Here is a 55860-nt window from a genome sequence, read left to right as displayed (position 1 = left end):
TCAGTCGGAGGTCGGGTCGCTGCTGCTGGTGAGCGTGGCCGGGTTCATCGCGGGGTCGTGGTTCGCCGGGCAGTACGTGTCGGGGCGTCCGCGCCGCCGGGACCGCTACACGTTCGGGTTGTCCTCGATGGTCGTGGTCGTGTGGGCGGTGATGGTCGGCTGGCCGGGTGCGTTGCCGATGCCGGTGCTGGTGGTGGCGTTGCTGGCGGTCGGTGTGGCCGGTGGTGCGGCGATGCTGGCCTTCGACGGGGCGCGGACGGCCAACGCCGAGCACCGCTCCGGCACTGCCACAGGTGTGGTGAACATGGGTGGTTTCAGCGCTGCGGTGCTGATCCAGCTGCTGGTCGGTGGTGTGCTGGAGGTGGTGTCGGGCTGGGATCCGGCGGTGGGTTACCGGTGGGCGTTCGCGCCGGTGCTGGTGTTGCTGGTGATCGGTACCGCCTCGCAGTGGTGGTGGCGGGACCGCGCCCTGCGGTGAGCGCGCGGCGTTAGCCTCGGGGCGTGGTCGGCCAGCGGCGGTCGGCGTGGCTTGGAGGCGTGTGGCGTGAGCGGAGAACTGCACAACCTGGTCGGTGGCGAGTCTGTGGCGGCGCTGGATGGTGCGACGTTGCCGGTGGTGGATCCCAGCACGGGTGAGCAGTACGCGACGGCGCCGTTGACCCGCTGGGCCGATGTCGATGCGGTGATGCCGGTGGCGGCCGCGGCGTTCGAGTCCTGGTCGCAGGTCACGCCGCGGCGTCGGCAGGAGGCGTTGCTGGGCATCGCCGATGCGGTGGCGGCGCGCAGCGAGGAGTTGGTGCTGGCCGAGTGCCGCAACACGGGCAAGTCGTTCGAGGTGGTACGGGCGCAGGAGCTGCCGATGGCGGTGGATCTGCTGCGCTTCTACGCGGGTGCGGCTCGGGTGGAGGGTGCCACCGCGGGTGGTGAGTACCGGGAGGGGCACACGTCGTTCACGCGGCGGGAGCCGATCGGGGTGTGCGCGGCGGTGACGTCGTGGACGCATCCGCTGTTGCAGGCGGCGGCGAAGATCGGTCCGGCGTTGGCGGCGGGCAACGTGGTGGTGCTCAAACCGGCGGAGACCACGCCGGTGAGCACGGTGTTGCTGGGTGATCTGGTGGGTGAGTTCTTGCCGCCGGGTGTGGTCAACGTGGTCTGCGGTGATCGTGACAGCGGTCGGGCGATGGTGGCGCACGAGGTTCCGGGGATGTTCTCGATCACCGGGACGGTGCGGTCGGGGATGGAGGTCGCGGGGTCGGCGGCGGCGGATTTGAAGCGGGCGCATCTGCAACTGGGTGGTAAGGCGCCTGCGGTGGTGTTCGCGGATGCGGATCTGGATCGGGCTGCGGAGGGGATCGCGGCGGCGGCGTTCGGCAACGCGGGGCAGAGCTGCACGGCGGCGAGCCGGGTGTTGGTGGCCGGTGAGGTGCGCGAGGAGCTGGTGGGCCGGTTGGTGGAGTGGGCCGGGCGGTTGCGGCCCGGTCCGCCGCAGGACGCGGATGCGGCGTTCGGTCCGCTCAACAGCGAGGGGCAGCTGGAATTGGTTTTGGGCCGGTTGGAGCGGTTGCCGGGGCACGCCCAGGTCGTGGCGGGTGGTCGGCGGCGTGGTGAGCGGGGTTTCTTCCTGGAGGCCACGGTGGTCGACGGTTGTGAGCAGGACGATGAGCTGGTGCAGCACGAGATGCTGGGGCCGTTGGTGACGGTGCAGTCCTTCGCCGGTGAGCAGGAGGCGGTGGAGTTGGCCAACGGTGTGCGCTACGGGTTGACGGCGAGCGTGTGGACGCGTGATCACGGTCGGGCGATGCGGATGTCGCGGCGGTTGCAGGCGGGCACGGTGTGGATCAACACCCATGACCTGCTGGTGGCCGAGATGCCGCACTCGGGTTTCAAGCATTCGGCGTCGGCGCGGGATTTCAGCCACCACGGTCTGGAGGACTACACGCGCATCAAGCACGTGATGTCGGCGTGGGATCTCGAGGGCTGATGGCTCAGGGTGTGGGTGCGACCGCGAGCCACAGTTCGGCGTGGTGGGGCTGGGCGTGGTCGTCGAGGACGGTGGCGAGCAGTTCGGGGGCGAGCAGTTCGGGGGCGGGCAGCGGTTGGTGGGGGTTGGCGGGGAACCACTCGCCGTAGGCCTGGGCCCACAGCTGCTGGATGTCGGCGGTCTGGGCGGTCTGGGAGCTGAGCACGAGCCAGGTGTGAGCGGGCACGGGCAGGGTCTCGTAGCCGTTGTCGGGTGCTGGTGGCTGGTCGGTGGCGGCGGCGTACCAGAACTCGAAGGTGCTGCCGTCGGCGCGGTCTTCGGCGAAGTCGGTGCTCACGGCGAGCACGCCGGTCGGTGTCCGGGTGGACAGGGCGCTGATGTCGGCGAGCGTGTTGAGGCCGAGTTGTGCGCGGAAGTGCTCCATGTCGGGGTTGGGGCCGTGGTGGACCAGGGGCATGGTGCGCCGTCGGCCCACGAGGGTGAACGGGGCTTGGTCGGTGAGCCGGTATTGCATCGGTGTTGTTCCTTCACCGATAGCGAGAAGCGCAGTGGGGGCTGGGATCGCAGCACCGCGCCGGTGCGTCGGGCTTCGGTGGGTCCGATGCCGTGGACCGCGGTGAAGGCGCGGCTGAAGGCGTCGGCGGAGGTGTAGCCGAAGCGCGTGGCGATGTCCTGCAGCGGTTCGTGCGCGGTGAGCACGGCTGAGGCTGCGACGGTCATGCGTCGGCGCCGGATGTAGTCGGAGACGGGCATGCCCGCCAGGACCGAGAACATCCGTCGGAAGTGGTGTTGCGAGGTGAGGGTGATCCGTGCCAGGGCGGCGACGTCGATGTCGCCGGTGGTGCGGTGGGCCGCTCCGTCGGCGATGGCGCGTTCGATGTGTGCGACGGCCTGGTTCCAGGGGTCCATCGTCGTGCCTTTCCTGCGTTGGTCGATGACGGTGCAACGCTAGGTGGGCCGGGTGCGGGTGTGTCCGACGATGTGTGCCCGTGGTGGTCGGTTGTTCAGGTCTGCTTCGGTGTGGTGGTGCGGGTCCAGGGGCGGGCCTGCTCGTAGGCGTGGGCGGCGCGCAGGATGGTGGCGTCGGCGTGGCGCGGGGCGATGATCTGCAGTCCGATGGGCAGGCCGTCGTCGGTGTGGCCGCAGGGGATGCTGGCGGCGGGTTGCTGGGTCATGTTGAACGGGTAGGTGAACGGGGTCCAGGTGGTCCAGCGGTCGCCGTCGGTGGGGGATTCGCGGCCTGCTTCGAAGGCGGGGATGGGGACGGTGGGGGTCAGCAGCAGGTCGTGGGTCTGGTGGAAGGCGCCCATGCGCTGGCCGAGTTTCATGCGGGTGTTGGTGGCTTCGAGGTAGTCCTGCGCGCTGTAGGTGAGTCCTTGGCGGCAGATGGCGGCGAGGCCGGGGTCGAGGAGTTCGCGTTGGGCGTCGGTGAGGTGTTCGGTGGCTTTGGCGGCGCCGGCGAACCAGAGGACGTGGAAGTCTTCGATGGGGTCGGTGATGTCGGGGTCGGCGTGTTCGACGTGGGCGCCGAGGTCGTGGAAGGTGCGGGCGGCGTCGGTGATGGCGCGGACGATCTGGGGGTCGACGGGGGTGCCGAATCCCAGGTCGGTGCTCACGGCGATGCGCAGGTCCGCGACGCCGCCGCCGAGGTGGTCGAGGAAGGAGTCGGCGGGTGGGGCCAGCACGGACCAGTCGCGGACGTCGGGTTGGGCCAGGACGTCGAGCATGAGTGCGGTGTCGGTGACGGTGGTGGTCATCGGGCCGGCGTGGGAGAGGGTGCCGAAGGGGCTGGCCGGGTAGAGGGGGATGCGGCCGTAGGTGGGTTTGAGGGTGGCCAGGCCGCAGAAGGAGGCGGGGATGCGCACGGATCCGCCGCCGTCGGTGCCCAGCGCGAGGGGGCCCATGCCGGTGGCCACGGCGGCTGCGGCGCCGCCGGAGGAGCCGCCTGCTGTGCGGGAGGTGTCCCAGGGGTTGCGGGTGATGCCGTGGCGGGGGCTGTCGGTGACGCCTTTCCATGCGAGTTCGGGGGTGGTGGTCTTGCCGAGGAAGACGGGGTTCTCGCGGCGCAGCAGGGTGACTGCGGGGGCGTCTTCGGGCCAGGGCTGGTCGGGGTCGATGGTGTTCGAGCCGCGCAGGGTGGGCCAGTCGCGGGTGAGGAAGATGTCTTTGATGGAGGTGGGCACGCCGTCGAGGCGTCCGGCGGGTTGTCCGCGGTGCCAGCGGTTTTCGGATTCGCGGGCGGCGTGCAGGGCGTGTTCGGGGTCGACGAGGCAGTAGGCGTTGACGGCCGGGTCGTGGTCGTTGATGCGTTGCAGGGCGGCTTCGCAGGCTTCGACGGGTGAGAGGGTTCCGGCGGCGTAGGCGGCCAGCAGCTCGGTGGCCGAGAGTTCGGCGGGCTGGGTGTTGGCCATGGCGTCTCCCTGGGTGTGGCGGGCTCCGGTGCTCAGGCGGTGACGTAGCCGCGTTGCTTGTCGACGACGTTGCGCAGGTCGGTGCCGCCGGTGAAGGCGCGCAGGTTGGTCAGGAAGAGGTCGACGAGTTCGTCGGTCCAGCCGAGGGTGTCGCCGGACATGTGGGGGGAGACCAGGACGTGTGGCATCTCCCACAGGGGTGAGTCCTGCGGGAGGGGTTCGGTGTCGAAGACGTCGAGTGCGGCGCCGGCGAGTTGTTGGTGCTGGAGGGCGGTGACGAGGGCGGGTTGGTCGACGAGTTCGCCGCGGCCGACGTTGATGAAGCGGGCGCTGGGGCGCATGGCGGAGAGGACCTCGGCGTTGATGAGCCCGTGGGTCTGGGGTGTCAGGGGTGCGGCGACGACGAGGTAGTCGAAATCGCCTGCGACGCGGGCGAGGTCGTCGGAGGCGTGGATGTTGCCGAAGTCGGGGTCGCCGGTGCGGGTGGTGCGTCCGGCTCCGGCCACGCGCAGTCCTGCGGCGGTGAGTTGGCGGGCGATGGCGCGGCCGATGGGTCCGGTGCCGACGACGAGGGCGGTCTTGCCTTCGATGCGTTCGGTGACGCGGTGCTTCCACTGCTTGGCGTCTTGCAGGCGCAGGGTGGTGTGCATGTCCTTGGCGAAGGTGAGCACGGTGGCCAGCACGTATTCGGCGATAGGCTGGTCGAAGACGCCCCGGGAGTTGGTCAGCTGCACGGGGGAGTCGCGCAGCTGCGGGAACAGCAGGCGGTCGACTCCGGCGCTGGCGGCGTGGATCCAGCGCAGCTTGTCGGCGTGCGGCCAGGCGTCGGCGATGGCTTGGGAGCGGAAGGCCCACACGAACAGGGCGTCGGTGCCGGGCAGGGCGTCGGGGAGTTCGTCTCCGGTGGCGTAGCGCAGTTCGGCGTGTTCGGCGATGCGGGCCATCTCGTCGGGTGCGTCGCCGTCGTGGAGGACGACGACGGTGGGGCGGGTGTTGACCATGGCGATGACCTTAGGGCCGCAGGGGTGTCGGGTGATCGTCTCCCACGCCGATGACGAGCGTGTTTCCCCAGTGCTGGGCGGTGAAAACGAGCGTCGGGGGAGGCATTGACACGCTAGGAACGGTTCGTAGGATTGTCAACAATCCGCTGGCGACGGCAGGTCCGGGTCGGGGAGAGTGCGAGATGGCCACAGCGACTGAATGGATGACGATGCCCAGGTACCTGTCGATCACGCTGGAGAAGCGCGGTGTGTCCTGCGTGGCGGAGCTGCTCGACGCCGATGCTCCCCGAACCTGCGAGGCGGTGTGGAACGCGCTGCCGCAGGTCGGTCCGGTGCACCACGCCAAGTACGCGCGCAACGAGATCTACACGATGGTGCCGCGCTTCGCCGAGGACGAGCCTGGCCAGGAGAACCCCACGGTGACCCCGATCCCCGGCGACGTCGTCTACTTCTCCTTCCCCGGCGGCATGCTGGACCGGGAGTTCAAGCAGGAGAAGGGAATTGAAGACCTGCCCGGTGTGATCGACCTGGCGATCTTCTACGGCCGCAACAACCTGCTGCTCAACGGTGACGTGGGCTGGGTGCCCGGCAACGTCTACGCCACGATCGTGGAGGGGCTGGCGGAGATGGCCGAGGCCTGCAACGACGTGTGGCGTTCGGGCAGCGTCGGCGAAACCCTGCGCTACGAGCGCTTCGAGGGAACGATCGGGGGCCGGCATGCCACCTGATGACTTCCTGGGCGCGGTGTCCGGCCCGGTGCAGCAGCGGGGGATCGGGGTGATCGCCCCGTTCGACCTGGCGCTGGACCGCGAGCTGTGGCGCTGGGCGCCGCAGGAGGTGTCGCTGTACCTCACGCGCACCGCGTTCGTTCCGGTGCCGGTCAGCGTCGAGCAGGCCAGCTTGGTCTCCGATGAGGCCGCGGTGCACGCGGCCACCCGTGACCTGCTGGTGCCCGAGCCGGAGGTGGTGGCCTACGCCTGCACTTCCGGGAGTTTCGTCGATGGTGCCGGGGGGCAGCGGCGGCTGGTGGAGGTGATGCGCGAGGCCGGTGCGCCGGCGGCGGTGACCACCTCCGGTGCGCTGGTGCAGGCTCTGGAGGTGCTGGGCGTGGGCAGCGTGTCGATCGCGACGCCCTACGTGGTCAGCATCACCGACCGGTTGTGCTCGTTCCTGGGTGAGCACGGGGTGGAGGTGGTCTCCAGCGTCGGGCTGGGTTTGGACGGCCAGATCTGGAAGACCGGTTACCACGACGTGGTGGAGATCGTGCGCGCGGCGGATCGCCCGGAGGCCGAGGCGATGTTCATCTCGTGCACGAACCTGCCCACCTACGACCTGATCGGGCCGTTGGAGCAGGAGTTGGGCAAGCCGGTCCTCACGGCCAACCAGGTCACGATCTGGGCGGCGCTGCGCGAGATGGGTCTGTCGGCGGTGGGCGCCGAGCAGCGTTTGATGCAGGCGGTGGACGCTCCGGCCGCATGAGCGGGGCGGTAAAGATGACATTACGAACGTTCCGGCGGCCGCTCACCCTGCGGTAACATTGTCAACAATCGACACCCCGTTCCGGATGGGTCCGGACGGGGAACCCAGGGTTGTTGGCCGTTGGACGTCGAGCACAGGATGGAGCTCCCCGGTGCCGCACACCGCAGGAATTCTGTATCCCGGCTACAGCGCCGAAGACGACTACCCGACCTTGGAGGGCCTGCTCGGAGACGGCGTCCGTCTGCCGCTGGTGCACACGCTGATGCGCGAGGACGCCCACCGGGTCGATGCCCTGCTGGACGTGGGTTCCGAGCAGGTGCTCGCCGACGGCGCGCGTGCGCTGGGCGAGGTGGATTCGGTGATCTGGGCCTGCACGTCGGGCAGTTTCGTCTTCGGCTGGTCCGGGGCGCGCGATCAGGTGGAGAAGCTGCAGGCCGTGACCGGCAAACCGACCTCGAGCACGTCGTTCGCGTTCGTGCACGCCGCGGCTCTGCTGGGGTTGCGGCGGGTCGCGGTGGCCGCGACCTACCCGGCTGATGTGGCCGAGCGCTTCGTGGAGTTCCTGGGTGCCGGGGACCTGGAGGTGGTGCGGCTGTCCAGCAGGGGCATCGTCACCGCCGCCGAGGTCGGCACGCTGGGCCGCGAGGACGTGCTGTCGTTCGCCGCGGCCAACGACGACGACCAGGCCGAGGCGCTGCTGATGCCCGACACCGCGCTGCACACCGCGGCGTGGCTGGAGGACATCGAGCAGCGGCTGGGCAAGCCGGTGCTGACCGCCAACCAGGTCAGCGCGTGGGAGGCGTTGCGACTGGCCGGTGCCGCCACGTCGCGTGAGGGATTGGGAACGCTGTTCCGGACCGGAACGGGCCGGTGACCCCGGTGGTCATCGGCGAACAGGGAAATGGTGAGCGCAGTGCTCGGGACCGAGGAGCAGTACCAGCAGCCCGGTGAGCTGGAGCCGGTGCAGCGCAAGTCGACGGCGGCGATCGTGGCCGACCAGTTGCGCGCGGCGATCATGTACGGGTCGTTGCCTCCGGGGTCGCAGCTGGGGGAAGCGGAGTTGGCGGCGCGGCTGGGGGTGAGCCGGGGTCCGCTGCGGGAGGCGATGCAGCGGTTGGTGGCCGAGGGCTTATTGCGCAGCGAGCCGCATCGCGGGTTGTTCGTGATGGATCTGCACACCGAGGACGTCGCTGATATCTACGTGGCGCGATTGGCGGTGGAGCGGGCGGCGTGCGAGCAGATCGTGCGCCATCACCGGGTGGAGGCCGTCGCCGAGCTGACGGCGGCGCAGTCGCGGATGGTGGCCGCGGCGGGCAAGGGTGATGGCATCGAGCTGGCCGACGCCGATCAGGAGTTCCACGAGACGCTGGTGCGGGTGTCGGGCAGTGCCCGGTTGCAGCGGATGGCGCAGACGCTGCTGGTGGAGAAGCGGATGTGCCTGACGGCGTTGCAGGACAAGTACCACGCCGATGTGCAGGCGCTGGTCGATGAGCACAAGGGCCTGGTCGATGCGATCGAGTCCGGTGACGAGGCGTTGCTGCTGTCGCGCCTGGAGGCGCACATGAACGACGCCTTGGAGCGACTCAACGGTTCGATGGCCGAATAGGGATCTCACGGGTGTGGGGGCTGGTTTCCGTGGAAACCAGCCCCCACACCCGTTTGTGCGCGGTGGGTCAGAGGCCGCCGATGGAGACGTACTTGGTCTCCAGGAACTCGTCGATGCCGACCTTGCCGCCTTCGCGGCCCAGCCCGGATGCCTTGACCCCGCCGAAGGGGGCGGCCGGGTTGGACACGATGCCCTGGTTGAGGCCCACCATGCCGGTGTCGAGCGCTTCGGTGACGCGCAGGCCGCGTTGCAGGTTCTGGGTGTAGAGGTAGCTGACGAGGCCGTACTCGGTGTTGTTGGCCTTGGCGATGGCGTCGCGCTCGTCGGTGAAGGTGGTGATCGGGGCGACCGGCCCGAAGATCTCCTCGCTGGCCATGCGCGCGCCTTCGGGCACGCCGGTGAGCACGGTGGGGGTGTAGAAGTAGCCGTCGCCGCCGTGCCGGTCGCCGCCGGTGACGACCTGGGCTCCTTGGGCCACGGCGTCGGAGACCAGGTCGGTGACCTTGCCCAGCTGCTTTTCGTCGATGAGCGGGCCGACCTGGATGTCGTCGGAGACGCCGCGGCCGATGGTCAGCGCGGACATGCGTTCGGCGAGCTTGTCGGAGAAGGCCTGGGCGATGTCGGCGTGGACGTAGAAGCGGTTGGCCGCGGTGCAGGCTTCGCCGATGTTGCGCATCTTGGCCTGCATGGCGCCTTCGACGGCGGCGTCGAGGTCGGCGTCGTCGAAGACCAGGAACGGTGCGTTGCCGCCGAGTTCGAGGGAGACCTTGAGGACCTGCTGGGCGGACTGCTCGATGAGCTTGCGGCCGATGGCGGTGGAGCCGGTGAACGACAGCTTGCGGGCGCGCGGGTCGCGGATCATCGGTTCCATGATCGCGCCGGCGTCGGTGGCGGTGACGACGTTGAGCACGCCGTCGGGCAGTCCGGCTTCGCGCAGGATCTCGGCGAGCGCGAGCATCGACAGGGGTGTCTGGTGGGCGGGTTTGATCACCGAGGTGCAGCCGGCGGCGATGGCGGGGCCGATCTTGCGGGTGCCCATGGCCATGGGGAAGTTCCACGGGGTGATCAGCAGTGCGGGCCCGACGGGCTGGCGGGTGACCAGGAAGCGGCCGGAGCCGTTGGGGGCCACGGCGTAGTCGCCGCCGATGCGCACGGCCTCTTCGGCGAACCAGCGGAAGAACTCGGCGGCGTAGGTGATCTCGCCGCGGGCCTCGGGCAGGGGCTTGCCCATTTCGAGGGTCATGAGCAGGGCGAGGTCCTCGCGGCGCTCGATGATGATCTCGTAGGCGCGGCGCAGGATCTCGCCGCGCTCGCGGGGCGGGTGGGTGGCCCAGTCGGCCTGGGCGTCGTGGGCGGCGCCGAGCGCGGCGAGCGCGTCGTCGGGGGAGGCATCGGCGACGTGGCAGAGGGTGGCGCCGGTGGCGGGGTCTTCGACGGCGAAGGTGCGTTCACCGGTGGCGTCGCGCCACTTGCCGGCGATGAGCAGCTGCTTGGGGGCGGCCTCGACGACGGTCGCCTCGCGGGGATGCGTTGGGGTGGTGGTCATCGCTGCGCGAACCCTCCTGGGTGTCGACGGATGTGCTTGTTTGCCAACCTAGTGCGCTTCGGTGGTGGACACCGGGTGTTGCTGATGGTTGCATGACTGCCTAGATTGTCAACAATCCTACATTCTGCACGCTTGGAGTCGATCATGACGGAGCTCTCCCCGGCGCTCAAGCAGGCGACCCCGGTGCTGGCCGCACGCGGCGAAGGGGTCTACCTCTACGACGAGTCCGACCGCCGCTACCTGGACTTCACCGCCGGCATCGGCGTCACCAGCACCGGACACTGCCACCCGCGCGTGGTCGAGGCCGCCCAGCGCCAAGTGGGCACCCTCATCCACGGCCAGTACACGACGGTGATGCACAGGCCGCTGCTGGACCTCACCGAACGGCTCGGCCAGGTCCTGCCCGAGGGCCTGGACCGGCTGTTCTACGTCAACTCCGGAAGTGAAGCGGTTGAAGCGTCCGTCCGGTTGGCGCGACACGCCACCGGAAGGGCCAACATCATCGCCTTCCAGGGTGGTTTCCACGGCCGCACCATGGGCGCGGCCGCCCTGACCTCCTCCGGGGTGAAGGTGCGCGCCGGGATCGGGCCGATGATGCCGGGAGTGGTGTTCACCCCCTTCCCCGAGCCCTACCGCCAGCAGTGCGGCACCGAGGAGGCCGTGCGCCGCGCCCTGGCGGAGTTCGACCAGCTGCTGGTCACCCAGAGCTCCCCGCGCGACACCGCCGCGATCATCGTCGAGCCCGTGCTCGGCGAAGGCGGCTACATCCCCGCGCCCCCGGAGTTCCTGGCCGGGTTGCGCCAGCGCGCCGACGCCCACGGCATCCTGCTCATCGTCGACGAGGTGCAGACCGGTGTCGGGCGCACCGGCCGCTTCTGGGGCCACGACCACGCCGGCGTGCGCCCCGACATCCTCATCACCGCCAAGGGCCTGGCCAGCGGCTTCCCGATCTCGGCGATCGCCGCCGGCGAGGAGCTGATGAGCAAGGCCTGGCCCGGATCGCAGGGCGGCACCTACGGCGGCAACGCCGTGGCCGCCGCCGCAGCACTGGCCACCCTGGACGTGGTGGAGCAGGAAGGGCTGGTGGCCAACGCCGCCGAGCAGGGCGCGCGGCTGGTCGAAGGCCTGCGCAAGGTCGCCGCCGACCACCCGGTCATCGGCGACGTGCGCGGGCTCGGGCTGATGCTGGGCAACGAGTTCACCACCCCGGAGGGCACCCCGGACACCGCCACCGCCTCGCGCGCTCACGCCGCCGCGGCCGAAGCCGGGCTGCTGCTGCTGACCTGCGGCCCGCACGGCAACGTGGTGCGCATGATCCCGCCGCTGATCGTCACCGCCGAACAGGTCGACACCGCGATCGAACTGTGGGCCACCGCGGTGCGCTCGGCCGTGGCAGGCTAGAGGACAGCTGGTGGTGGGTGTGAGATCTTCCTCGGGCCCACCACCAGCGCAAACTCCGATCCACGGGTCACTGTTCGATAGCGGCGGCCACCTGCGCGACGTGCTTCTGCAATGCTGCACGCCACACAGCGGCGCGTGCGGGACGCGTCGCCAACAACCGACGCAGGTGTGAGCATGAGCGACTGGTCGGCGGGCGGACCGCCGAGGCGAAGGCCGCAGGGCGGCGGCGACAGGTACGACTACTATCGCGGCGCGCAGGCCCCTCAGGGACGGCGCCCCGCGCCGCCACCCCCACCCGGGCGCCCGCGCGGCGACCGGCCACCACCCCCACCGCCGCAGCGGCGCAGCAGGCCCCGCTGGGGCAAGCGCATCGGCATCGGGCTGCTGGTCGTCGCCGTGCTGCTGGGTGCGCTGGTGTTCTACTTCGACAGCATGCTGCAGCGCACCGCGGCCCTGGACTTCGAAGGCCAGGCGGGCAACTCCGCGGGCAGCAACTGGCTGCTGGTGGGCTCGGACTCCCGCGAAGGGCTCGACGACGCCCGGCGCGAGGAGCTCTCCGCCGGTGACGCCGGTGGGCGCCGCACCGACTCGATGATGCTGGTGCACATCCCCAGCGGCGGTGGGCAGCCGGCGCTGATCAGCCTCCCGCGCGACTCCTACGTGGCCATCCCCGGGCACGGCAAGACCAAGCTCAACTCGGCGTTCTCCTTCGGCGGGCCGCAGCTGCTGGCCCAGACCGTCGAGCAGAACACCGGCGTGCACATCGACCACTACGCCGAGATCGGATTCGGCGGGTTCGCCGACCTGGTCGACGCCGTCGGCGGGGTCGACATCTGCCTGGACAAGCCCATGGACGACCCCATGGCCAACGTCCACCTGCCCCAGGGCTGCCAGGAGCTCGACGGCGCCCAGGCCCTCGGGTTCGTCCGGGCCCGCTACTCGCTGGACGGTGGCGACCTCGAACGCGCCGAGAACCAGCGCAAGCTGCTGGGTGCCCTGGTCGACAAGGGCACCAGCCCCGCGACCCTGATCAACCCGTTCCGGTTGTTCCCGCTGGCCTCCGGGGCGAGCAAGACCTTCCTGGTCAACGACTCCGACCACATCTGGCACCTGATGTCGCTGGCCTTGGCCATGGGCGACGTCAGCGGCGGCCAGGGGGTGACCACCCAGGTGCCCTTCGGGCGCTTCGGGGAGGACTCCGACGGCGGGTCGGTCATCGTCTGGGACAAGGAGAAGGCCAGCCAGATGTTCGAGGCCATCAACAACGACCAGCCCATCCCGCCGGAGCTGCTCGGCAAGTAGAACGCACCGCTGAACGACACACGAGGTGGGCCGCCCCCTGGGAAAAGGGGACGGCCCACCTCGTGTGTGCTCTGGTGCGTGCCGGGGGTCAGCCGGCGAAAGCGGCCAGCTGGCCGAAATCACCGTTGAAGGCGTCCTGGCCACCCGGCAGCGGCCCCGCGTCGGAGTGCTGCCAGAACGAGTGGAACTGCCAGCCCGCGGGCAGCGGTCCGATCTGCGGGGCGTACCGGGCGATCCACAGCGGGTTGTGCGCCGCGAAGTTCGGATTGGCGCCCGTGCACCGGTTCCACCACGACGTGGTCGTGTAGATGACCGGGGCCCGGCCCGTGCGCGCGTGGTAGGTGCCCGAGAACTCGGCGATCCAGCGCGACATGCTCACCGGGTCCATCCCGTAGCAGGTCTCGCCGTAGGGGTTGTGCTCGATGTCGAGGACCCCGGGAAGCGTGCCCGACCCCGGCCTCCACGCACCGCCGTTGTCGACGAAGAAGTTCGCCTGCACCGCGCCGGGGGCGCGGTCGGGCAGCGCGAAGTGGTAGGCGCCGCGCACCATTCCCACCGCCGCCGCGCCGTGGAACTGCTGGGCGTAGGACGAGCTGCGGAACCCGCTGCCCTCGGTGGCCTTGACGTAGGCGAACCGAGCCCCGCCGGCGTAGGCCCGGTGCCAGTCGATTTGGCCCTGGTGGCCGCTGACGTCCATGCCCGCCAGCGCACCGGCCGGAACCTTGCCGGTGCTGCGCTCGCCGGAGGCCTCGCGGCCCGCGCTGTAGCCGATCCACGCGCCGTGGGTGTCGTGGGGATCCAGCCGGGGTGCGGCGGCCTGCGCCGGGGAGGCGGCCCCGATCAGGGCCGCCAGGACGGCCAGTAACACCAGCGACCCCCTGCGACGGGGCGATGCCGCGCGACACCGGTGACGACCGGACGGTGGGAACATCTCTGGCCTCCTCACGGGACACCGGCACACCCGCCAGGCGGAGTGCCGGTGTGAGAGCGGGCCGGTCGCGGCAGATCACCACCGCGGCCTGCCCGGAAGGTCGTTGACAGCTGATCTTGCGGGCGCCCGCAGAGGATAACCCGGCGTCAACACCCGCGCCCGATTACGACGCGCGAATGTTTCGCATTTTTCGGGGAAACCCGCAGACCACGCCGGTCCACTGTGTGTCCACTGTGGCCTGGATCATGGCCGGTTGGAGATTCCGGCGCCGCTGCGGTAGCTCTGTGTGCATGGCACAGCGACACGGCGGCCGGGGCGGGCCCCGGCACAGCGGCCCCCGCACCTCCCCGGCCCAGCAGCAGCGCGACCCCACCGCCGCCCGCGGCGACGCGCAGCGACTCCGCCAGGAACTGGGCGGCATGCACGGCGCCAGCTACGGCCGCTACAAATCGCTGACCGGCTCCTGGCGCTTCGACGGCTTCACCCTGCAGGTCCAGCGCGTCCAACCCGACCCCTACGCCCCGGCCAGCCGCGTGCAGGTCACCGTCGATGCCGACCACGCCGGCCTGCCTTCCGACCTCCACGACAACCCGGTGCGCGCCCGCGCCCTGGCCGGCCACCTGGTGCGGCGGCTGCACCACGCGCTCGGCGACAGCCGACTGCGCGTCGACGCAGGCGGCCAGCAGGTCCTCGACCGCAGCTCGTGCCAGATCCACCAGGGCGCGGTGCGGGTGCGCATGGGCATCGACCTGCCCGGGCGGGGCCGCACCATCGACGGTCGCGCCGCCGAGGAAACCCTCTGCGACGAACTGCCCCGGGCGGTCGAGACCGCACTGCGCTGGTCCACCGCCGACGAGCAGCAGGCCCGCACCTTCGTCGACAGCGTCGAGGACACCCACGCCCTGCGCGAGGCGCTCACCGAACGCGGCTGGGTGGCCTTCGTGGCCGACGGAGCGATCCTGCCGCGCCGCAGCGGCATCGACGAACGCCCCCTGACCAGCGGGGTCGCGTTCTCCTCCCCGGAATCGATGCGGGCCACCGTGCGCCTGCCCCACCGCGGCGAGGTCACCGGCATGGCCGTGCCCGAGGGCATCACGCTCATCGTCGGCGGCGGCTTCCACGGCAAGTCCACGCTGCTGCGCGCCCTCGAGCAGGGCGTCTACGACCACGTGCCCGGTGACGGCCGCGAGCTGGTGGTCGCGCGCGCCGACACCGCCAAGGTCCGCGCCGAGGACGGCAGGCGCGTGCACCGGGTCGACGTCAGCCCGTTCGTCTCGCACCTGCCCACCGGCGCCGACACCCGGGACTTCTCCACCGACAACGCCTCCGGATCGACCTCGCAGGCCGCCGCGATCACCGAGGCCGTCGAGGCCGGCGCCGGGGTGCTGCTGGTCGACGAGGACACCGCGGCGACCAACCTGATGATCCGCGACGCCCGCATGCAGGCCCTGGTGGCCAAGGACGCCGAGCCGCTGACGCCGTTCGTCGACCTCATCCGCCCGCTGCACGCCACCCACGGGGTGTCGACGGTGCTGGTCATGGGCGGCTCGGGTGACTACATGGACGTCGCCGACCGGGTGCTGATGATGGACGCCTACCGGGCGCGCGATGTCACCGACCGGGCCCGGGAGCTCTCGCAGGCCCGCCCCACCGGGCGGCACAGCGAAGCCGACGGCTACCCGCCGCTGGGCCACCGGGTGGTCGATCCGCGCTCGATCCCCACCGAACGCCCCAAGATCCGCGCCCGCGGCACCGACGCGCTGAGCATCGGCGAGTCCACGGTGGAGCTGCGCGGGGTGGAGCAGATCGTCGACGCCTCCCAGATCACCGGAATCGGGCTGGCGCTGGTGAGCTGCGCCCGGCGGGGTGTGCTCGACGGGCGCGCCAGCATCGCCGAGGTGCTGGAGGCGTTGGCCGCCGACATCGCCGAGCGCGGGGTGGCCGCCGTCGACGAGCGGTTCGTGGGTGATTTCGCGGTGCCCCGGCCGCTGGAGGTGGCCGCGGCGCTCAACCGGCTACGGGTGTTGCGGGTGAGCGCGTTGCGGCGGTGACGGCGGTTTGCCCGCACCGCCGTGGTGGGCATCCCCAGGGTTGGCCCCGATGTGGTGGGAAAGGGGCGCACGATGCCTCGAACGCGATCCCGGCACTCCGGCGCGACCGGCTACGACGATCGCGCCCACGCCGGTCAGGTGCTGGCCGGGCACCTGCACGGCCTGGACCTGGTCGACCCGGTGGTGTTCGGTCTGGCGCGCGGGGGTGTTCCGGTGGCCGCCGAGGTGGCGCGGGCGCTGGGTGCCCCGCTGCGGGTGTGCGTGGCCCGCAAGATCGGCGCGCCCGGTCAGCCCGAGCTGGCGCTGGGCGCGGTCACCGCGCACGGCCCGCCCGGCTACGACCACCGGCTGGTGCGGTCGTTCGGGCTCGACCTCGACGATCTGGCGGCGGCCTGCGAGCGCGAGCGCGCGGAGGCCGCGCGGCGCGAGCACCTCTACCGTGGTGAGCCGGTGGAGCTGGCCGGTCGTGATGCGGTGCTGGTCGACGACGGGCTGGCCACCGGTGCCACCGCGCGGGCGGCGCTGCGGATGCTGGCCGAGGCCGGGCCCCGGCACCTGGTGCTGGCGGTGCCGGTGGGGTCGCCGGAGTCGGTGCGCGCGCTGCGGGGTGAAGCCGATGCGGTGGTGTGCGTGCTGCAACCGGTGGGCTTCGCCGCGGTCGGGCAGTTCTACCGGGATTTCGCCGCGACCACCGATGAGGAGATCAACGCGCTGCTGGGCGAGCTCGGCGAGCAGCGCTGAGGCCGATCACCCTGTGCGCCTCGGTGGGTCCGGTGGGTGATCTCGGCTGGTGGCGCCGCGGGCGGGTGGGGGTGATCTCGGTGGGTTCAGCGGGGTCTGAAGATAATGCTTGCGCATCGCCTTCACCACGCTCGGCCGGGACACGCTAACCTCTCCGCACCTACTCCTGTGCTGCGACAAGCCCGGGATCCGGCCGACAGGTGCCGGAGGGCTCGGGCGCGTGGTGGTCGGGGTGGAGTTGGTACTGGATTCGGGTTGATTGGTTCGCTATGACTGCCGCTGGACATTCCGACCACTCGTCGTCACAGGCGGGTAAGCACGGCCCGCCGTCGCGTCGCTCGGGCAGACGCGGTGAGGAGGCGGGGGCCGAGTCGGGTTATTCCTCGGAGGTCGCTCGTCAGGTCGGCGAGGCGACCGTGGCGCTGGGCGAGCGGCTGCGCGATCCGGGTGTGGCGCACAGCGTCGAGGAGATCGAGAAGGTCATGCGCGGTTTCTCGCTGACCGTGGAGGGCATGTCCGGTGGCCTGTCGGGGGTCACCGAGTGGCTGCGCGCGGCCGGTCACGTGGGGCCGCTGTCGGGGCACGCCAGCGTGATGTCCGAGCGCCTGTCGCACATCGGCAAGGAGCTGTCGCGGTTGGCCGACGCCATAGAGCAGGCACAACAGCGCGCCAGCTGAGCCGCCGCGCACCCGGGCCCGGGTCGCCGGATTCCTCGTGCCACAATGATCATGCGCGGTGGCGCCGGGTTTCCAGGCGCGAGTGGGGGTCGTGCGCAGGGGTTTTGCGAGCGGCACCGAGGGTGGCGGCGGCATCCCGGTGAGGTGTTCACCGGTCGAGCCTCCGGTATCGCGGGGGTCGGTGCTCGTCCGCTGAGGTTCGACATCGCCTGCCGCATCCGGGTTTTCGGGTGGGCGGGCGATGCTCGTCGTGTGTGGAGGTGGCCCGGTTGGATCGCGGCAGTGCCGGAGACTCCTCTGCCGCCTTCGATTCGCTGTTTCGCGACGTGCTCGCCGGTTCGGGTGAGGCGGCCGCGCAGTCGGCGGCGCTGAGCGCGCTGCTCGACGAGCAGGCGCACGAGGTGGTGTCCAAGGCGGTGCGGGCCACCGTGGACTGGGGTTCTCCCGAGTTGGACAGCTCGCACCTGTTGTGGGCGGTCACCCAGGTTCCGGCGACCGCCGAGCTGCTGCGGTCCTCGGGCGTGCGGGTGGGTGAGCTCGCCGAGGCGGTGCGCTCGGCGGTGATCGCCGTGCAGGAACCGCTGTTGCAGGGCTCGCCGGTGCTGTCCTCGACGGCGCGTCGCGCGCTGCTGGGTGCCTACCGGCAGGCGTTGGCCGAAGGCGCGGACGTGGTCGGGGCGCGGCACGTGGTGCTGGGGTTGGCCGCCGACGCCGATTCGGTGGCCGGGCGTGCGCTGGCGCGTGCCATCGAGCTCGGTGAGGGCGGTGGCGGTCGCAGCGTGCTGAGCTTGACGCCGCGGCTGGACGAGTTCGGGATGGATCTCACCGAGCTGGCGCGGGCGGGCAAGCTGGATCCGGTGGTGGGCCGGGACGCGGTGATCGAGCAGGCCATCGAGGTGCTGGGCAGGCGTTCGAAGAACAACCCGGTGTTCGTGGGTGATCCGGGCGTGGGCAAGACCGCGATCGTGGAGGGTTTGGCGCGGCGGATCGTGGCCGGTGAGGTGCCGTGGTCGTTGGCGGAGCTGCGGGTGGTGTCGCTGGATCTGGCGGGCATGGTGGCCGGGGCGAAGTACCGGGGGGAGTTCGAGTCGCGGTTTCGCGACGTGCTCACCGAGATCCGCGCCAACCGCGACTCGGTGCTGGTGTTCATCGACGAGCTGCACAGCATCGTCGGTGCCGGCGCCGGTGAGGGGTCGATGGACGCGGGCACGATGCTCAAGCCCGCGCTGGCGCGCGGCGAGGTGCGGCTGCTGGGTGCCACCACGGTCGAGGAGTACCGCAAGCACATCGAGAAGGATCCGGCGCTGGAGCGGCGTTTCGCGCCGATCATGGTCGACGAGCCCAGCGTGGCCGAGACCGTGGTGGTGCTGCGGGGTTTGCGGGAGCGGTACCAGCGCCATCACCGGGTGCGCATCGACGAGGCCGCGCTCACCGCCGCCGCGGAGCTGTCCCAGCGCTACATCGCCGACCGGTTCCTGCCGGACAAGGCGGTGGACCTGCTGGATCAGGCGTGCAGCCGGGTGCGGTTGCGCCGCGGCGGGCAGGTGCGCTCGGCGGCGGTGTTCGAGCCGACGGTGGTCGCCGACGACGTCGCCGATGTGGTGGCCACGCGCACCGGGATCCCGGTGGCCGATGTCAGCGCCGAGGACGTCGCGCGGCTGCTGGGCCTGGAGGAGCAGCTGCAGGCCAAGGTCGTCGGTCAGGACGCGGCGGTGGCGGCGGTGGCCGAGGCGGTGCGGCGGGCCCGGGTGGGTTTGGCCGACCCGGAGCGGCCGATCGGCAACTTCTTGTTCCTGGGTCCCACGGGTGTGGGCAAGACCGAGCTGGCTCGCGCTCTGGCGCAGGCGCTGTTCGGGGATGCCGGCCGGTTGTTGCGGCTGGACATGGGGGAGTTCCAGGAGAAGCACTCGGTGTCGCGGCTGATCGGTGCCCCGCCCGGTTACGTGGGCTACGGGGAGTCGGGGCAGTTGACCGACCGGGTGCGGCGCCAGCCGTACTCGGTGGTGCTGCTCGACGAGGTCGAGAAGGCGCATCCGGATGTGTTCAACACGTTGCTGCAGGTGCTGGATGCGGGGCGGTTGACCGATTCGCAGGGCCGGTTGGTGGATTTCCGCAACGTGGTGGTGATCATGACCTCCAACCTGGGGGCCGATCGGATCCTGGATTCGGGTGGTGATGCGGCGGCCTCGGCGGTGGTGGTGCTGGAGGAGCTGCGGGGTTTCTTCCGCCCGGAGTTCATCAACCGCATCGACGACGTCGTGGTGTTCCGGCCGCTGGGCATCGAGCAGCTGCGCCGCATCGGTGGTCTGCTGCTGGAGCGCACCCGGGTGCAGCTGGCCGACAAGGGGATGCGGTTGTCGGTCACGGATGCGGGTGTGGACTGGCTGGTCGAGCGCGGTCACCAGCCGGAGTTCGGTGCCCGCCCGTTGCGGCGGGTGATCTCCCGGGAGCTGGACAACCGGCTGGCGCGGATGGTGCTGGGCGGTGAGGCCGTGGCCGGCGATGAGATCACCGTGGACGCCGTCGACGGGGAGTTGCGGTTGTCGGTGGGCCAGGTGTGGCGGCCGGTGGCCGGGGGAAGGCATGCCGCGCCCGGCGAGAACTCGCCACTTCCCGCCCAAAGGTCGGGTGCGTTCGGGTGATCGTCTTCCCAGACGGGTTCGATCTTGACAGGGTGGGTTCTTGATCGTTTCCGGCGTGGAGGTGGTGGCGGGTGCGGGGCAGCGGGCAGCCGTACGTGGTGATGCGGGATCTCAGCTACGCGCCCCGGGTCGGCAACGCCCACCGCATGGACCTGTACCTGCCGGCGGAGGCCACCGGCCCGTGCCCGGTGGTGGTGTGGTCGGCCGGTTCGGCGTGGCTGGCCGACAACGGCAACACCGGCGGTGAGCGGGTCGCGCGGGCGTTGTGCGGGCGCGGCTACGCGGTGGCGGCGGTGGCGGTGCGTTCCAGCGGGCAGGCCCGCTTCCCGGCGCAGGTGCACGACGGCAAGGCGGCGGTGCGCTGGGTGCGCGCCCACGCCGCCCGCTACGGCCTGGACGCTGATCGCATCGCGGTGATGGGCAATTCCTCGGGCGGGTGGCTGGCCAGCATGCTGGGTGCCACCGCGGGTGTGGTGGCGTTGGAGGGTGATCTCGGTCCGACGTCGGTCTCCAGCGAGGTGCAGGCGGTGGTGGACCTGTACGGGCCGACGGATTTCCTGCTGATGGACGGGCACATGCCCGAGGGGGCGCTGGAGCGGTTCAACCAGATCACCGGTGGCAGTCGCGGTCATGACGATGCCGTCTCGCCGGAGTCGCGGTTGATCGGCGCGGAGATCCAGACGGTGCCCGGCCGGGTCGCCGAGGCCGATCCGTCGCGGTGGGTGCGCCGGGGTGGCCCGCCGTGGCTGATCCTGCACGGCACGGCCGATCCGCTGGTGCCCTTCCACCAGAGCGAGCTGCTGCTGGCGGCCTTGGAGCGCGCGGGGGTGCCGGCGACGCTCTACGAGATGAGCGGGCGGGTGCACGAGCACGACTACCTCGATGAGGCGCGTGATTTCACGCCGCGGCGGGTGCGGCACGCCGCCGGGGGTTCGGTGGCGGGTCAGGCTCCGGCGACGTGGGCGCTCATCGCCGGTTTCCTGGACGCCGCCTTGCGCTGACACACCCCGAATTTCACACGAAAGTGGCAGTGCTTGTTGCGGGGTGCCGGCGGCTCCTACCGTGGGTGGTGCGGTTTCGCCCGGTCGTCGCCGCTCCAGCTGGTCGGTGATCGTCCCAGCGCACAGGCGGTTTTGACGCGGCGCGCGCGAGTGGGCAGCACCGGCCCGTCCAGCACGAAGGGGGTAGCGTGATCGTCTCCAGATCTTTGCCCGCACAGGCATCCCACGGCTCGGGCGGCATCATCGCGCCCCGCACCGCCGGCGACGCCGAACCCGGCCGAGGCCGCGGTGCGTCGCGTTCGGCGTTACGCGTACGCGTGCAGTGGCCCGAACGAGGCGTGGTGGTGGTCAGCGTCGCCGGCGAGATCGACATGGCCAGCCTGCCGCGCGTCACCGAGATCGTGCGCCAACGCCTGACCGCCGCCCGCCTGCACACCGCGATCGTGGACCTGGAACAGGTCGGGTTCGCCTCCAGCGCGGTGCTGGAGCTGCTGATGCTGGCCTACAACGCCGCGGGCCGCCGCGAAGCGCGGCTGCTGGTGGTGCCCGGAGGTGGGCGGGTGAGCAGGTTGCTGGAGCTGACCGGCCTGTCGGCACTGTTCGAACAAGCTCCGACCGTCGACGACGCGCTGGCACTGGCGCGCCAGTAGGCGGTGTCGGGGAACGGTGGCAGGATTTCCCGGGTGAGCACCTTCGTGGCGCTGCTGCGCGCGGTCAACCTCGGATCGCACGCGCGGCTGCCGATGGCCCGGTTGCGGGAGATGATCGGCGAGCTGGGCTGGCAGCAGCCCCGCACCTACCTGCAGAGCGGCAACGCGGTGTTCACCGCACCCGCCGACGCCGAGCAGGTGGCCGCGGCGTTGCGGGAGAAGCTGGCCGCCGAGGGCCTGGTCACCGAGGTGATGGTCCGCACCGGCGAGCACCTGCGAGCCGTGGCCGCCGCCGGTCATCCTTTCGCCGCGCCCGGAGTGGAGCACACGAAGCTGCAGGTCGCCTTCCCGCTGCACCCGGTGCAAACCCCCCACGTGGCGGCCATGCCGCTGCCCGGTGGTGAATCCGCGCGCGCCGCCGACGGGGAGGTGTTCCTGCACTATCCCGACGGCGTGGGCCGCTCGAAGCTGACCACCGCGCACCTGCAACGCCACCTGGGCACCCCGGTGACGTGCCGGAACTGGAAGACGGTGTGCGCCCTGGCGCAGATGTGCTGAGAAATTCGCGCGCGCCACGCCCCGGGGTGCGGGTAGCATCGCCGTCGTCCTGCCGCCGGCGAGAGAGGTGCCTGTTGCTCATCTGAGGTCCGCGATCACCACGCGAGAACACCCGCACCAACCCCCACCGTGGGGTTGTCGTTGCCGGTGGGCGTGGAAGCGACCTCGATGACCGGGACACCCGCTGGTGGCTGCCCTGATGGATCATCGCCGCGTGGTGCTCGCCGCACATGCATCCCACCCGTTGCCCGGCGAAGGCGAGATCCTCCATGTCCACACCCACCCCCGCTTCGGTGACCTGCACCGAGATGTCGTTCACCTGGCCCGATGGGACGCCGGTGTTCTCCGGTGTCACCGCCGGTTTCCCCACCGGCGTCACCGGGCTCATCGGCGGCAACGGCAGCGGCAAGTCCACGCTGCTGCGCCTGCTGACCGGCGCGCTGACCCCCACCTCCGGGGTCCTCAGCGTGCCGGGCACGCCCGCCTACCTGCCGCAGACCATCACCAGCCATCTCGACGTGCGCGTCGACGAAGCCCTCGGCATCGACGGCACGCTGCGGGCGCTGGCCGCGGTCGAATCCGGTGAGGTCACCCAGCAGCACCTGGACACCATCGGGCAGGACTGGGACGTCGAACAACGCGCCCACGCCCTGCTGGCCACGCTCGGACTCGACGGGCTCACCCTGGATCGCCGCGTCGCCGAGCTCTCCGGCGGCCAGACCGTGCTGCTGCACCTGGCCGCGCTGCTGCTGGCCCGCCCCGAGGTGCTGCTGCTGGACGAACCCACCAACAACCTCGACCGGGCCGCCCGCCACCGGCTGCGGGAAGCGGTGCGCGGCTGGCGCCACGGCGTGCTGATCGTGGTCTCCCACGACCGCGAACTGCTCGACGACGTCGACCGCATCGCCGAACTGCGCGCGGGCGAGATCACCTTCCACGGCGGCGGGTACTCGGCCTACGAGCAGGCCGTGGCCACCGCGCAGGCCGCCGCCGAACGCGACCTGCGCGCCGCCGAGGCCGACGAACGCCGCCAGCAGCGGGAACTGGCCGAAACCCAGACCAAGCTGGCCCGCCGCAAACGCAACGGCGCCAAATCCGCGGAGAACATGCCCAAGATCCTCGCCGGTGCCCGGCAACGCGCCGCGCAGGAATCCGCGGGCAAGCTCACCGGGATCCAGCAGGAACGCCTGCAGGCCGCCCGCGAGAAACGCCGCCACGCCGAACAGGCGCTGCGCAGCGATGATCAGATCCGCCTGGAACTGCCCGCCACCCGCGTGCCCGCCGGCCGGGACGTGGCGCGGCTGCGGGAGGTGGTGCTGCCGCACACCGGGGCGCTGCTGGATCTGGACGTGCACGGGCCGCAGCGCATCGCGCTGCTGGGCGGCAACGGCACCGGCAAGACCACCCTGCTGCGGCTGCTGGCCGGAACCGCCGCACCGCAGTCGGGCCAGGTGCGGGTTCCGGTGACCGCCCGGCTCGTGCCGCAGCGACTCGACGTCCTCGACCCGGGCCTGAGCGTGGCCGCCAACCTCGCCCAGGCCGCCCCGGCGCTGACCGACAACCAGGTGCGCGCGCAGCTGGCGCGGCTGCTGTTCACCGGTGCCCGCGCCGACCAACCGGCTGGCACCCTCTCCGGTGGGGAAGTGCTGCGGGCGAGCCTGGCGGCGGTGCTGCTGGCCGAACCGGCGCCGCAGCTGCTCATGCTCGACGAACCCACCAACAACCTCGACCTCGACAGCAGCGCGCACCTGGCCGCCGCGCTGCGCGCCTTCCAGGGTGCGCTGATCGTGGCCGGTCACGACATGGCGTTCCTGCGCGAGATCAACCCGACCCGCTGGTTGCAGCTGGGCGAGACCCTCACCGAGATCACCGCGCAGGAGGCCGCCGAGCTCTAGGAGCTGTGAGGAATGCGGCGCAAGCCGCTGCGTCAGGTGTGGGACTCAGCTCGCACTCAGGTTTTGCCACCCGCACCGCTGTGCAACGCAGTTCCTCAACAATTCCTAGTGGCCGCTCCAGGTGTGCGGGGTCTTGTCCAGGAACGCCCGCACACCGCTGCGGAAGTCGGCGCTGCCGAACACGGTGCGCACGAGGTCGTCCCCGTCGGGCATGTTCGCCAGCCGCAACCGGCGCACCGCCTCCTTGCTGGCCCACATGGTCAGCGGCGCGTGCTGCACCAGCCGGGAGGTCATGGTCTCCACGACCGCGTCGAGCTCATCGATGTCGCACAGCTCGGTGACGAACCCGGCCTCGTGAGCTTCCTGGGCGGTGAACATGCGGGCGCGCAGCAGCATGTCCTTGGCGCGGGAGGGGCCGAGGTGGAACACGAGCATGGAGTAGGTGTTCATGGCCAGGCAGTTGCCCAGGGTGCGCGCCACCGGCACCCCGAAGCGGCCGGTGGTGGTCGCCACCCGCAGGTCGCAGGCGGCGGCCAGGGCGATGCCCGCGCCGACGCAGTAGCCGGAGATCGCCGCCACCGTGGGCACGCTGGCGGCCTCCAGGCGCCCGAAGACCTCCTCCATGCGCTGCTCGTAGGCCACCCCGTCCTCGCCGCTGGTGAACTCGGCGAACTGGGCGATGTCGGTGCCGGCCACGAACGCCTCCTGACCGGCGCCGCGCAGCACCATCACCCGGATGTCGGGGTCGGTTTCGGCGCGCTCGATGGCGGCCACCAGCCCGTCGTACATGCTCCAGCTCATGGCGTTGCGCTGGGCGGGGCGGTTGAAGGTCACCCGCAGCACGGGTCCGTCGGCGGCCACCAGCAGTTCATCGGACATCGGCGTGTTCCTTCCTTCCCGCGCGGCGGCGGGCCAGCAGTGGTGCGGTGAGCATGGCGGCGGCGATCAGCAGGATCACCACGCAGATGGGCTGGGTGGCCAGCAACCACATGTTGCCGTCGAAGATCGCCGAGGACTGCACGAGCGCCTTCTCCAGCAGAGCGCCGATGACCACGCCCACCACCAGCGGCGCCATCGGCAGGTCGAGGCGTTTCATGCCGTAGCCGACGAACCCGAAGATCAGCACGAGCACGACGGAGAAGAAGTTCTTGTCGATGGCGAACGCGCCGACGAAGCTGGTCACCAGGATTAGCGGGTAGAGGAACCCGTAGGGCACCCGCAGCAGCTGCGCGAACACCGGCGCCAGGGGCAGGTTGAGCACCAGCAGGATGACGTTGCCGATGAAGAACGACACCAGCAGGCCCCACACGAGTTCGGGCTGCTCGGTGAACAGCAGCGGCCCGGGCTGGATGCCGTAGACGGTCAGCGCACCCAGCAGCACCGCGGTGGTGGCACCGCCGGGGATGCCCAGGGTCAGGGTGGGGATGAAGTTGGCGTTGGCGGCGGCGTTGTTGGCGCTCTCCGGCGCGGCCACGCCCTGGATGGCGCCGTGGCCGAAGTTCGCCCGGTTGCGCGAGACCCGCTTCTCCAACCCGTAGGCCAGGAACGACGCCAGGGTCGATCCGGCGCCGGGCAGGGTGCCCAGGGCGAAACCGATGAGGCTGCCGCGCCCGATCGCCCCGGCCGAATCGCGGATGTCGGACCGGCGGATCACCAGATCCCGGAAACCCGCCCTGATCGGCCGCGCCCCACCGGCCCGGATCTGGTGCAGCACCTCACCGACGGCGAACAACCCGATGACGACCTCCACGTAGGGGATGCCCGACAGGAGGTTGACGCTGCCGAAGGTGTAGCGCGCCTGACCGGTGCCGGCATCGATGCCCACGCACGCGATGAGCACCCCCACGCAGGCCATGGCCGCCGCGCGCAGCGTCGACCCGGTGGACAGCACCACCATGGTCACCAGCGCCAGCACCATCACCGCGAGGTTCTCCGGCGGCCCGAACCGCAGCGCGACCTGCGCGATCGGCGGCGCCAGCGCGGCCAGCAGGATCAGCGAGAGGATCGCCGCGGCGAACGAGCCGATCGCCGCGATCGCCAGCGCCGCACCAGCCCGGCCCTGCCGCGCCATCTGATATCCGTCCAACGTGGTCACCACGCTGGCGGCCTCGCCCGGTGTCGACAGCAGCACCGAGGTGATCGTCCCGCCGTACTGGGCGCCGTAGTAGATCCCGGCCAGCAGGATCAGCGCGGTGACCGGCTCCACGGTCAGCGTCAGCGGAATCAGGATCGCCACCCCGGTCGCCGACCCCATCCCGGGCAGCAGCCCGATCACGGTGCCCAGCACGACCCCGGCGAAGCACCACAGCAGGTTCGTCGGCGTCAACGCCGTCGACACACCCAGCAGCAGGTTCTCCCACACCCCGGCCCACCCCCTCCCTTTCTAGAACCCGAAGATCCCGGTCGGCAGCGGCACCGCCAGCAGCACCGCGAAGATCACCCACACCCCACCGGCGGCGGCCACCGAGAACGCCACCGCCGGAAGCAGACGCCGGCCTTCCAGCCAGGTGGAGATCACCAGCACCAGCCCGCCGAACGCGCACACCATGCCCACCACCGGCACCGCCAGCACGGTCACCGGCAGCAGCACGAACACCCGCCGCAGGATCCACGCCCGCTGCCCGGCCGTGCGCCCGAAATCATCGGTGCCCGACCCCGTCTCACCGGACTCGTCGGCCGTGACCGGCTGGGACAACTGGCGGCGCAGCAACACCGCGGCCAGCACCGCCAGCAGCCCACCGGCGACCATCGGCACGAAACCCGGACCGATCCGGCCCTCGTCGCCGAACACCCCGTAGACCGGGGCGGACAACGCGAAACCCGCGCCCAGCACCACCAGCCCGGCCGCCCACCACACCTGTCCACCCACCGTGCTCATCGGCTCACCACCTGCTCCAACTCGCCCTGCGCCCCGGCCAGATACGCCCCGAACTCGGCGCCGAAGGCAGGCCGCGCCTGCAGGAACTCCGAGGCCACGTACTCGCGGTAGGCGGGGGACTCGGCGAAGCGCCGCGCCGCCCCCACCCAGAACTCCCGCGCCTGCGGGTGGAGCTCACCCGGGGCGATCACCCCGCGAAACTGCGCGAAGACCACCCCCACCCCCTGCTCCACCGAGGTGGGGATGCCGGCGAGTTCGGGATAGGTGTAGCGCTGGTCGGCGAACACGCACAGCGCCTTGAGCTCCCCGGCGCGCAGCTGACCGATCACCTCGCTGGGGTTCAGCGACGCCAACTCCACCTGACCGCCCAGCACCGCCGCCATCGACTCCCCACCACCCTCGTAGGGCACGGTGTCGAGATCGGCGCCGGTCTTCTCGCGGATCTGGGAGAACACCACCGCGTCCGGCCCCATCGCGCCGGAGATCGCCGCCAGGACCCGGCGGTGCCGGGCCTGCTCGACGGCATCGGCGCAACTGGTGATGGGGGAGTCGGGGCGGGCCACCAGCAGCGTGAAGTCCTCACCGACCTTCATGATCGGGGTGAACGAGCGGTGCGAGAACGCCACCTCCACCGACGCCGGCAGCGACAGCAGCGAGGTCTCGGTGGCCAGCAGGTACTGCGGAGAACCGGTCTTGCCCAGCAGGTAGGAGTAGCCGACCGCACCCTGCCCGCCCTCGCGGTTGTCCACGCTGATGTTCAAGCCCGGGGTGACCGACACCAGCCCGTCGGCCACCGCACGCCCGGCGATGTCGCTGCCACCCCCGGCGGCGAAGGGCACCACCATCGTCACCGGACCCACCGGCCGATCCGCGCCCGCCGCGTCCTCCGAGCCGGACCCGCCACCGCACCCGGCGCAGACACCCGCCACCGCGGCCACCGCCATGATCAGGGATAACGCACGCATCGCTCCTCCTTGAGCTCGCGCCGCGACAACAATCCTCAGGGCTCGGCGATGACTCCCGCCTGCGCCAAGTCGGCGATCTCGTCCTCGCCCACGCCCAGCTCGGCGAGGACCTCACCGGTGTGCTCACCCAGCACCGGGCCCGCCGAGCGCCGCTGCGTCGGGGTTTCGGACAGCCGCATGGGCGAGCCGATCTGGCGCACCGCACCCAGCTGCGGATGCGGCGCGTCCCAGAAGAACCCCCGCCCGGTGAGGTGCTCATCGGTGAACACCTGCGCGGTCTCGGCGATCGGGGCGCAGGGAACCCCGGCGTCCACCAGCGCCTCCACGATCCCGGCGGTGGTCCACCGCGTCGTCTCCCGCTCGATCGCGGCGATCAGCTCGTCGCGGTGGTGGTAGCGGTCGTAGGAGGAGCCGTAGCGCTCATCGTCGAGCAGCTCGGCCAGCCCCAGTGCACGGCAGAACGCAGGCCAGGTCTTCGCGGTCGTGGCCCCGACCGTCACCCACCCGTCCTTGCTGCGCACCGCCTGGTACGGGGCGCTGTTCTGATGCGCCGAACCGTGCTTGCGGCCGCTGTCGCCGGTGGCGAAGAACGTCCCGGCCTCCCACACCGCCAGCGACGCACCGGCTTCGAACAACGACACGTCGGCGACCTGACCGCGCCCGGTGTGCTCGCGGGCCCGCAAACCCGCCATCGCGCTCATCGCCGCGTACAGCCCGCACACCAGGTCGCACACCGGCACCCCGACCTTGACCGGGGCACCGCCTTCCTCACCGGTGATGCTCATCAGCCCGGCGCGGGCCTGGGCCATGATGTCCAGGCCCGGCTGCGACGCCAACGGCCCGTCCTGGCCCCACCCGGACACCGCGACGTAGACCAGCCGCGGGAAGCGCTCCCGCACCACCTCGGGCCCGAACCCCAGCGCCTCCAGCGCGCCGGGACGCAGGTTCTCGATGAGCACATCAGCGCCGGCCAGGAGCCTGTCGAGCACGTTCCTGCCCGCGTCGGTCTTCAGATCCACCGCCAGCGAACGCTTGTTGCGGTTGAGCCGGACGAAAGGGGAGGAGTGCTCCTGCAGGAACGGCCCGGTCTGACGCACCGGATCACCGCCCGCCGGGTTCTCCACCTTCACCACGTCGGCACCGAGATCGGCCAGCTGCATCGCCGCGTAGGGCGCTGCCATGAACGCACCGATCTCCACCACGCGCACACCAGCCAGCGGAGCTGACTCTGATCGGGTACTCAATCCACGCCTCCCACCACGCCGGGCGACACGGCGACTACCGTGATCGGCATCACCTGACTTTTGTCTACAGCAGGCAGATCGTGGCTGACAAGCTCGGCGGACCAGGTTGCTCCACCCGAGGCAATAGGATCACGCCGAGCACCGAAGGAGACTCGTGACCGGATCCGCGGACAACACCACCAGCGCCCCGCACATCGTCGGGCCACCCAGCCTCGTCGAACTCGCCGCAGCCACCCTGCGCCGCATGATCGTCGGCGGCGACCTGCTGTGCGGGCAGCGCATCGTGGAGAACCGGCTCACCGGTCAGCTCGGCATCTCCCGGCCGCCCCTGCGCGAAGCCCTGCGCGTCCTGGAACGCGAAGGCCTCGTCCGCCAAGTGCCCCGCAAGGGCGTGATCGTCACCCCGCTGACGCTGCACGACATCTACGAGATCTGCACCCTGCGCGCCGAATTCGAACGCCTGGCCATCCGCCTGGGCGTGCCGGTCACCGACCCCGCCCGCCGCGCCCGCTGCCAGCAGGCCCTGCAGGCCATGACCGACGCCGCACACGCCGACGACCGGCCCGCCTACCTCGAGCGCTCCTTCGAGTTCCACGTCTCCGTGGTCGGCCTGTCCGGACACGCCCGCCTCGAAGAGGCCTACCGCTCCCTGCAACTCCAGCTGATGCTGTCCATGGCGCTTAACCGCCGCGCCCGCGAGGAGCACGAAACCCTCGACGGCGACGTCGCCCGCCACACCCACCTGCTGGAGATCATCGACACCGGTGACCCCCAGGCCGTCCTCGACGAACTGGCCACCCACGGCGACCGCAGCTTCCTCGACGGCATCGAGGACACAGTGGACGGACACACCGACGTCGCGCTGGCCTGGCTGGCCCAGCAGCGCACCAGCTGAAAGGAATCATGTTGAACGACCCGCTGACCGTGACCGTCGACGACATCACCCCCGAGATCGACCCCGGCGCCTTCATCGCCCCCGGCACCAGCCTCATCGGCCGCGTCACCATCGGCCCCCGCGCCAGCATCTGGTACGGCTCGGTGCTGCGCGGCGACCAGGAGACCATCACCATCGGCGAGGCCACCAACATCCAGGACGGCAGCGTCATCCACGCCGACCCGGGATTCCCCGCCGACATCCACCCCGAGGTCACCGTCGGCCACCGCGCCGTCCTGCACGGCTGCACCGTGGAAACCGGCAGCCTCATCGGCATGGGCTCGGTCGTGCTCAACGGCGCCCGCATCGGCGCCGGCTCCCTGGTCGCTGCCGGAGCCGTCGTGCTCGAAGGCACCGACATCCCGCCCGGCTCCCTGGTCGCCGGAACCCCCGGCAAGGTCCGCCGCGAGCTCACCGACGACGAACAAGCCGCCCTGAAGCTCTCCGTCGAGCAGTACCTCAACCTCGCGGCCAAGCACCGCAAAGCCCTGAGCTGAACGACGAGAACCCCAGCTCGCGATCACCCCGCGGCCGCTGCCCCGGAACCCGGGGCAGCGGCCGCGATGATTTCAGTACCGCCCCGCCCGGCCGGTAGTCGCGCGGCTCGGCCGGAGCTGGGTGCGCACACCGCGCACCGCCACGCGCATCGGCCCGCGTGAACCCTCGTCCCCGGCAACCGAGGCCCCGCCACGAACCAGGGACCTGGCGGACCACATACCGCTAACCCCAGCGGCCGGACACGACCGTGGCGTCGAGCTCGTCGCAGCGCGACACCCGCGCCGCCAGACCGGCCGCGCCCATGAGACCCGCGGTGCGCTCGGCCTGCTCCCGGGAGGTCTCCACCAGCAGCACACCGCCCGGCGCCAGCCACTCCGGTGCCTGGGCGATCACCCGCGCCTGCACCAACAGGCCATCGGACCCACCATCCAGCGCGGTGCGGGGTTCGTGGTCGCGAGCCTCCGGAGGCATCAACGCCACCGCATCGCTGGGAACGTAGGGCGCGTTGGCCGTGATCACCCGCACCCGCCCCGCCAACGCGCAGGGGAGAGGGGCGAACAGATCGCCCGTCACCACGTGCCCGCCAGGCAGGTTCAGCTCCGCGCAGACCGTCGCCCGCTCGTCGACATCGCACGCCCACACCACCGCGTCCGGGCGCTCGGCGCGCACCGCGGCGGCCACCGCACCCGAACCGCAGCACACGTCCACCACCACAGCCCCCGCGCCGAGACCCTCCACGGCGAGCTCGACGAGGTGCTCGGTGCGACGCCGGGGCACGAACACCCCTGGCGCCACCGCGATCCGCACACCGCGGAACCACGCCCACCCCAGCACCTGCTCCAACGGGAAACCCGACACCCGAGCGGCGAGCATCCGCTCCAACCGCACCGGATCCTCACCGGCCTCGCCCAGCAGCAGCGCCGCCTCGTCCTCGGCGAACACGCACCCCGCCGCCCGCAGACGACCGATCACCTCATTCCGCGACACACCCACGCCCCCTGACCGCTCCCGCCCATCCTCGCACCGCCCCGGCGAAACGACGTCTGCCGTGCCCCCGGGGAAACGGGAACACGGCAGACGTGAAGTCATTTTCGGTTGTGCGCTACCAGGTCCTCATCCGCGCGGAAACCGCACGTGGGCCTGCGAGCGGGGGTTGCGCATCTTCGCGCGGGCGCGTTCGAGCTCCCGCGAAAACCCGCCCAGCCAGCGAACCATATTTGCCATAGGGCGTCCTCCATGTTCAGAGAAGGGATTTGTGTGTGGAGTTGACGGTGTTCCCGCTCGTTGTCAACACCCGGATGCGCGGGCACCCACTGATCCGGCCGAGTTCGTCCCCCGTCACCCGGAATGTCGCCGCAGGTCGTCCGCGTGTTTCCACCGTGACATAACAGAATGGTCACAACAATGAGCGGGCAGTCACACCCGAACAGGCGACCCCGCACAACACACCCCGTAGCGATCAGCCCGGATGCGCACCCACCGCATCCCGCAACTCACCGGCCACCGCCACGTCCGACTGCCGCGCACAATGCGCACAGCAGAAGAACCGCCCACTGGCCTCCACACCATGACCCAAGATCCGGCACCCGCAGTGCTCGCACTGCGGCGCCAAGCGCTGCGCCGCGCACTCGAAAGAATCGAACGTGTGCACCCCACCGCCCACGGTGCGCACCTCAAAGCTCATCCAGTACTCGTTCCCGCACACCTCGCAGGTCCCCATGAGACCGCCCTCCACAACACGATGACAAGCCAACATCGCGAGCATGCGGCTTCCCCCCAACACCGGCAACCGCACCCAACACCGAAAACATTTCACCTCTGACCCCACGCCACCCTGTGCCAGCATGATCACCACCACACCCCACGCACCCAGCCAGGGAGCCGCCCCATGCACGACGACCGCCACATCGTCGAACAACGCCTCGACCGCGTCCTGCACCAACGCATCAAACCCGCCCAACACACCCACACCCAGCCCATGGACATCGCCGTCTGGCACACCCCAGGCGAACCCGTCGACATCACCCACGCCCTCAACGCCACCTACCAACCCACCCACATCGGCCAACCCTGGGGACCCGCCTGGGGCACCGCCTGGTTCCGCCTCACCGCCACCATCCCCGAAACCTGGGCCGGCCACACCGTCGAAGCACTCATCAACCTCGGCTCCACCGACGAACGCCCCGGCTTCCAATGCGAAGGCCTCTGCTACACCCCCGACGGCACACCCCTCAAAGCCATCAACCCCCTCAACACCCACCTCCCACTCCCATCCACCCCCGGCACCCACACCATCTACGTCGAAGCCGCCGCCAACCCCGACATCCTCGGACCCCGCGGCTTCCAACCCACCCACCTCGGCGACAAACCCACCCCCAACAGCCCACCCCTCTACCAACTCCACCAAGCAGACATCGCCATCCGCCACACCGAAATCGCCGCCCTCTACCACGACGCCGAAGTCCTCGACCAGCTCATGCGCCAGCTACCCGAGAACTCACCCCGCCGCCACCACATCCTCCGCGCCCTCGAACGCATGCTCGACACCCTCGACCTCCACGACATCCCCACCACAGCCACCGCCGCCCGCCACCAACTCACCGACGCCCTCACCGCACCCGCACACCCCAGCGCCCACCAGATCTCCGCCATCGGCCACGCCCACATCGACTCCGCCTGGCTGTGGCCCATCCGCGAAACCATCCGCAAAGTCGCCCGCACCATCGCCAACGTCACCACACTGCTCGACCACCACGACTTCCACTTCGCCATGTCCCAGGCCCAACAACTCGCCTGGATCAAAACCCACCACCCCAAGCTCTACGACCGCGTCCGCCACCACATCGACCAAGGCGGATTCGTCCCCGTCGGCGGCATGTGGGTCGAATCCGACACCAACATGCCCGGCGGCGAAGCCCTCGCACGCCAACTCATCCACGGCAAACGCTTCTTCCTCGACGAATTCGGCATCGAAACCCGCGAAGTCTGGCTACCCGACTCCTTCGGCTACAGCGCCGCACTCCCACAACTCATCCACCAAGCAGGCAACACCTGGTTCCTCACCCAAAAACTCTCCTGGAACCAAACCAACCGCTTCCCCCACCACACCTTCCACTGGGAAGGCATCGACGGAACCCGCATCTTCACCCACTTCCCACCCGCCGACACCTACAACGCCGAAATCACCGGCGCCGAACTCGCCCGCGCCCAGAACAACTTCTCCGAACACGGCTACGCCAACCACTCACTCCTGCCCTTCGGCCACGGCGACGGCGGGGGAGGCCCCACCCGCGACATGCTCGAACGCGCCCACCGCACCCACAACCTCGAAGGCTCACCCCAAGTCCACCTCCACACCCCCACCGAATTCTTCACCGCCGCCCAGAACGACCACACCCAACCCGCCGTCTACACCGGAGAGCTCTACCTCGAACTCCACCGCGGCACCTACACCTCCCAAGCCCGCACCAAACAAGGCAACCGACGCAGCGAACACCTCCTGCGCGAAGCCGAACTCTGGTGCACCACAGCCACCCTCAACACCGGCGCCGACTACCCCTACGACCAACTAGACACCCTCTGGAAACAAGTCCTCCTCCACCAATTCCACGACATCCTCCCCGGCTCCTCCATCGCCTGGGTCCACCGCGAAGCCGAGAACACCTACACCGACATCGCCGACCAGCTCAACACCCTCATCAACCAAGCCCAACAAACCCTCACCGGCCCCGGCGACACCCCCATCACCTTCAACGCCGCACCCCACACCCACGACGACATCCCCGCCCTCGGCGCCACCACCGCACCCACCCCCACACCCACCACCCCACAACGCCAACCCGACGGCACCATCACCCTCGACAACGGCCTCATCCGCGCCACCATCGACCACCACGGCCTCATCACCACCGTCCACGACCACACCGAAGACCGCGAAGCACTCGCCGCCCCCGCCAACCTCCTGCAAATCCACCCCGACCACCCCAACCACTGGGACGCCTGGGACATCGACGGCTTCTACCGCCACACCACCCACGACCTCACCGCACTCGACTCCCTCGACATCGACGGCCACACCGTCGTCGTCCACCGCAGCCACGGAAACTCCACCATCACCCAAACCCTCACCATCCCGGCAGGGGAGAAGCGCATCGACATCACCACCGACGTCGACTGGCACGAATCCGAAAAACTCCTCAAAGCCACCTTCCCCCTCGACGTCCACGCCGACCGCTCAGCATCCGAAACCCAATTCGGCCACGTCATGCGCCCCACCCACACCAACACCTCCTGGGACGCCGCCCGCTTCGAAATCTGCGCCCACCGCTACATCCACGTCGCCGAACCCGGCTACGGACACACCCTCGTCAACGACTCCACCTACGGACACGACGTCACCCGACACACCCGAGACGACGGCGCCACCACCACAACCGTCCGCCTCTCCCTGCTGCGCGCACCCCGATTCCCCGACCCCGACACCGACCACGGCCACCACACCCTCCGATACGCCCTGTGCATCGGCACCGACATCACCGAATCCGCCCGCCAGGGCTACCGCATCAACCTCCCCACCCGAACCCACCTCGGCACCCACCCCGTCACACCCCTGATCACCCTCGACAACGCAGGCGTCATCATCGAAGCCCTCAAACTCGCCGACGACCGCAGCGGCGACGTCATCGTCCGCCTCTACGAAGCCCGCGGCGCCCAAGCCCGCACCCACCTGACCACCAGCTTCCCCGCAACCACCATCACCCGAACCGACCTGCTCGAACGACCCACCCACGCACCCCAACCACCCGACACACCCCTCAAACTCCGCCCCTTCGAAATCCGCACCCTCCGCATCACCCCCGAATGAAAGAACCCGGGGTGGACCACCCACGTGATCCACCCCGGGCCACCAGCGGACAACAAGACCTCACGCCACCAGCCGCTGCCAGCTCACCCGATCCACCACACCCGAAGCCGCCAGACCACTGGCCACCTGGAAATCACGCACCACCGACACCATCCGATCCCCGAAAGCACCATCAGCAGGCACGTAATGCCCACGCGAGGTCAACAACACCTGCGCCGCACGCACCGCCTCACCACCAGCACCCGCACCCAGCACCGGCGTCACGCCCTCCCACGCCAGACCACCGAACAACCCCGGCTCGGCCACCCGCGAAGCGAAGCACGACGGACCGCTCGCACCTCGCTCCACCGCCACCCGCGACGCCGCCTGCTGCGTGGCCTCACCGAACACACCATCCACCGGCACCGACATGCCCCGAGCACCCAGCAACATCTGCAACGCGGTCACGTTCGGACCCTGCGCACCCGCACGCAGCAACGGCCAGCTCACCGGCTGCACCACCGCCAGGCCCAGCGCCGCACCCACCGACTTCCGCAACTCCGGCAACCGCGCGTAGAGCTCATCACCCGGGCACGCCGTGGACATGTAGTCCCGGTGCCCGTAGATCGCGCCGGCCTCGATCCCGTACTGCGACACCATGTACGAGCACAACGACACCAGCGAGTCCCACAGCGACCCCGGAACCGACGCCTCGGTGTAGGTGCCCTCGTTCTCGATGCCCAGTGCCACCGAGTTCTGCTCACCGGCGTGGGCGCCCTTGACGTGCTGCGTACCGCCCTGCAGCGCGGCGAGGCTCTTGTGCCGGCCCTCCATCAGGTGCCCGCCGCGCGAGTTGGTGAAGTTCTGGCCGGTGTCGGACCAGCCGTTGCTGTCCATGTGGAAGTCCTGGATTTGCCTCGATAACTCGAAGGCGTGCGACTGCGAGGTGTCGTCGCTGTTGGGCGTCGCCGTGTGGTGCACGATGATCTTGTTCGGCTTGGAGTCCAGCACCTCGATCGAGCCGGAGGCGTCCCGCGCGTTCCAGTCCGACGTCGAGGAGATCGACGGAGCCGCCGAGCTCCGCACCGCCGCGCCAGCGGGCAACCCGGCGAAACCCACCGCGGACACCGCGAGCCCGCCGGCCAGCACCGCACGTCGAGTCACTCGTACCTGTCGTAGTGCCATCTCTCTTCACTCCCGAAATCCGGTCAGCGATCACGAAACAGGGCGCGTGCCCTCGGGGTGGGCCACGCTACGCAGCCGATCACATTCACGGGAATTCCTGGCGACAAGCCGCCACGAGTTCGCAAAGAAGTAACCAATCAACAATCGCGCCGCAACAACGTCATCACTCGGTTCCCCGCACGTCCCCGCTATGGACCGAGATCACCACCAGGCCCGACCCGGCCCGGGGCACCAGGGGAGAGCTCACACGATGGACCGCTTCGTCAGATTCCTGCGCCGCCAGATCGACATCGACCTCGAACTGCACAGCCAGGCCAGAAGCGATGAAGAGGCCGGCAACGCCACCCACCGCTGCCTCATCGGCCCGCTGCGCGGATTCCGCGAATGCGAGCTCAAATCCCGCCTGCTCGCCCAGCACGACCGCTGCGGCACCGGAGAAGGCCCCTGCGACACCCTCGGCACCAGCTACCCGCGGGAGGACGAACGCGGATGCCTCACCCTGTCCCTGCTGGGTCTGCCCTACGCGGACCGGCCCGGGTACGCGGCACGATGGCGCCCCTGAGCCATCTTCCGACGAACGAATCGCTCACGCGTTCGACTCGGCCGTTCGACGTCGGGGTAGGGGCCGGAAGGGTGGCGGGCGAGGGGAACGGCACGGCGGGGCGCCTGGGAGAGCGGGTTCGCAGCGCCGGTCAAGGCCAGGGGGCGCTGGACCAGGGTGATTCGCCCGTAGGTCGAGTGGAAGCCATTCGACTGCAACGACATTCACGAGTTGATCATAATAATTCGTGGATAATCTACGTTATCCATCAATCGGAGTGATGGCCACGGGAAGACGGCGAGGCCTTCCTCGGGGGATCGAAGCCCGATGAGCACCACTGGCCGACCGTCAAGGTCGCACATCGCCGGACTTCGAGGCCGCACGTGCCCTGTGCGGATCGAGTCGAACCAGCTCGAAGCCTCGCCGAGGAGGCTCTGGCTCGCCGGCTCGTCCCTGGTGATCGACAACGAGCAAATGCACTGCACGGCCCACTGTCTCAGGGTCCAGCCAGACCAACCCCATTGCGTCACAGTGACGTAAATAGTGGTCAATAAGGGGTCCAGCCCGGGCGAACAAGGGGGACTTGCCATTGACCCTCGTCAGGTCACCGAGCGGCACCGCCACGCGCCACCGGCCCGCCGGGCAATCCGCGCCCACAGAGTCCGCGTGCCAAGCCTCGGAGCTCTGCGCGCAACACCCACCGAACCTCCCAAAGCGCTCGCGCCGACCGCCCGCTGGGCCGCCACGCCGCCTCGGGCGTCAGACTCGTCGCCATGCGCCTGCGCACCAGGCCTGACGCAGCCTGAAAAGCACTATCCAGCAGCCCCTCTCGGCTTCATCTCGCACCATGCCGTAAAGCCGATAATGCACATTATGTTAAGTGAACTGTTCGGAGGCCGATGGTGACCCTTCCCCGGGTGGTTGGTGCGCCGACCGAGGTTGATCGGCGCACCAAACCGAGGTGCTGACGGTCAGAGCTTCTTGCCTGCGGCCTTCGCCTTCTTGCAGTCGGTGCAGTCAGTACCGCCGTAGACCCACGGCGTCTTGTACATGCCCTGCTTGAAGGTCTTGCCGCACAAGGTCTCCGCGCGACTGTCCCACAAGCTGACCCTGGCCTTGTGGGTGTGCTCGTCGGTGATGATCTCCGGCATCGATCGGTCCCTTCTGTCCGCGCGCCGAGTGGCGCGGAGCGATCTCAAAGGATGACGCGATCGACAACTTAGCTACTCATGGTGATCAACAGGGGTGTGCCAAGAATCGTTCGGCGTACGTACGCTGCGATACGGTGAACGGTACGCGCCTAGGACGCGCAACCGATCACCTTGCGTGGTCGGAAATCTCATCCCTCTCCCCTGCGCTCCGCCATGTCGAGGGCGGCGAGGTGGCTGAAGACCATGCAGGCTCCGATGGGGTTTCCGCCGCCGGGGTAGGTGGTTCCGGATACCGCGGCCATGGAGTTCCCCGCTGCGTACAGGCCCGGGATGATGCGGCCTTCGGTGTCGAGGACGCGGGCTCGTTCGTCGGTGCGCAGACCGCCCTTGGTGCCGAGGTCGGAGACTCCGAAGGCGGCGGCGTGGAAGGGGCCTTTGTCGATGGGGACCAGGGGGGATGCTCCGTCGGTGAAGGCGCGGTCGAAGGGTTCGTCGCCGCGTGCGAAGTCCTCGTCTGTTCCGGTTTCGGCGAAGGTGTTGAACCGGGCGACGGTGCGGTGGAGGTTGTCGGCGGGGACGCCGATCTTGGTGGCGAGTTCGTCGAGGGTGTTGGCGGTGTGCCACAGGCCGGCGTCGACGTAGTCCTGCGTATCGCCCACGGGCACGCTGGTGGACTGGACTGGTGGCCTCTCCCCTGCCCTGTCGTCGTAGATCAGCCAGTACGGCAGCTTCATGCTGCCGTCGGCGAGGCGGGCGAGGATGCGTCGGCCGATGCGGTCGTAGGCGGCGGATTCGTTGACGAAGCGTTCGCCGTGGTCGTCGACGAAGATGCCCGCGGTGAACCAGAGGGAGAACGTCGAGGAGCCGTCGGGGTGGGTGATGCCGGGTGACCACCAGGCTTCGGACATGAGGTCGGTGTCGGCTCCGGCGGCGATGCCGGCGAGCGTGGCCAGGCCTTGGTTGCTGGGTGGGCCCATGGCGTCGCGCGTGTTGCCGGGGACGGCGTGGTCGGCGCGCATCTGCTCGTTGTGCTCGAATCCGCCTGCGGCGATGAGGACGCCTCGGCGGGCGTGGATGTGGCGGCGCTGGCCGTCTTGGGTGACCACTGCCCCGGTGACGGTGCCGTGGGTGCGGACTAATTCGTCGCAGACGGCGTTGCGGCGCAGGTCGGCGTGGGGCTGTTTGGACAGGCCGATGAGCAGTCGTGCGAGCAGTGCTTGGCCGCCGAAGAGTCCGTCCGGGAGGGGTTCGTCGGCGCGTTCGGTGCCCAGTGGTGGGCGGAGGGTGTCGCGGAGGGCTCCGAGTTTTTCGGCTTTGACGGGTTTGGCCATGATGTGGCGGCCGGTGGCGCTGGCGTGGGGTGCGGAGCCGAAGTAGTCGGGCCACGGGAAGGGCATGAACTTGAAGTCGGTGTCGGCTTCGAGGTAGTCGATGAGTGGTGCGCCGGTGTTGATGAAGGCGTCTTGGAGTTCGGTGGGTGTGCGGTCGCCGACGACGGCGTGGAAGTAGGTGCGGGCGTCGTCGAGGGTGTCGTGGTGGCCTGCGCGTTGGAGTGCGGCGTTGCAGGGGAACCACATGCCGCCGCCGGAGTAGGCGGTGGTGCCTCCGAAGTGGGTGGATGCTTCGGTCACGATGACCGAGAGTCCTTCTCGGGCGGCGGTGTAGGCGCCGGTGAGGGCGCCTCCGCCGGAACCGATGACGAGCACGTCGCATTCGTCGTTCGGGTCATGCTTGATCGCCATGCGATCCAGTAGAACATGTTTCAGTTTCTGTGGCGAGGGTTCGAGCGGTGGGTGGCAGCGCGGCCGCCCGGCTGGTCAGGGGCTGTCGTGGTTTGTCAGGGGTGGGTTCCGGTGTTTCCCGGAGTCGCGGTGGTCGCGGGGTTTCTAGCGTGGCGGTATGAGGACTCGGATCGCTCGTGTGTCGTGGCCGTTGATCGTGCTGCTCGGGGCTTTCGCCCTGGTGCGGCCGGTCTTGAACGTCACGGGTGGCATGGATGTGCTCGGCAGGCCGGTGGGCCCGGTGCTGGTGACGGTGGTGATCTCGGCGGTGTGGCTCGCGGTGGTGGTGTGGCGGCGCAGCGAGCGGCCGGTGTTGACGTTGACCTGCGCGGGCCTGGTGTACGGGGTGCTGGCGGTGGTGCTCAGCGCGGTGCTCTCGCCGATCGTGGACGGCGAGCTCGCGGGTCCGTTGGCCACTCCCGGTGGGATCGGGGTGGTGATGGTGCTGCTGGTCAACGCGGTGTGGGGCGCGGCGGTCGGCCTGGTGGCCTTGGCGGCGCAGTCCCGGCGGCAGGCCGTGAACCGGTAGTCGGGGCGGTTCGGGTCGTGGTGCATCGCGTGAGGTGAGTGGAACGGGGTTGGGGTGTGGTGCGTCGGATCGGTGAGTGCACCGGTTCGTAGGAGGAGTGGGCGTGGTGGACGACGCGTGGCCCGAGATGGTGGATGGTTGGGAGTTGGCCCGTTCGCAGGGGCGGGAGACCTATCGCAAGCGGTTGGCCAACAACGTGACGGTGTTGGTGATCTGGGAGACCGTTGCGGGTGTGGGTCGGGTGAAGGCGCGGGTGGGTTCGGCCGGGTTGGGTCGGGAGTTGACCTGCAGCCGGGCGGATTTCCGGGATCGTGAGGCGTTGTGGTCGGCGGCGTGGTGCGTGGTGGAGATGGCCGCGAACCTGCCGTTGTTCGAGGGTGCTGTGGAGAGTTCGGCGGATTCGTTGGTGCGGGAGCGGGTCGCCGGGTGCGTGGAGGTCGATGCGGGTGCGTTGACGTTCACGCTGGTCAGTGGTCAGAAGGTGACGGTGCTGCTCGCGGATGAGCAGGTGGCGGATTTGTCGCGGTCGTTGCAGGTGGCCGGTCGGGTGGGTGCTTGACCGGCCACCTGCTGGTGCTCAGAACTGGACTGTGCGGCCTTCGGTGGAGGCGTGTTCGGCGGTGTAGGTGACGCCGTGGACCTTGAGGCCGTGGGGGTTCAGGACGGTGATCTGGCCGCCGTCGTTGCCGAGTTGGAAGTCGTCGGTGGCCGGGATCTGCAGGGTTTGTCCGGCGGCGATGTCGGACACCGGCAGGGGCATGGTGTTCTTCTGGGCGTCGGCGAGCGTCCAGCCGACCAGGGAGATGGTGTGGTCGGAGGTGTTGAGCAGGGTGATGGTTTCGTTCTCCCTGCCGCCGCCGACGGGGTTGACCATGGCGGCCACGACGCGGATCGGGGCGGTTTCGGTGTCTTCGGGGGCGGGCAGGGCGTGGCCGGTTTCGTCGTCGGTGTGCCAGGACTGGGTCTGGAAGGCGAGGAAGACCGCGACCCAGCGGTTTTCGCCTGCGAAGTGCAGGAGGATTCCGCCGTCCTGCCAGACGCCGTCGTCTTCTCGGTACTGCTGGCTGTTGCCCTGGTTCATGTGGATGTTGTGGACGCCGTTGCCGGGTTGGAAGCCGAAGACCTTGTCGGGGGTGTCTTCGGGTCCCCAGGGTTCGCCGTGGAGGTAGGCGGTGGCGGTGGGGTCGTGCTGGGCGCGGCGGACGTAGTGGTCGAGGAAGTCGGCGAGGTCGTTGTTGGGGCCTTCGGCGTCGGGTGGGACGGGCCGCATCTGCTCGCGGGTGACGATGTTGGCGCGCAGGTAGTCCAGTGCGGCGCCGCCGGGTTGGGAGGCGAGTTTGTTCCAGCCTGAGCCTGCGGGTGGGAGTGCGGCGGTCAGCGGGTGCTGGAAGTTGTCGGCGGCGAAGTAGAGCAGGTCTGAGGGCTGTTGGCTGGATTCGACGTTGACCGTGGCGCGGTAGTGGCGGTCGTCGTTGTCGACGAGGTGGATTTGGTAGTGCGGGGTGTCGCCGGTTTCGCGGCGGATGTCGATGACGCGTGCGCTGAGCACGCCGTAGGAGTTCAACGGCATGGTGGTTCTCCCCCATCGTGCTGGTCGGCGAGGTGCGGTGATCACCTTGGTCGTGCCGTTGGAAGCAGGGCAATAGTCCTTCCGGCTGATTGACGGTGGTTCGCGTGGGGTTCACCGGTCGTTCAGGGGGTTGAGGCCGGCTGGTGGGTTTCGCCGTGGTGTCGGCTGTGGGCGTTGACTTCGAGTTTTGTCGAGGTTTTAGCGTGGCTTCGATGACGGCGGAGGGAGTTTCAGGTGAGTGGTGAGCGGGGTTTGGGCCGGTTCGGTTTGGCGTTGGACGTCGATGGGGGTGGTGATTACCTGCGGCAGGCGGTGGAAGCCGAGGAGCTGGGTTACAGCGCTGTGTGGGTGTTGGGTGGGCAGTTGGAGAGCCTCGATCCGCTCGCGGGGTTGGTGCGTGCGACGCGGGAGGTCGCGGTGGCGCCGGGGATCATCCCGCTGGACCGGTTCGGCGCCGAGGAGGTGGCCGAGTTGTTCGGGCGGGTGGAGGCTGAGGCGCCGGGGAGGTTGTTCGCGGGTTTCGGCGGGTTGCAGGCGCGTCCGGTGTCGGCGACGCGGGAGGTCCTGGAGGGGTTGGACGGTCGGATTCCCGTGTCGCGGCGGCTGCTGGCGGCGTTGGGTCCGCGCAAGCTGGATCTGGCTCGTGAGGGTGCGGCGGGTGCGATCACGATGTTGGTCACGCCGGAGTACACCGCTCGGGCGCGTGCGCGCTTGGGGCCGGAGGCTGTGCTGGTGGTCTGCCAGTTGGTGGCGCTGGATGAGGACCGGTCCCGGGCTCGGGAGGCGTTGCGGGGGCCGCTGGGTTTTCTGGTGGGTTCGGAGGTGACCGGTTATGCGGCGAACATGCGCCGCATGGGGTTCGGTGAGGATGACCTCGATGGGTTCAGCGATCGTCTTGTCGATGCCGTGTCCAGCGGTGGTGACGCCGAGGTCGTGCTCGCTGGTGTGCGGGCCCATCTTGAGGCGGGGGCTGATCACGTGGTGCTGTGCGCGCAGTCCGGTGGGGGCCGGCCGGGGCCGATCGAGGTCGGGCGTGCGCTGGCCGGTGACTTGATCTAGCCGCCGGTGGTCACGTTCATCTTGTCTCGCGCGTCATGGGGGCAGGACGAACGTGGAAGGGAGCGGGCTGATGGGTGTGGCGTACGTGGTCGTGGTGGTGGTGACGGCTGTGGCCAGCGCGTTGAGCGCGGCGGTGGATTTTTCCGGGCATCGGTACGTGGTGGGCAATGCCGTGGCCAACGGGGTGCCGGTGGGGTGGTTGCCGGTGCTCGGGGTGGTGAAGGCGGCGGGTGCGGTGGGGTTGGTCGTGGGGTTGCTGGGTGTTGCGGTCGTCGGTGTGCTGGCTGCGGGTGGGTTGGTGTTGTTCTTCGTGGGTGCGGTGGTGGTGCACGTGCGGGCCGGGACGGTGCGCACGGTCGGTCCTGCTGTGGTCTTCCTGGGGTTGGCCGTGGGGTCGTTGTGGTTGAGCGCGGTGGGGTGAGCGGTTCAGCTCTGCGGGAGGGGTTGTCCGGTTTCCAGGAGGGTTTTGAGGCTGGAGAGCAGGGAGGGCCAGCCTTGGCTGATCATCGAGCGCAGGGTGGAGTCGGTGGTGAAGCCGGTGTGGGTGACGGTGAGCTGAACCGTGCCGGGGGTGGCGGGTTCGATGTCGAAGATGACGCTGCTGCGGGGTTCGGCGGCCAGGCGGGTGCGCAGGTCTTCGTCGATGCCGGCGCCGGTGGCCCAGTCGGGGGTGAAGGTGTGCCAGGTGTAGGCCAGGCGTCGGGGTGGGTCGGCTTCCAGGACGATCTGGTCGGGGTCGCTGATGGTGGCGGTGTTCTCCTCCCAGGTGATCTGGGATCCGGGCTGCCAGTCGCTGCGCAGGCTCACTCCCCAGTACTGGCGGGTGAATTCGGGGCTGGTGAGTGCTTGCCACAGTTTCTCGGGGGTGGTGGCGATGTGGGTTTGGTAGACGAAGTCGGTGTCGGGCACGGGGTTCTCCAGGGTGTGTTTGAGCGCGTGCAGGGTGTGGGCGTGGTGTTGGTGGTAGCGGCTGATCCAGCGGTCGGTGATCGCGGCGATGGGTGCGGTGTTGAGGTGGTGGAGTTTTTCGCGGCCGCGGCGGGTGGTGGTGATCAGTGCGGCGTCTTCGAGGATCGAGAGGTGTTTGCTCACCGATTGGCGGGTCATGTCGAGTTCGCCGCAGAGTTCGCGCAGGGTTTGGCCGTTGGTGCGTTGGAGGCTGTCGAGCAGTCGTCGTCGGCTCGGGTCGGCCAGGGCGCGGAAGATCTCGTCCATCCCTCTCCCCCTGCGGTTCGTGCGGCACCACCCAATATAGGCAGCCGTTTGGTTGCATTTCAAGTCGAAGAGCAGGCCCCAGGGGTTCCCGGGGCCTGATTCGAAGGAGCCGGTGGCCGGTCAGTCCACGGCCATCTCCCCCAGCAGGGACCAGTCGTCCTGGTCCAGGGAGGCGTTGATGACGCGTGGGGTTTCGGCCAGGTGCTGGGGCAGCGTCTGCTGGGCGTGCTTGAAGTGCTCGCTCTGCACGTGCGCGGCACCGGCCTCGGCGTCGCGGAAGGCCTCCACGAGCACGTACTCGTGGGGGTCCTCGATGCTGCGCGACCAGTCGAACCACAGGCAGCCCGGCTCGTTGCGGGTGGCGTTGGTGAATCCCGCGGAGATCTGCGGCCACTGGTCGGCGTGCTCCGGCTTGACCCGGAACTTGGCGGTAATGAAGATCATGCTTCGCTCCCCTGATGGCGCTGCGGCGCGGTGTCGGACGGTGACCATCCTATGTGGCCGATCACCAGGGCTCGGACGGGCCGACCGCTTCAGGCGAGCGTGGCGGCGTAGTGGGCGCGCAGCGCCTCGGTGCGCTCGGCGGGCCACGGGCAGCGGATGTCGCCGTGCAGGGCGGCGAAGAGCAGTTCCAGGTGGGTTTGCCAGGCGGCCAGCAGGATCGCGCGGTCCTCGGGTGTGGTGTGGGTGAGCACCAGGCGGGTGCCGATCGGGTATTGCTCGCGCAGGTCGAAGCGCACCTGGCCGCCGGTGGCCCACCCGTAGGTCAGCGTGCTCGGCGCCTGGGCTTCGGTGACGGTGGTGGCCTGGCCGTAGCCGTGGGTGGCCGGCAGCGGTGGTTCACCGCCGGGTTCGGGGGTCTCGCCGCCGGTGAGCAGGTCCCACACCTGCTCCGGGGGCTGCACTAGGTCGCGTTCGAAGCGGATCGTCCAGCCCGCCTCGGTGGTCTGGGCCTGCCCGTGCGCGAGTCCGAACAGGTCGATGAGCTCCTCGGCGCGGGTGAACCAGAGCTGCATGTCGAAGTCGCCGGTGGTGCCGTCGAGTCCGGCTTGCAGGGCGTCCAGGCAGATCAGCCAGCCGGCGCCGTGGCGGGCGGCCGAGGGGTGGTCGCTGTCGGGGCCGGCCAGGGTGTGGGTGAACACCAGCAGGCAGCCGTGCTCGTGCGGCAGCAGTTCGCAGCGGATGACGTCGTGGTTCCAGCGGAAGGCGAACACCTTCGGTTCGTCGGCCTCCAGGACCTCGCCGGTCTCGGGTGCCTCGGCGCCGTCGAAGTCGAAGCGCATCGGCGTGCCCGGGGTGGTGGCGGTGAACTCCACGCGCGCGGGGAACCACGCCGAGAGCTCGGCCGGGTCGGTCACCGCCTTCCACACCGCGCGCGGGGGGTGGTTCAGGACGCGCTGCAGCCGCAGCACCGGGTGGCCGTTGATCGTCGTCAGCTCGGGTTTCATGCCGGGTCCTCATCCATGGTGTCGAGGTGGCGTTGCAGGGCGTCGAGGCGCTGCTCCCACATCCGTCGGTAGGGCCGCAGCCAGGAGTCGATCTCGGCCAGCGGTTCCGGTCGCAGCCGGTAGCAGCGGCGCTGGGCGTCCTGGCGGACCTCCACCAGCCCGGCCTCGCGCAGCACCTTGAGGTGCTTGGAGACGGTGGGCTGGCTCAGCGGCAGCTGCTCGACCAGTTCGCCGACCGCACGCTCGCCGTCGCGCAGCAGGTCGAGGATGTCGCGGCGGCGCGGCTCGGCCAGCACCTCGAACGTATTTACCACACCGTGAATATAGCCCGAGTGGAATATGCTGTCGAGTTCAGCGCGACTCGGCCTCGACGACCGCCCGCGCGGCGGCCACCAGCTCGGCGTTGTCGGTGGCGATCTGCCCATCGGGCAGCACCAGCGTGTCCTCCAGGCCGATGCGCGCGGCGAAACCCCGGCGCGCCGCCAGCCGCAGCACCGGCCACGCCCCGGCGGACTCGCCGTGCAGCAGGATCGGCGCCGAGGCCGGGTGCAGCCGCGCCAGCAGCGCCTCCGCGGTGGCCGCCGCACCCCCGGCGCTGCGGTCGGTGACCTCGGCCAGCACCCGCAGCACCCGGCCCCGGTGCGGCGAGAGGCGGAAGTGGTGATCGGCATCGGTGCCCGAGAAGATCCCGGCCTCCACCCCCACCCCGCGTTCCAGCAGCGCACCGGCCACCTCGTCGGCGCCCGGCTCGTGCCAGTTGACCGAGGCGTGATCGGGCAGCAACGTCCACGCCTTGATCGCCCGCACCCGCGAAGCGGTGTCCGGCGCCGTCCACGCCCCCGTGGTCACGCCCACCGTCACCCCCGGCGCCGCGGCCCGCACCGCGCGCAACGCCGCGGCCACCGCGTGCGGATCGAGGCTGTCGGTGCCATCGGTGGACTTGGGGTGCAGGTGCACGTCGGTGGCCCCGGCGGCCACCGCGTCGGCGGCGGCCTTGGCCAGCTCCTCCGGCCGCACCGGCAGGTGGAAGTGCTCACGCGGAGACCGGGCGCCGTTCAGGCAAACCTGCAGCATGCACCGATTGTCCCCCCACCCGGCGCACCTGCGGAAGTTGATGAACTCGTTTCGTGATCAACACGCGTCCCCGCCGGGGCCGGGCGGGCGGGTATTAGCGTGGGACGGGTGTTGAGCGACCGGATCGCACGCGGCGTGGCCGCCGGCCAGATCACCGAGACCTACTTCCGCTGGCCCAGCCCGCAGGCCCGCCCCGGCGCCCGCGTGCCCACCCGCAGCGGGCTCATCGAGATCACCAGCCTCACCCAGGTCGACCCCGACGCGCTCACCGACGCCGACGCCGCCCGCGCCGGCTTCACCACCGCCGCGGGCCTGCGCGCCTCCCTGTCGCGGCACCGGGGCAGCACCTACCGGCTGCACCTGACCCACCTCGGCCCCACCACCCCGCCGACTCCGAAGCCCGGCGGGCTCGACGAACACCGCCGACGCGACCTGCAAGCCCGGCTCGCCCGCCTGGACCTGGCCACACCCCGCGGCCCCTGGACCCGCCAGGTCCTCGACATCCTGCGCCGACGCCCCGGACTGGCACCCGCCGACCTCGCCGCCGAACAGCAACGCCCCGTCTCGCGCACCAAGACCGACATCTGGCGGCTGCGCGAACTCGGGCTCATCGACACCACCGGCCGGGGACTGCACCTGTCCGAGCTCGCACTGTCCTACCTGGACACCCCGTAGACGGTGCCCATCGCCTCCCGCACCTCGGCCAGCGTGGCCTCCGCGCGCTCGTGGGCACGGGCGTTGCCCCGCGCCAGCACCCCGCGCAGATACCCCGGGTCGGCGGCCAGCTCGGCGCGGCGGGCCCGCAACGGCGCGAAGTGGGAGTTCACCGCTTCGGTCACCAGCGACTTCAACGCCGCCGCACCACCCGAACCCACGCCCTCGGCCAGCTCGGCGGGATCCTGCCCGCTGCACAACGCCCCCAGCAGCACCAGGCTCGCCACCTCCGGCCGCGCCTGCGGCTCGTAGGTGATGTGGCGCTGCGCGTCGGTCTTGGCGCCCCGGATCGCCCGCGCGGTCTGCGAGGCCGTGGCTCCCAGCGTGATCGCGTTGCCGCGGCTCTTGCTCATCTTCACCCCGTCGGTGCCCAGCAGCAGCGGCGCCGAGCTCAGCAACGCCTCCGGCTCCGGGAACACCCGCCCGTAGCGGTCGTTGAACCGGCGGGCGATGGTGCGCGTGAGCTCCAGGTGCGGCAGCTGATCGGAGCCGACCGGGACTAGGTTGGCCTTGCAGAACAGGATGTCGGCCGCCTGGTGCGCCGGGTAGGTGAGCATCAGCCCCGACACTCCCGACTGCCGCGAGTGGGCGATCTCGTCCTTGACCGTCGGATTGCGCTGCAGCTCGGGCACCGTGACCAGGCTCAGGAACGGCAGCAGCAACTGGTTGAGCGCGGCCACCGAGCTGTGGGTGAAGATCATCGCCTCGTCCGGGTCGATGCCGGCGGCGAGGTAGTCGGCGATCAGGCCCAGCACGTGGGAGTCGAGATCGTCGGCGACGTCGCGATCGGTGAGCACCTGGTAGTCGGCGATGACCAGGCCCAGCCGTACACCCCGCCGCTGCAGCCGCACCCGGTTGTGCAGGGTGCCGAAGTAGTGGCCCAGGTGCAGCGGCCCGGTCGGCCGGTCACCGGTGAGGATCCGGAACCGGGCGGCATCGGTGGTGATCTCGGCGTCCAGCTCGGCGCTGCGCCGCGCCGCGGGGGAGATCTCGGCGGTCGTGGTCATCAGGGGTGGTCCTCTCGTGTCGGCCCGGCGCCGTGGTCCGCCGATGACCGCACGAGCGCCGCACGCGCACGAAAAAAGGGCCGTCGGTCGAACGGCCCTCGGGTGATCTGGGTGTACCGCAGTGGGTGGCCGCTCCTAGCTGGAGCGCCACCAGGTGAGATGAGAACTGCCGGTCACATCGCCACTGTAGCCGGTGGCCCTCACGGCACGGCGAAGGTCATGGTGGTTTCGGTGATCTCGAAGCCCAGCTTCCGGTAGAGCCGCTGGGCCGGGTTGCCCACCGTCACCGCCAGCCCCACTCGCGCGAAATCGCCGGCCACGCCCGACAGCGCGCGGCGCAGCAGCAGCCCGCCCAGACCGGTGTAGGCCGGTGCGCGGCGGCGGAAGACGTCGCTGATCCACGCGGTTCCGGCGCGGTCGTTGGCGATCAGACCGGCCACCACGGTGCCCGCGCCGTCGGCGACCAGGGCGCTGGCCTCCAGCAGCGGGCCCAGCACTCTGCCCGACAGCAGCGGCTGGAGCAGTTCGGTGCGCAGCGTGCGGTCATCGGCGGTGACGTGATCGGGATGGCCCGGCGGGTAGGCCTCCCGCCAGGCCTGCAGCAGCGCCTCGGCGGGGCGTTCGCAGGTGGTGACCCGCAGCGGGGGTGGGGGCCGCAGCGCGGCCCAGTCCTGCGGGGGCGGGTCGTAGCGCAGGTCGCGGTGCATGGTGTGGGCGTGGCGGCGCAGCCTGGCTCCCGCGCGCAGCAGCCGGTGCCCGTGGGTGAGGTCGGTGACCACGTTCCAGCCGGGCAGGCGCTGGTGCAGCAGTTCCAGCACGTCCGGGCCTTCGGCGGCGATGAGCCGGGCCATGCGCGGGGCTCCGGCCAGCGGTGCGTAGCGCAACGTCGTGGTCCGGCCGGTCAGCGCCACCACCTCGCCGGTACCGCTCTCGTGCAGCATTCACTGACCTCTACACGCCGCATTCGCGCACGGCAAGCGGTTTTTCGGCGGCATGCGGGTGAAAAACCCGTTGCCGGTGGCCGCGGGGTGGCGCTACCGTGAACCAACTACTTTAGACCTTAAGGAGTTGTGGTGCGCAACATCGTCATCACCGGTGGCGCCACCGGAATCGGCTACGCCATCGCCGAAAGCTTCACCCGCGCCGGAGACTCGGTGACCATCACCGGCCGCCGCCCCGGCCCCCTGACCGAGGCCGCCGACCGCCTCGGCGCCACCGCACTGCCCTTCGACGCCGCCGACCCCGACCAGGTCACCGCCGCCACCGCCCGGCTGCCCGAGGCGATCGACGTGCTGGTCAACAACGCCGGCGGCAACACCGACTTCGACCGGCCCCGCGCCGACGGGCTCGCCGCGGTCGCCGAGTCCTGGCAGGCCAACCTGCGCTCCAACGTGCTCACCGCCGTGCTGGTCACCACCGCCCTGGCACCCCGCCTGGCCGACGGCGCCCGCGTGATCACCCTCGGCTCGATCGCCGCCGCCCAGGGATCGGGCTCCTACGGCGCCGCCAAAGCCGCCCTCGAGGCCTACACCCGCACGCTGGCCGCCGAACTCGGCCCGCGCGGCATCACCGCCAACATCATCGCCCCCGGCCTCATCGACGACACCGAGTTCTTCCGCGGACACCTCACCGACACCCGCCGCCGCACCCTCATCGACCACACCGACACCGGCCGCGCCGGCCGCCCCGGCGACATCGCCGCCCTGACCGCCTTCCTCGCCTCACCCGGCGCCGGGCACCTCACCGGCCAAACCCTGCACGTCAACGGAGGCGCCCACAAAGGCCACTAAGGACGGTCCTCGGCCCCGAACCGCTCGGTGAGATCGCCCAGCAACACCCGCAACAGCTCGGTCAGCTGCTCGCGCTGACCGGCATCCAGCGATTCCAGCAACGTCTCCTCGTGGTGCAGCAGATCGTCGACGTGGTCCTCGATGAGACGGTGGCCGGTCTCGGTCAGCTCCACCAGCACGCTGCGCCCGTCGTCACCACCCCGGCCGCGGCGCACCAGACCGCGCTGCTCGGCCCGCGCCACCCGCTGGGAGATCGCCCCGGCGCTGACCAGGGACTGGCGGGCGATCTCACCGGCCGCGAGCCGATAGGGCGGGCCCGCGCGGCGCAACGTCGACAGCAGATCGCGGGTGGCCGCGTCCATCCCGGCGCGCGCGTCGGTGCGGCGGCGTTCGTCGTCCAGCAGCTTCGCGATGCGCCAGATCCGCGTGATCACCCCGATCGAGGCCACCGGCATGCCGGGCCGTTCCCGCTGCCAGGCCGCCTGGATCCGATCGACCCCGTCCTCACCGTCCGCCATGCCGCCACAGCCTAGAACCACCCCGAGGCACGCGGCCCCGGCGGGGCAGGCCATGATCAGCTCATGATCGACCCGCGACTGCGCGACCGCGTCGCCGTCATCACCGGCACCGACAACGCCCTGGGCATCGGTGCGGCCATCGCCCGCGCGCTGGCCCGCCAGCAGGTCCGGCTGCTGCTGGTCAACCCGCCCGGCAGCAGCGACCACCTCACCCCCGCGCTGCGCGCCGACGGCCACACCGCCCACGCCATCACCGCCGACCTGGCCGACCCCGCCGCACCGGCCCTCATCTACGACCAGGCCGAGGCACACCTGGGCCCGGTGGAGATCCTGGTCAACAACGCCGCCCACAACGACCCCGACACCTTCACCCGCGCCCGCGGCGCCCGCACCCTCACCGCCACGAGCCTCGACGCCCACCACGCCGTCAACACCCGAGCCCCCGCCCTGCTCATGGCCGAACACCACCGCCGCCACCGGCAACGACGCGCCGACTGGGGCCGCATCATCGCCGTGTCCACCGACGCCGCCGACGGCGCACCCGGCGAAATCTCCTACTGGGCCACCAAGAACGCCCTCGAATCGCTGTCGCGCTCAGCCGCAGCGGAATTCGGGCCCGCCGGCATCACCGTCAACATCATCGCCCCCGGCCCGGTGCAGACCGGCTGGATCAGCCGCGACATGAACACCCGCTTCGCCGAGCACAGCCCGCTGGGCAGGGTCGGGCACCCCGACGACATCGCCGACATCGCGGTGTTCCTGACCTCCCACCAAGCCCGCTGGCTGACCGGGCAAACCCTCTACGCCGGCGGCGGCAAACGCATGACCTGACCCCCGATCTACACCGGTGCGCGGCAGCGCTCACCCAGCAGCCGCACCGCCAACGCCGCCAGCACCGCACCCATCACCCACCGCTGCACCCGCACCCACACCGGACGACCCGCCAGCACCCGCGCCACCCCACCCGCACCCAGCACGATCACCGCGTTGACCGACACCGCCACCGCGATCTGCACCCCCGCCAGCACCAGCGACTGCGCCGCCACCGAACCACGCGCCGGATCCACGAACTGCGGCAGCAACGACACGTACAGCACGGCGATCTTCGGGTTGAGCAGATTCGTCAGCAACCCCATCGCGAACAACCTGCCCGCCGACACCGGCGGCACCGGCGCGGGCTCGAACACCGAGGCCCCACCCGGCCGCAGCGACCGCCACGCCAACCACAGCAGATACCCCGCCCCCGCCACCTGCACCAGCGCGTACAGGGCGGGCACCAGCACGAACACCGTGGACAGACCGGCAGCCGCCGCCGCGGCGTAGACCGCGAAACCCGCCGCCACACCGCACAACGACACCGCACCCGCGCGCCGCCCCTGTGTCAACGTCCGCGACACCAGGTAGGCCATGTTCGGACCCGGCGTGAGCACCAGGCCCAGCGCCACCACCACGATCCCGGCCACCGCCGCACCACCGACCACACCGCACCCCCGGTCGCCACCGCACTTTCCGACGACGCTAGGCACCACGCCACGGGTGGAAAACGGCCAATCCCACACCCCTGGCCACCCCACGTGTGGTGCCGATCTCGCGGGCTGAATCGGTCCCGCAACGCCCGCGCTGTGATCCCTGACCGGACTCCCACAGCCCCGCGGCGCTGGGGATAGCATCCCCAGCAGAGCAAACACCACCCGTCGAGCAGGAGAACGAGACCTCATGACCAAAGCTCCCGTCACCGTGACCGTCACCGGTGCGGCCGGTCAGATCGGCTACGCGTTGCTGTTCCGGATCGCCTCCGGCCAGCTCATCGACGCCGAGACCCCGATCAAGCTTCGGCTGCTGGAGATCCCGCAGGCGGTCAAGGCTGCCGAGGGCACCGCGATGGAGCTCGACGACTGCGCCTTCCCGCTGCTGGAGAGCATCGACATCACCGACGACGCGCGCACCGCCTTCGACGGCACGAACGTCGCGCTGCTGGTCGGTGCCCGCCCCCGCGCCAAGGGCATGGAGCGCGGTGACCTGCTCGAGGCCAACGGCGGCATCTTCAAGCCCCAGGGCGAGGCCATCAACGCCGGCGCCGCCGACGACGTGCGCGTGCTGGTGGTCGGCAACCCGGCCAACACCAACGCGCTGATCGCCCAGGCCCACGCCCCGGACGTGCCCGCCGAACGCTTCACCGCCATGACCCGCCTGGACCACAACCGGGCCCAGACCCAGCTCGCGCAGAAGCTGGGCGTGTCGGTCACCGACATCCGCAAGCTGACGATCTGGGGCAACCACTCCGCCACCCAGTACCCCGACCTCTTCCACGCCGAGGTCGGCGGCAAGATCGCCGCCGAGCAGGTCGAGCAGTCCTGGCTGGCCGACGAGTTCATCCCGACCGTGGCCAAGCGCGGCGCGGCCATCATCGAAGCCCGCGGCGCCTCCTCGGCCGCCTCCGCGGCCAACGCCGCCATCGACCACGTCCACACCTGGGTCAACGGCACCCCCGAGGGCGACTGGACCTCCGCCGGTGTCGTCTCCGACGGCTCCTACGGCGTGCCCGAGGGCCTGATCTCGTCGTTCCCGGTCACCGCCCGCGACGGCAAGTTCGAGATCGTCCAGGGCCTGGAGATCGACGAGTTCTCCCGCGAGCGCATCGACGCCTCGGTCGCCGAGCTCACCGAGGAGCGCGACACCGTGAGCAAGCTCGGCCTCATCTGAGCCCGAACCGCACAGCGCTCCCCGCTGGGGGCGTGAACCCGACGAACGGGTTCACGCCCCCAGCGTCGTTTCCGCGCGAAAACCGGTTGCCAACCGCGGTGCCCGGCCAGCAGCATCAGCGGGCATGACCCGCCCCGACGACGTCCTCGACCTGCCCGGTGTCCGGCTGCGCCGACCGACCGCGGCCGATGCCGGCGCCCTGCACCGAGCGGTCACCGAATCCCAGCACCACCTGCGCCCCTGGATGCCCTGGGCCGCCGGCGACTACTCCGCCGCCGCGGCCGCGGCGTTCATCGACGAGGCCACCACCCGCTGGCACACCGGGCGCAGCTACACCTACCTGATCACCACCGGCGAGACCATCGCCGGCACGATCTCCCTGGAACGCCGCATCGGTGACGGCGGCCTGGAGATCGGCTACTGGCTGCACCCCGAGCACACCGGCCGCGGACTGGTCACCACCGCCGCCCGCGCGTTGACCGAGCAGGCCTTCGCGCTCCCGGGAATCGACCGCGTGGAGATCTGGCACGACGCGGCCAACACCGCCAGCCGCGGCGTTCCCGAACGTCTCGGCTTCACCCGCGTCGACTCCCACCACCCGGGCCGCTTCGCCCACGCACCCGCCAAAACCGGCACCGAGGTCGTCTGGCGGCTCACCCGCCCCCACCCATGACGCCTCAGCCGCGACCGCTCTGCGGAGGATCGGTGCGCAACGCCCGGAGCTCGTCGGTGGTGGCATCGAGCTGGGTCTCGGCCCGTTCGGCGCGCGCCAGCGCCTGATCCCGGGCGTCCTGCAACGCCTCCAGGCGCTGAGCGTGCGCCTCGCGCTCGGTGCTGAGGCGTTCAGCGGCCTCATCGCGAGCGCGCTGAAGCTCCGCGGCCTGCTGCTCGCGCACCGCGGCCAGCTCGGTGCGCTGACGCTCGATCTCCGCGCGCGAGGCGTCGGCGGCCTGGCGCAGCTCGGCCACCTGATCCCGGGCCGTCTCGGCGGCCGACTCCGCGCGGGCGGCCCGCTCGGCGGCCTCGGACCGGCGGGAGTCGGCCTCGGCGACCTCCCGGCGCGCCTGCTGCTGGGCGGCCTGCACCTGCGCGGCGGCCTCGGCCCGCGCGGTCTCCACATCGGTGTGCGCGGCGGCGATCCGGTCCTCGGCGTCCTTGCGGGCCCGGGCGACGAGCTCATCGGCCTCGCGGCGGGCCGCGGCGGTGGCGACCTCGGCCTCGTTGCGCGCCGCCTCGCCATCCGCGGCCGCCTGCTGCCGCGCGCGTTCGGCCTCGGCATCGGCCCGGTCGCGTTCGGCCCAGGCCTGCTCGGCCTCAGCACCCGCGTTCTCGGCGGCACTGATGGCGTCCTCAGCCGCCTCCTCGGCGGCCTGGCGGGCCTGCTCGGCGTCGCGGCGCTGCTGCGCAGCGGTGGCCAGCGCCTGCTCGGCCTGGGCGATGCGGTGCGCGGCCTCGGCCTGGGCGGCCTGGATCTGTGCCTCCGCGGCCGACGGGTCGGTCAGCGTCGCCAGCTCCTCCAGACCGGCCCGCAGGTTGCGACCGAGCTGCTCGGACAGCAACCGGTACTGGCGCACCAGCTCCTCGGCCCGCAACCGCGCCCCGTCGAACTCGCTGGAACCCTCCGGCGCCGCGGCCGGGGTCTGCTCGGCCACGGCCTGCAGGCGCTGACGTTGCTTCCACGCCCGCCACCGGGTGTGTTCGGGCAGGTCGCAGTACTCCGGCGGACGTCCTGGACCGCTGGGCCGCTCCACCGCCCGCTCACACCCCGGGAAACGGCAGATGCCCTCAGCGGTCTCGCTTGCCTGCTCCGGCTGCTCGCTCACGATCAGTGACGGTACCAACGCCCCCGCCGCCGGCGATCACCGCTGGTGAGAGGACAATCCCAATCCATGGTGCAACAGCGGGAACTGCGGGGCGACTGCGCCCGATGCGTCGGGTTGTGCTGCGTGGCACTGCCCTTCACGGCCTCGGCGGAATTCGCGGTGGACAAGCCCGCCGGAACACCGTGCCGCAACCTGCTGGCCGACTTCTCCTGCGGGATCCACACCCACCTGCGCGAGCGGGGTTTCTCCGGCTGCACGGTCTTCGACTGCTTCGGCGCCGGCCAGCACCTGACCCAGCACACCTTCGGCGGCGCGTCGTGGCGGCAGGAACCCGGCATCGCCGGGTCGATGTTCGCCGCGTTCGCGGTCATGCGCGGCCTGCACGAACTGCTGTGGTACCTCACCGACGCGCTCGACCGGACCGACACCGCGCCCCTGCACCAGAAATTGCGGGACCGGCTCGCCGAAGTCACCGCCCTGACCGATCTCAGCGCCGAGGAGCTCACCGCCCTCGATC

The 55860-nt window shown here is 70.4% G+C and carries 56 protein-coding genes and 1 pseudogene (2 of these 57 only partly in view); 30 read left to right on the top strand and 27 right to left on the bottom strand.

The genetic code is table 11. From position 1 onward, the window contains the following. A protein-coding gene (locus AB0J78_RS10565) for an MFS transporter (protein WP_363788516.1) crosses the window boundary here: on the top strand, positions 1-478 show its final stretch. The gene continues 803 nt to the left of window position 1, outside the view; the window shows 478 of its 1281 coding nt (coding positions 804-1281); the start codon falls outside the window, past its left edge; the stop codon is at positions 476-478. 66 nt (positions 479-544) lie between these two features. After that, complete coding sequence (locus AB0J78_RS10560) at positions 545-1981, top strand: aldehyde dehydrogenase family protein (protein ID WP_363788515.1); 1437 nt, start codon at positions 545-547, stop codon at positions 1979-1981. A 4-nt stretch (positions 1982-1985) separates the two neighbouring features. Here the strand turns inward: AB0J78_RS10560 and AB0J78_RS10555 are convergent, their stop codons facing one another. From AB0J78_RS10555 to AB0J78_RS10540, 4 genes and pseudogenes are all read right to left on the bottom strand, one after another. Beyond that, a complete protein-coding gene (locus tag AB0J78_RS10555) occupies positions 1986-2495 on the bottom strand; it encodes a GyrI-like domain-containing protein (RefSeq protein ID WP_363788514.1) in 510 nt (169 codons plus the stop codon). 77 nt (positions 2496-2572) lie between these two features. Then, positions 2573-2890, bottom strand: a pseudogene (locus tag AB0J78_RS10550) (helix-turn-helix transcriptional regulator); the annotation flags it as partial. A 95-nt stretch (positions 2891-2985) separates the two neighbouring features. Continuing rightward, positions 2986-4392 carry an amidase gene (locus AB0J78_RS10545; RefSeq protein WP_363788513.1) on the bottom strand — a complete coding sequence of 469 codons (1407 nt, stop codon included), beginning with the start codon at positions 4390-4392 and terminating at the stop codon, positions 2986-2988. Between the two features lie 32 nt (positions 4393-4424). Continuing rightward, the gene (locus tag AB0J78_RS10540) at positions 4425-5393 is read right to left on the bottom strand and encodes a D-2-hydroxyacid dehydrogenase (protein ID WP_363788511.1); all 969 of its coding nucleotides are present in this window, start codon (positions 5391-5393) and stop codon (positions 4425-4427) included. 209 nt (positions 5394-5602) lie between these two features. On the opposite strand from AB0J78_RS10540, the gene AB0J78_RS10535 reads away from it, so the two are divergent. The 4 genes from AB0J78_RS10535 (at position 5603) to AB0J78_RS10520 (ending at position 8478) form a co-directional block, all read left to right on the top strand. After that, entirely contained in the window at positions 5603-6121 is a 519-nt protein-coding gene (locus AB0J78_RS10535; protein ID WP_132618740.1) for a DUF3830 family protein, read from the top strand. Further along, positions 6111-6872 carry an Asp/Glu racemase gene (locus AB0J78_RS10530; protein ID WP_363788510.1) on the top strand — a complete coding sequence of 254 codons (762 nt, stop codon included), beginning with the start codon at positions 6111-6113 and terminating at the stop codon, positions 6870-6872. The genes AB0J78_RS10535 and AB0J78_RS10530 overlap by 11 nt, the downstream gene beginning before the upstream one ends. 151 nt (positions 6873-7023) lie before the next feature. Then, positions 7024-7746, top strand: a complete 723-nt coding sequence (locus AB0J78_RS10525) for a maleate cis-trans isomerase (protein ID WP_363788509.1) — start codon at positions 7024-7026, stop codon at positions 7744-7746. 27 nt (positions 7747-7773) lie between these two features. Then, positions 7774-8478: a GntR family transcriptional regulator gene (locus AB0J78_RS10520; RefSeq protein ID WP_363788508.1), complete on the top strand. Its 705-nt coding sequence runs from the start codon at positions 7774-7776 to the stop codon at positions 8476-8478. A gap of 67 nt (positions 8479-8545) precedes the next feature. Here the strand turns inward: AB0J78_RS10520 and AB0J78_RS10515 are convergent, their stop codons facing one another. Then, a complete protein-coding gene (locus AB0J78_RS10515) occupies positions 8546-10024 on the bottom strand; it encodes an NAD-dependent succinate-semialdehyde dehydrogenase (RefSeq protein WP_363788506.1) in 1479 nt (492 codons plus the stop codon). Between the two features lie 144 nt (positions 10025-10168). On the opposite strand from AB0J78_RS10515, the gene AB0J78_RS10510 reads away from it, so the two are divergent. Then, positions 10169-11425, top strand: a complete 1257-nt coding sequence (locus AB0J78_RS10510; RefSeq protein WP_363788505.1) for an aspartate aminotransferase family protein — start codon at positions 10169-10171, stop codon at positions 11423-11425. 174 nt (positions 11426-11599) lie between these two features. Beyond that, a complete protein-coding gene (locus AB0J78_RS10505; protein ID WP_363788503.1) occupies positions 11600-12727 on the top strand; it encodes an LCP family protein in 1128 nt (375 codons plus the stop codon). Between the two features lie 88 nt (positions 12728-12815). Here AB0J78_RS10505 and AB0J78_RS10500 read toward each other — a convergent pair whose 3' ends face one another. Then, positions 12816-13595 (bottom strand): lysozyme, encoded by a 780-nt coding sequence (locus tag AB0J78_RS10500; RefSeq protein WP_363788502.1) that lies wholly within the window; start codon positions 13593-13595, stop codon positions 12816-12818. 353 nt (positions 13596-13948) lie between these two features. On the opposite strand from AB0J78_RS10500, the gene AB0J78_RS10495 reads away from it, so the two are divergent. The 8 genes from AB0J78_RS10495 to AB0J78_RS10460 all read left to right on the top strand — a co-directional run bounded on the left by AB0J78_RS10495 (position 13949) and on the right by AB0J78_RS10460 (position 23873). Continuing rightward, positions 13949-15709, top strand: coding sequence for an ABC-ATPase domain-containing protein (locus AB0J78_RS10495; protein ID WP_363788500.1), 1761 nt, complete (start codon positions 13949-13951; stop codon positions 15707-15709). Positions 15710-15781: 72 nt separating this feature from the next. Further along, positions 15782-16450 carry a phosphoribosyltransferase family protein gene (locus AB0J78_RS10490; protein WP_363788498.1) on the top strand — a complete coding sequence of 223 codons (669 nt, stop codon included), beginning with the start codon at positions 15782-15784 and terminating at the stop codon, positions 16448-16450. 269 nt (positions 16451-16719) lie between these two features. Then, positions 16720-17127, top strand: a complete 408-nt coding sequence (locus AB0J78_RS10485) for a hypothetical protein (protein WP_132679497.1) — start codon at positions 16720-16722, stop codon at positions 17125-17127. A gap of 260 nt (positions 17128-17387) precedes the next feature. Further along, on the top strand, positions 17388-19769 hold the full coding sequence (locus AB0J78_RS10480; protein WP_363788495.1) for an ATP-dependent Clp protease ATP-binding subunit: 2382 nt from the start codon (positions 17388-17390) through the stop codon (positions 19767-19769). A 71-nt stretch (positions 19770-19840) separates the two neighbouring features. Then, a complete protein-coding gene (locus tag AB0J78_RS10475) occupies positions 19841-20770 on the top strand; it encodes an alpha/beta hydrolase (protein ID WP_363788492.1) in 930 nt (309 codons plus the stop codon). Between the two features lie 206 nt (positions 20771-20976). Then, complete coding sequence (locus AB0J78_RS10470; RefSeq protein ID WP_363788491.1) at positions 20977-21420, top strand: STAS domain-containing protein; 444 nt, start codon at positions 20977-20979, stop codon at positions 21418-21420. A gap of 33 nt (positions 21421-21453) precedes the next feature. Further along, entirely contained in the window at positions 21454-21978 is a 525-nt protein-coding gene (locus tag AB0J78_RS10465) for a DUF1697 domain-containing protein (RefSeq protein ID WP_363788490.1), read from the top strand. Positions 21979-22247: 269 nt separating this feature from the next. After that, complete coding sequence (locus AB0J78_RS10460) at positions 22248-23873, top strand: ATP-binding cassette domain-containing protein (RefSeq protein WP_363788489.1); 1626 nt, start codon at positions 22248-22250, stop codon at positions 23871-23873. A gap of 105 nt (positions 23874-23978) precedes the next feature. Here the strand turns inward: AB0J78_RS10460 and AB0J78_RS10455 are convergent, their stop codons facing one another. Genes AB0J78_RS10455 through AB0J78_RS10435 form a run of 5 tightly spaced genes read right to left on the bottom strand, consistent with a single transcriptional unit; the run spans position 23979 to position 28924 of the window. Continuing rightward, positions 23979-24752, bottom strand: coding sequence for an enoyl-CoA hydratase/isomerase family protein (locus AB0J78_RS10455; protein WP_363788488.1), 774 nt, complete (start codon positions 24750-24752; stop codon positions 23979-23981). Further along, positions 24742-26235, bottom strand: coding sequence for a tripartite tricarboxylate transporter permease (locus AB0J78_RS10450; RefSeq protein WP_363788486.1), 1494 nt, complete (start codon positions 26233-26235; stop codon positions 24742-24744). The genes AB0J78_RS10455 and AB0J78_RS10450 overlap by 11 nt, the downstream gene beginning before the upstream one ends. Positions 26236-26256: 21 nt before the next feature. Then, a complete protein-coding gene (locus AB0J78_RS10445; protein WP_363788484.1) occupies positions 26257-26751 on the bottom strand; it encodes a tripartite tricarboxylate transporter TctB family protein in 495 nt (164 codons plus the stop codon). Then, positions 26748-27716, bottom strand: coding sequence for a tripartite tricarboxylate transporter substrate binding protein (locus AB0J78_RS10440; RefSeq protein WP_363788483.1), 969 nt, complete (start codon positions 27714-27716; stop codon positions 26748-26750). Before AB0J78_RS10440 ends, AB0J78_RS10445 begins: the two co-directional genes overlap by 4 nt. 35 nt (positions 27717-27751) lie before the next feature. Further along, positions 27752-28924 carry a CoA transferase gene (locus tag AB0J78_RS10435; RefSeq protein WP_363788481.1) on the bottom strand — a complete coding sequence of 391 codons (1173 nt, stop codon included), beginning with the start codon at positions 28922-28924 and terminating at the stop codon, positions 27752-27754. A 190-nt stretch (positions 28925-29114) separates the two neighbouring features. Between AB0J78_RS10435 and AB0J78_RS10430 the strand changes: the two genes are divergently transcribed. Then, entirely contained in the window at positions 29115-29855 is a 741-nt protein-coding gene (locus tag AB0J78_RS10430; RefSeq protein ID WP_363788480.1) for a GntR family transcriptional regulator, read from the top strand. 8 nt (positions 29856-29863) lie between these two features. After that, positions 29864-30391 carry a gamma carbonic anhydrase family protein gene (locus tag AB0J78_RS10425; protein ID WP_363788479.1) on the top strand — a complete coding sequence of 176 codons (528 nt, stop codon included), beginning with the start codon at positions 29864-29866 and terminating at the stop codon, positions 30389-30391. 223 nt (positions 30392-30614) lie between these two features. Here AB0J78_RS10425 and AB0J78_RS10420 read toward each other — a convergent pair whose 3' ends face one another. Further along, a complete protein-coding gene (locus AB0J78_RS10420) occupies positions 30615-31379 on the bottom strand; it encodes a putative protein N(5)-glutamine methyltransferase (RefSeq protein ID WP_363788478.1) in 765 nt (254 codons plus the stop codon). A 472-nt stretch (positions 31380-31851) separates the two neighbouring features. Further along, complete coding sequence (locus AB0J78_RS10415; RefSeq protein ID WP_281454328.1) at positions 31852-32112, bottom strand: Prokaryotic metallothionein; 261 nt, start codon at positions 32110-32112, stop codon at positions 31852-31854. Between the two features lie 168 nt (positions 32113-32280). On the opposite strand from AB0J78_RS10415, the gene AB0J78_RS10410 reads away from it, so the two are divergent. Next, positions 32281-35256, top strand: coding sequence for a glycoside hydrolase family 38 C-terminal domain-containing protein (locus AB0J78_RS10410; protein WP_363788476.1), 2976 nt, complete (start codon positions 32281-32283; stop codon positions 35254-35256). Positions 35257-35316: 60 nt separating this feature from the next. On the opposite strand, the gene AB0J78_RS10405 is transcribed toward AB0J78_RS10410, so the two are convergent. After that, the gene (locus tag AB0J78_RS10405; RefSeq protein WP_363788474.1) at positions 35317-36399 is read right to left on the bottom strand and encodes an N-acetylmuramoyl-L-alanine amidase; all 1083 of its coding nucleotides are present in this window, start codon (positions 36397-36399) and stop codon (positions 35317-35319) included. A 271-nt stretch (positions 36400-36670) separates the two neighbouring features. On the opposite strand from AB0J78_RS10405, the gene AB0J78_RS10400 reads away from it, so the two are divergent. After that, the gene (locus AB0J78_RS10400) at positions 36671-36982 is read left to right on the top strand and encodes a DUF6221 family protein (RefSeq protein WP_363788473.1); all 312 of its coding nucleotides are present in this window, start codon (positions 36671-36673) and stop codon (positions 36980-36982) included. Positions 36983-37932: 950 nt separating this feature from the next. Here the strand turns inward: AB0J78_RS10400 and AB0J78_RS10395 are convergent. Further along, positions 37933-38112 carry a hypothetical protein gene (locus AB0J78_RS10395; protein WP_363788472.1) on the bottom strand — a complete coding sequence of 60 codons (180 nt, stop codon included), beginning with the start codon at positions 38110-38112 and terminating at the stop codon, positions 37933-37935. A gap of 188 nt (positions 38113-38300) precedes the next feature. Continuing rightward, positions 38301-39854 (bottom strand): FAD-binding protein, encoded by a 1554-nt coding sequence (locus tag AB0J78_RS10390; RefSeq protein WP_363788470.1) that lies wholly within the window; start codon positions 39852-39854, stop codon positions 38301-38303. A gap of 157 nt (positions 39855-40011) precedes the next feature. Here AB0J78_RS10390 and AB0J78_RS10385 point away from each other — a divergent pair, with 157 nt between their 5' ends. Together AB0J78_RS10385 and AB0J78_RS10380 are read left to right on the top strand one after the other, a co-directional pair. Continuing rightward, positions 40012-40422, top strand: a complete 411-nt coding sequence (locus AB0J78_RS10385; RefSeq protein ID WP_363788468.1) for a hypothetical protein — start codon at positions 40012-40014, stop codon at positions 40420-40422. A gap of 103 nt (positions 40423-40525) precedes the next feature. Beyond that, positions 40526-40981 (top strand): hypothetical protein, encoded by a 456-nt coding sequence (locus AB0J78_RS10380; protein ID WP_363788466.1) that lies wholly within the window; start codon positions 40526-40528, stop codon positions 40979-40981. 18 nt (positions 40982-40999) lie between these two features. Here AB0J78_RS10380 and AB0J78_RS10375 read toward each other — a convergent pair whose 3' ends face one another. Continuing rightward, the gene (locus AB0J78_RS10375) at positions 41000-41992 is read right to left on the bottom strand and encodes a DUF2278 family protein (RefSeq protein ID WP_363788464.1); all 993 of its coding nucleotides are present in this window, start codon (positions 41990-41992) and stop codon (positions 41000-41002) included. Between the two features lie 234 nt (positions 41993-42226). Between AB0J78_RS10375 and AB0J78_RS10370 the strand changes: the two genes are divergently transcribed. Next, a complete protein-coding gene (locus tag AB0J78_RS10370) occupies positions 42227-43051 on the top strand; it encodes a TIGR03620 family F420-dependent LLM class oxidoreductase (RefSeq protein ID WP_363788463.1) in 825 nt (274 codons plus the stop codon). A 70-nt stretch (positions 43052-43121) separates the two neighbouring features. Beyond that, positions 43122-43472, top strand: a complete 351-nt coding sequence (locus AB0J78_RS10365) for a DoxX family protein (RefSeq protein ID WP_363788461.1) — start codon at positions 43122-43124, stop codon at positions 43470-43472. A gap of 5 nt (positions 43473-43477) precedes the next feature. On the opposite strand, the gene AB0J78_RS10360 is transcribed toward AB0J78_RS10365, so the two are convergent. From AB0J78_RS10360 to AB0J78_RS10340, 5 genes are all read right to left on the bottom strand, one after another. After that, the gene (locus tag AB0J78_RS10360; RefSeq protein ID WP_363788460.1) at positions 43478-44266 is read right to left on the bottom strand and encodes a metalloregulator ArsR/SmtB family transcription factor; all 789 of its coding nucleotides are present in this window, start codon (positions 44264-44266) and stop codon (positions 43478-43480) included. A 120-nt stretch (positions 44267-44386) separates the two neighbouring features. Continuing rightward, on the bottom strand, positions 44387-44710 hold the full coding sequence (locus tag AB0J78_RS10355) for a putative quinol monooxygenase (RefSeq protein WP_363788458.1): 324 nt from the start codon (positions 44708-44710) through the stop codon (positions 44387-44389). 89 nt (positions 44711-44799) lie between these two features. Next, positions 44800-45714: an SRPBCC family protein gene (locus AB0J78_RS10350; protein WP_363788457.1), complete on the bottom strand. Its 915-nt coding sequence runs from the start codon at positions 45712-45714 to the stop codon at positions 44800-44802. Next, the gene (locus AB0J78_RS10345) at positions 45711-46028 is read right to left on the bottom strand and encodes a metalloregulator ArsR/SmtB family transcription factor (RefSeq protein ID WP_363788455.1); all 318 of its coding nucleotides are present in this window, start codon (positions 46026-46028) and stop codon (positions 45711-45713) included. Before AB0J78_RS10345 ends, AB0J78_RS10350 begins: the two co-directional genes overlap by 4 nt. A gap of 37 nt (positions 46029-46065) precedes the next feature. Beyond that, on the bottom strand, positions 46066-46788 hold the full coding sequence (locus tag AB0J78_RS10340) for a 3-keto-5-aminohexanoate cleavage protein (protein WP_363788454.1): 723 nt from the start codon (positions 46786-46788) through the stop codon (positions 46066-46068). A 108-nt stretch (positions 46789-46896) separates the two neighbouring features. On the opposite strand from AB0J78_RS10340, the gene AB0J78_RS10335 reads away from it, so the two are divergent. Next, a complete protein-coding gene (locus AB0J78_RS10335; RefSeq protein WP_363788453.1) occupies positions 46897-47463 on the top strand; it encodes a hypothetical protein in 567 nt (188 codons plus the stop codon). Here the strand turns inward: AB0J78_RS10335 and trpS are convergent. Both trpS and AB0J78_RS10325 read right to left on the bottom strand, forming a co-directional pair. Further along, the gene (trpS, locus tag AB0J78_RS10330) at positions 47445-48509 is read right to left on the bottom strand and encodes a tryptophan--tRNA ligase (protein WP_363788452.1); all 1065 of its coding nucleotides are present in this window, start codon (positions 48507-48509) and stop codon (positions 47445-47447) included. The genes AB0J78_RS10335 and trpS overlap by 19 nt on opposite strands. A gap of 200 nt (positions 48510-48709) precedes the next feature. Then, the gene (locus AB0J78_RS10325; RefSeq protein ID WP_363788451.1) at positions 48710-49450 is read right to left on the bottom strand and encodes a GNAT family N-acetyltransferase; all 741 of its coding nucleotides are present in this window, start codon (positions 49448-49450) and stop codon (positions 48710-48712) included. Positions 49451-49579: 129 nt separating this feature from the next. Between AB0J78_RS10325 and AB0J78_RS10320 the strand changes: the two genes are divergently transcribed. Beyond that, entirely contained in the window at positions 49580-50299 is a 720-nt protein-coding gene (locus AB0J78_RS10320; RefSeq protein ID WP_363788450.1) for an SDR family oxidoreductase, read from the top strand. On the opposite strand, the gene AB0J78_RS10315 is transcribed toward AB0J78_RS10320, so the two are convergent. Next, the gene (locus AB0J78_RS10315; protein WP_363788448.1) at positions 50296-50817 is read right to left on the bottom strand and encodes a MarR family winged helix-turn-helix transcriptional regulator; all 522 of its coding nucleotides are present in this window, start codon (positions 50815-50817) and stop codon (positions 50296-50298) included. The genes AB0J78_RS10320 and AB0J78_RS10315 overlap by 4 nt on opposite strands. A gap of 63 nt (positions 50818-50880) precedes the next feature. On the opposite strand from AB0J78_RS10315, the gene AB0J78_RS10310 reads away from it, so the two are divergent. Continuing rightward, positions 50881-51648: an SDR family oxidoreductase gene (locus AB0J78_RS10310; RefSeq protein WP_363788446.1), complete on the top strand. Its 768-nt coding sequence runs from the start codon at positions 50881-50883 to the stop codon at positions 51646-51648. An 8-nt stretch (positions 51649-51656) separates the two neighbouring features. Here the strand turns inward: AB0J78_RS10310 and AB0J78_RS10305 are convergent, their stop codons facing one another. Then, positions 51657-52280, bottom strand: coding sequence for a LysE family translocator (locus AB0J78_RS10305; RefSeq protein WP_363788444.1), 624 nt, complete (start codon positions 52278-52280; stop codon positions 51657-51659). 253 nt (positions 52281-52533) lie between these two features. Between AB0J78_RS10305 and AB0J78_RS10300 the strand changes: the two genes are divergently transcribed. Both AB0J78_RS10300 and AB0J78_RS10295 read left to right on the top strand, forming a co-directional pair. Continuing rightward, a complete protein-coding gene (locus tag AB0J78_RS10300) occupies positions 52534-53520 on the top strand; it encodes a malate dehydrogenase (protein ID WP_363788442.1) in 987 nt (328 codons plus the stop codon). Positions 53521-53644: 124 nt separating this feature from the next. Then, complete coding sequence (locus AB0J78_RS10295; RefSeq protein WP_363788440.1) at positions 53645-54193, top strand: GNAT family N-acetyltransferase; 549 nt, start codon at positions 53645-53647, stop codon at positions 54191-54193. Positions 54194-54197: 4 nt separating this feature from the next. On the opposite strand, the gene AB0J78_RS10290 is transcribed toward AB0J78_RS10295, so the two are convergent. Then, positions 54198-55343, bottom strand: a complete 1146-nt coding sequence (locus AB0J78_RS10290; protein ID WP_363788438.1) for a hypothetical protein — start codon at positions 55341-55343, stop codon at positions 54198-54200. A gap of 66 nt (positions 55344-55409) precedes the next feature. On the opposite strand from AB0J78_RS10290, the gene AB0J78_RS10285 reads away from it, so the two are divergent. After that, on the top strand, positions 55410-55860 hold the 5' portion of the coding sequence (locus tag AB0J78_RS10285; protein WP_363788436.1) for a pentapeptide repeat-containing protein. 350 nt of this gene lie beyond the right edge of the window; 451 of the gene's 801 nt are visible here — the first part of the coding sequence; it begins with the start codon at positions 55410-55412; its stop codon lies off the right edge, out of view.

The sequence above is a fragment of the Saccharopolyspora sp. NPDC049426 genome (assembly GCF_040676935.1).
Lineage (GTDB): Bacteria > Actinomycetota > Actinomycetes > Mycobacteriales > Pseudonocardiaceae > Saccharopolyspora.
Note: the sequence above shows the minus strand (reverse complement) of the source record. Positions and strands in the feature narration are given on the sequence as shown.

Coding starts and splice junctions, on each gene's coding strand:
- AB0J78_RS10555 (WP_363788514.1), bottom strand. CDS start 2,495: ATGCAATACCGGCTCACCGACCAAGCCCCGTTCACCCTCGTGGGCCGA.
- AB0J78_RS10545 (WP_363788513.1), bottom strand. CDS start 4,392: ATGGCCAACACCCAGCCCGCCGAACTCTCGGCCACCGAGCTGCTGGCC.
- AB0J78_RS10540 (WP_363788511.1), bottom strand. CDS start 5,393: ATGGTCAACACCCGCCCCACCGTCGTCGTCCTCCACGACGGCGACGCA.
- AB0J78_RS10535 (WP_132618740.1), top strand. CDS start 5,603: ATGCCCAGGTACCTGTCGATCACGCTGGAGAAGCGCGGTGTGTCCTGC.
- AB0J78_RS10530 (WP_363788510.1), top strand. CDS start 6,111: ATGCCACCTGATGACTTCCTGGGCGCGGTGTCCGGCCCGGTGCAGCAG.
- AB0J78_RS10520 (WP_363788508.1), top strand. CDS start 7,774: ATGGTGAGCGCAGTGCTCGGGACCGAGGAGCAGTACCAGCAGCCCGGT.
- AB0J78_RS10515 (WP_363788506.1), bottom strand. CDS start 10,024: ATGACCACCACCCCAACGCATCCCCGCGAGGCGACCGTCGTCGAGGCC.
- AB0J78_RS10510 (WP_363788505.1), top strand. CDS start 10,169: ATGACGGAGCTCTCCCCGGCGCTCAAGCAGGCGACCCCGGTGCTGGCC.
- AB0J78_RS10505 (WP_363788503.1), top strand. CDS start 11,600: ATGAGCGACTGGTCGGCGGGCGGACCGCCGAGGCGAAGGCCGCAGGGC.
- AB0J78_RS10495 (WP_363788500.1), top strand. CDS start 13,949: ATGGCACAGCGACACGGCGGCCGGGGCGGGCCCCGGCACAGCGGCCCC.
- AB0J78_RS10490 (WP_363788498.1), top strand. CDS start 15,782: ATGCCTCGAACGCGATCCCGGCACTCCGGCGCGACCGGCTACGACGAT.
- AB0J78_RS10485 (WP_132679497.1), top strand. CDS start 16,720: ATGACTGCCGCTGGACATTCCGACCACTCGTCGTCACAGGCGGGTAAG.
- AB0J78_RS10460 (WP_363788489.1), top strand. CDS start 22,248: ATGTCCACACCCACCCCCGCTTCGGTGACCTGCACCGAGATGTCGTTC.
- AB0J78_RS10455 (WP_363788488.1), bottom strand. CDS start 24,752: ATGTCCGATGAACTGCTGGTGGCCGCCGACGGACCCGTGCTGCGGGTG.
- AB0J78_RS10445 (WP_363788484.1), bottom strand. CDS start 26,751: ATGAGCACGGTGGGTGGACAGGTGTGGTGGGCGGCCGGGCTGGTGGTG.
- AB0J78_RS10440 (WP_363788483.1), bottom strand. CDS start 27,716: ATGCGTGCGTTATCCCTGATCATGGCGGTGGCCGCGGTGGCGGGTGTC.
- AB0J78_RS10425 (WP_363788479.1), top strand. CDS start 29,864: ATGTTGAACGACCCGCTGACCGTGACCGTCGACGACATCACCCCCGAG.
- AB0J78_RS10415 (WP_281454328.1), bottom strand. CDS start 32,112: ATGGGGACCTGCGAGGTGTGCGGGAACGAGTACTGGATGAGCTTTGAG.
- AB0J78_RS10410 (WP_363788476.1), top strand. CDS start 32,281: ATGCACGACGACCGCCACATCGTCGAACAACGCCTCGACCGCGTCCTG.
- AB0J78_RS10400 (WP_363788473.1), top strand. CDS start 36,671: ATGGACCGCTTCGTCAGATTCCTGCGCCGCCAGATCGACATCGACCTC.
- AB0J78_RS10395 (WP_363788472.1), bottom strand. CDS start 38,112: ATGCCGGAGATCATCACCGACGAGCACACCCACAAGGCCAGGGTCAGC.
- AB0J78_RS10390 (WP_363788470.1), bottom strand. CDS start 39,854: ATGGCGATCAAGCATGACCCGAACGACGAATGCGACGTGCTCGTCATC.
- AB0J78_RS10385 (WP_363788468.1), top strand. CDS start 40,012: ATGAGGACTCGGATCGCTCGTGTGTCGTGGCCGTTGATCGTGCTGCTC.
- AB0J78_RS10375 (WP_363788464.1), bottom strand. CDS start 41,992: ATGCCGTTGAACTCCTACGGCGTGCTCAGCGCACGCGTCATCGACATC.
- AB0J78_RS10365 (WP_363788461.1), top strand. CDS start 43,122: ATGGGTGTGGCGTACGTGGTCGTGGTGGTGGTGACGGCTGTGGCCAGC.
- AB0J78_RS10360 (WP_363788460.1), bottom strand. CDS start 44,266: ATGGACGAGATCTTCCGCGCCCTGGCCGACCCGAGCCGACGACGACTG.
- AB0J78_RS10355 (WP_363788458.1), bottom strand. CDS start 44,710: ATGATCTTCATTACCGCCAAGTTCCGGGTCAAGCCGGAGCACGCCGAC.
- AB0J78_RS10350 (WP_363788457.1), bottom strand. CDS start 45,714: ATGAAACCCGAGCTGACGACGATCAACGGCCACCCGGTGCTGCGGCTG.
- AB0J78_RS10340 (WP_363788454.1), bottom strand. CDS start 46,788: ATGCTGCAGGTTTGCCTGAACGGCGCCCGGTCTCCGCGTGAGCACTTC.
- trpS (WP_363788452.1), bottom strand. CDS start 48,509: ATGACCACGACCGCCGAGATCTCCCCCGCGGCGCGGCGCAGCGCCGAG.
- AB0J78_RS10325 (WP_363788451.1), bottom strand. CDS start 49,450: ATGCTGCACGAGAGCGGTACCGGCGAGGTGGTGGCGCTGACCGGCCGG.
- AB0J78_RS10315 (WP_363788448.1), bottom strand. CDS start 50,817: ATGGCGGACGGTGAGGACGGGGTCGATCGGATCCAGGCGGCCTGGCAG.
- AB0J78_RS10310 (WP_363788446.1), top strand. CDS start 50,881: ATGATCGACCCGCGACTGCGCGACCGCGTCGCCGTCATCACCGGCACC.
- AB0J78_RS10300 (WP_363788442.1), top strand. CDS start 52,534: ATGACCAAAGCTCCCGTCACCGTGACCGTCACCGGTGCGGCCGGTCAG.
- AB0J78_RS10295 (WP_363788440.1), top strand. CDS start 53,645: ATGACCCGCCCCGACGACGTCCTCGACCTGCCCGGTGTCCGGCTGCGC.